The organism is Mesorhizobium sp. RCC_202, from assembly GCF_041355295.1.
Lineage (GTDB): Bacteria > Pseudomonadota > Alphaproteobacteria > Rhizobiales > Rhizobiaceae > Mesorhizobium.
Window position 1 is genome coordinate 170,256 of sequence record NZ_JBFUPO010000002.1, and the last position, 55,391, is coordinate 225,646.

Sequence of the window (55,391 nt, forward strand, 5' to 3'; positions counted from 1 at the left end):
CGGATCCCTTCCGGCGCCGGCTGATACAATCCAGATCTTGATCTCCGAATGGAAGCCCACGCACAAGCACGGGCGCATGCCAACAGCGAGATCATGAAAAGCGACACTCTTTCCTATCCTCCTCGGGGTCTCTCACGCGAAGAAGCGGCCCGATATGTTGGCGTGGGCATAACCAAATTCGACCAGATGGTTGCTGACCGCCGCATGCCGAAGCCGAAGAAAGTTGACGGCCGCGTGATTTGGGATCGCCTTAAACTCGAAGCGGCGTTCGGCGAACTACCTGGAGACGATGATGAGAATATCGTCGACTTCCTGTTGCAAGGGAATCACCGCAGGGAATAGATTCATTCTGCCATGACCGACAAATATCCCGGCCTGTCCTCCTACACCGATCGCCACGGAAAACTACGCTGGCGCTATCGGACGAAGGAGCGTTTGGTCAGTCTGCCTGCTCCCAATCAGCCGGGATTCAAGGAAGCGTACCAGGCAGCGGTCGAAGGCCGGAAAGTCCCCAAGGCTCCCGTCGTCCAAATACCTGGAGCCGCCCTGCCAGGCACATTTGGAGCGGCCTTTCAACGGTTGAAGATCTCGGTCAAGTGGTTGGCGCTTGACGAAGCCAGCAAGCGCAAGAACAAGCGGCTGATTGAAGAATTTCTAGAACTGCGGGTGGTTCCAGATCACCCACTGATGTGGCGCGACGTACCGGTCAAGAACCTTAGACGTATCCATATTGAAGAGCTTCTTGGGCGCTTCATCGCCACCCCCCATAAGGCCAAGCACCTGCTGGTGGGCATACGCAAGCTGGTCTATGTCGCGCTGCGGCAAGATTGGATTGATATCGACCCCACCGCGGCGGTCGAGTGGCGGCCCGCCTATGCCGGCTGGAAAGCATGGTCGCGCGAGGCGATGGCGCAATTTGAAAACCGTTGGCACTTGGGCACCGCAGCACGCACTTGCTATGGTTTGGCGCTTTGGCTGGGCAACCGCCGCGGCGACGTCGCGGGCCTGCGCTGGGACCAGAGGGTCACCCGCCGTGTCTTCATCGATGGCGTCGAGCGTCACTTCGACGGGTTTGATATCGTCCAGGCCAAGAACAAGGGACGAACCGGCGGCAAACGGCTTTTCGTGCCGATCACGCCGATGCTGTCCGAGATCCTGGATGCGGCTGACAGGCGCGGCGAGACCGTCTTGGTCAACGCCTATGGGGAGCCCTTCTCCGCCAAGTCCTTGACTGGAATGATGGCGCATTGGTGCAAGCTTGCCGGTCTTCCGAAGGGCCTTACCCTGCATGGTTTAAGGAAATCGCTCGGTGTTTATCTGGCGGAGGCCGAGGCCTCCACCAGGCAGATGATGGACGTCCTCGGTCACGACGATATCGATCATGCGGAGCTCTATTCGCGCGAGGCATCGCAGGTACGGCTGGCGGTCCAAGGGATGGATCGAGTCGTGCGGCTGGTCACGCGCAAGCCGATGCTTGGCGAACCTGTTGGCGAACCTCGTGGCGAACCACCCTATAACACATTGATAAATAACGATAATGGTGGGCCCGGAGGGACTCGAACCCCCAACCAAGCGGTTATGAGCCGCCGGCTCTAACCATTGAGCTACAGGCCCCACGCGGGCTGGCTTAGTGTTTTTCGCTTCGCTGCACAAGACTTTCGAAAGCGCTGGCGGCAAATGCCAAAATCAGCCCATATTCGCACCGTAGAGCGGCCTGCGCCCATAAGGCGCTGAAACAGGTCCGGCTCTCGCGCCGTGCTGCCGGCGAACGACGTTTTTCAGGTCGAGGCAGACGGCAAGGGTGCCGGATCGCAGACATCGAGGAGTTTTCATGACCAGACATCTTTTGCCCATCGTGCTCGCTGCCGCGGTCGCGTTTCCGGCGCTTGCAAGCGCTGCCGACACACAAACCCCGCCCCGCATCATCGTCTCGGGCGAAGGCGAAGCGACTGTGGCGCCGGACATGGCGATCCTGTCGCTCAGCGTCATGCGCGAGGCAAAGACCGCGCGCGCGGCGCTCGACGCCAACAATGACGCCATGGCAGCGGTGATCGCGGCGATGAAGGCGGCCGGCATTGCCGACAAGGACCTGCAGACCGCCGGCATCCAGATCAATCCGCGCTACAACTACACCAACAAGGCCGACGGCAGCCAGGAAGCCGAGCTCGTCGCCTATCAGGTGACGAATACGCTGTCGGTGCGCGTGCGCAATGTCGACAAAACCGGCGACATCCTCGACAAGGCGGTGTCGCTGGGTGTCAACCAGGGTGGCGGCATCGCCTTCACCAATGACGATCCGAAGGCGACGATCACCGAGGCGCGCAAGAAGGCGGTGGCCGACGCCATCGCCAAGGCCAAGACGCTCGCCGAGGCCGCCGGCGTCAGCCTAGGCAAGGTGCTCGAAATCACCGATCAGAACATTTCGCCGGCGCCAATGCCGATGAGCGCCAAGGCGTTCGACGGCGCCCGCGCGGCGGTGCCGGTCCAGGCGGGCGAAAATTCCTACAATGTCCAGGTCACCGTCATGTTCGAGCTGAAGTAACCCTCAGCCCAGCCGGTTTACAACAAAACCCCGGAGGATCGATTCCTCCGGGGTTTTTTCGAGCCACACGCTTCAATTGCTTGAAGGAGCTCCAGGCGATCCTTGGAGAGGATCATCCCCCTCCCACCGATCGAGCTCAGCGATAGATGATCGGGCAGCCGCGCTCGTTGGCGAACACCACCACGACGCGGTCGCCATCCTGGCGGCCAGCCACCTTCACGGTGCGGCGGCTGATATCGACGATGCGGGCGCGATGCAGGCCCATGCGCTCGGCCTTGTCGAGAGCGCGGTCCGGCGAGCAACCGCGCCAGTCGCGATCACGGTCACGGTCACGGTCGCGACGCCAGTCACGGCGATAGCCGTCGTCGTCGCCGGTGTAGACGCCGAAGCGCGGATCATGCCTGTCGCCAAAGCCGAGATAGAGGCTGTCCGCATGCGCCGGAATGGCGGTGAGCGTGCCAAGCCCGACAAGAGCCGAAAGGGCTGCCGTCTTGATCGTGTTCAACATCGTCTTCTTTCTCCTTGTTGCGGGCTCTCGCCCTTCGAACCGATGGTTTGGAAAATGCTCTTTCCTATCTGAACTATTCGCGAACCGCCCGTTCATGTCCGGTTCATCTGGCAGGGAAATGGAAACTCCCCTCGCCCATTCGCTGTAAAGCTTCGGCTGTCTAACGCGCCAAACACGCTGACGCTTCCCAGACGGCCTCGTTGTTAAAATGCCGGCGAGCCACGATTCGGTATCAAAATCCGAACCTTTTAGGGTTCGTCATCGAGTATATAGTCAAAATAGTCGTCTGGCTCGGCGAGATCGGTTTCCTTGGCCTTCACGCGGCCTTGCATCGAAATTCCGGCCTCGTGCACGGTCTGCGCGCTTCCCGAAACCAGCCTGTGCCACCAATAGAGATCGTGGCCCTCGGCAACCAGCCGGTAGGCGCAGGTCTTCGGCAGCCAGGTGATGGTGCGCACATTCTGCGGCGTCAGCCCGACGCAATCGGGTACACGCGCCAGGCGATTGGCATAGTCGGAGCAACGGCAATTGTCGGCGTCGAACAGCCGGCAGCCGACGCTTGTCCAGTAGATCTCGCCCGTATCCTCGTCCTCGAGTTTCGACAGGCAGCATTTGCCACAGCCATCGCAAAGCGACTCCCACTCGGCCGGGGTCATCGCCTCAAGCGTCTTGGTTTTCCAGAAGGGCGCGGTCATACCCCTGGATTTGGCCCCGCGGCGCGTCCTGGTCAAGCATTGCTGTCACAGTGACCCGGTATCAACATTAGAAAAACACCAAATCGCCTTCAAAAGGCCGGCCGGGCATCCTTGGCTGGCGTCAATGCCTTGCAACGGAACCAATTGCGGTTGATGAAAGTTTGGGCAGGGATGGGACCCCACAAGGAGAATTGCATATGAAACGCCAACCTCGGATTCTGGCGGGCACGGCAATCGGCCTGCTTATGGCATCCGCGCCGTTGGGCGCGTACCCGCTGCAGGGGAGTGCTGCTTTCGGGACCTCGCATGGCGCGCCGCTGATCCTGGCTCAGGCAAAGTGCGCCGAAGGCCAGTCGGCGGAGGAATGCGCCCAAGCAGGTCAACAGGGGGCAGGTCAGGGCGAAGCCGAGCAGCCGCGCAAGAAGAAGCGCGAACAGCAGCAGGAGACGCAATCCGCTCCGGCGGCGGAGCAGGCTGCCCCAGCCGAGCCCGAGCAAAAGCCGCGCAAGAAGCGGCAAGTTGAGCAGACCGAGGCGCCCGCCTCCGACCAGGGTGCGGCGCCTGCGACCGAGGAACCGCAGCCGCGCAAGAAGAAGCGCGAGCAGCAGATCGAGGCAGCACCTGCCGGTGAGGCTGCACCCGCCAATGACGACCAGCAGCAGGGCGGCCAGGGGCGTAAGAAGCACAAACAGGAACAACAGCAGCAAATAGAGGCCGCGCCGGCCGATCAAGGTGGCGGGCAGCCTGCGACCGACGAACAGCAGCCGCGCAAGAAAAAGCGCAACCAGCAGATCGAAGCAGCACCCGCCGACCAGCAGCAGCCTGCCGAGCAGCTCGCGCCCGCTGGCGGCGACCAGCAGCAAGGCAATCAGGGTCGCAAGAAGCGCAAGCACGATCAGCAGCAGCAGACGGAAGGCGCGCCCGCCGGCGAGGCCACGCCGACCGAGCAGACCGCTCCTGCCAATGACAACGGGCAAGGAACCAATCAGGGCAAGAAGAAGCATCGCCAGAACCAGCAGGGCGAGCAGCAACCTGCCGGGCAGACGCCGGCGACTGAACCGGCGCAGAAAACAGCACCGGCAGGCGAACCGGTACCTCAGGCCGAGCCGCTGCAGAATGGCGAGCAACCGGTCCAGGGCGAGCAACCCCAGGACAAGAAGAAGCGCGGCAAGAAGCCGACCACTGCCGAGCAGCCGGCAAATGGTGAGCAGCCGGCAACCGGCGTACAACCCAAAGCCGGCGAACCGACAAAGACCGGCCAACAGCCCGCTACCGGCGAGCAGCAACCCGCCACTGGCGAGCAACCAGCCAACGGCAATCAGCCCGCCAACAACAACCAGCCGGCGAAGGGCGGCGATGCCGCGCAGGGCGAGACCGCAAACCCGAACGAGGCGCCCCTCCTCGACAGCCAGAAAGATGCCGATCGCAAGCATCGTGGCGGCCGCAACAACAATGGCGGCCAGAACGGCGGCGGCCAGAACGACAATGGCCAGGCCGGCAATGGCCAGAATGGCAATCAGGCTGGACAAGGTGGACAGCAGGCGCAGAAACCGGCCCCGGTCGATCAGGGCCCGCCGCCGACCGACGACCAGTCGGCGCAGCAGGCGATCAAGCGTGAGAAGATCGTCCCCGTGGACGAGGAGAAGGGCAAGCGGGTCGACCGCACGCCCGAAGATTTTGCACGCGATCGCCGGCGGCCAAAGGGCGCTGACGTGCTGAAGCAGTTCGGCGACCGCGTCATCATCCAGTTCAACAACCAGACCTTCGTGGAGAGCAACGAGGCGCCTCGCCTCACCCGCGGCGCCAAGGATGTCTACTACGAGGACCTGTCGGGCGGCCGCTCGCGCGAAACGGTCGAACGCGGCAATGGCGTTCGCGTCGTCACCATCCGCAACCGCTATGGCGACGTCATCCAGCGCTCGCGCGTCATGCCGGATGGCCGCGAGTATATCCTCAGCTATGTCGACGAACGACAGGATCGGGATGACGGCGATTGGCGTGATCCCGGCGACGACCTGCCGCCGATGCGGCTGACGATCCCGCGGCGTGACTACATCCTTGATTCCGAGGACGTGGAGAGCGACGACGATTACTACAATTTCCTCGAGCAGCCGCCGGTGGAAAAGGTGCAGCGCCTCTATTCGATCGACGAGGTCAAGCGCTCGGCCCGCGTGCGCGACATTGCCCGCCGCATCGATCTCGACACGTTGAACTTCGACTTCGGCTCGGCGACGATTTCCGACACCGAAGTGCAGAAGCTTGACGGCGTCGCCAACGCCATGGAAAAGCTGCTCAAGAAGAACCCGGCGGAGACCTTCCTGATCGAAGGTCACACCGACGCGGTAGGCACGCCAGATGCAAATCTGGCTCTGTCGGACCGCCGCGCGGAATCGGTTGCCGAAGCACTCACCAATGCCTTCGGCATCCCGGCCGAGAACCTCACCACACAAGGCTATGGCGAGGAGTATCTGAAAGTGAACACACAGGCTCCGAACCGTGAAAACCGGCGCGTCGCCATCCGTCGCATCACCTCGCTGGTGGCGCCGGTGGCGAGCAACAGCCAGCAGTAATGAGCGTTTGATTTCAAAAACCTAATCGGATTTCCGGAATCAGCGCGAGAGATGAAGGCCCGTCCCGTTCCGGACGGGCCTTTTCTTTCCTGGCTCAAGAAGATTTGTCCTGTCGATTAGGGCCTGCTCATTGAATCGCCGCATTGCGACACCCAGATTCTGTGCAGGGCGTTCCCTGCCCTGTCCCGACTCCAGCGGGACACACTGAGCCCCGCCGGTCCCTCTCCGGCGGGGTTTTTTGTCTTGAAAACTAGGCCCATCTGGCCGATTACGGACCGCATGCTGGAGCGAAACCACCGGAAGCCTTTATGAAGCGTCTCGAACTCGCCATTGAATCCATCATCCTCGCCTCGCGCTGGCTGCTGGTCGTCTTCTATCTCGGACTCGGCGTGGCGCTGGCGATCTACGCGCTGTCCTTCGGCAAGAAGCTCTATGAGTTCGTGACCAGCGCCTTCACGCTCGGCGACACCGACACGATCCTGAAGATGCTGGGCCTGATCGACGCCGCCCTCGTCGCTTCGCTGGTGGTGATGGTGATCATTTCGGGCTACGAGAACTTCGTCAGCCGCTTTGATGACCAGGATGGCGAGGTCCACTGGCTGGGCACCATCGATGTCGGCTCGCTCAAGGTCAAGGTCGCCTCGACCATCGTCGCCATCTCCTCGATCCACCTTTTGCAGGTGTTCCTCAACTCCGTTTCCTACACGACCGAGCAATTGATGTGGCTGACGATCATCCACATCGCCTTCGTCGTCTCGGCCTTCATGCTCGCCTATATCGACCGGGTGATGGCGCTGGCCAAGGGCAAGAAGGCTGAGGAATAGGTGCCTCTCGCGAACGTCAGTAGATGTTCCTGATGTTTGTGTCGGTCCTGGCGAATACCTCGTCCGGAACGAAGAAGTCGCCGGCCAACGGCCCGGTCGCGCCCGGCGCATAGATCGAGAAATCGGTCACGCCTTCGGCCCGCAGCACCTCCTCGTCGATGTAGAAATTGCCCGTCGCCTCGCGCGAGGAACGCAGGAAGATCGCATGCGCGGCATCCGCCATGATGTCTGGCGAGCGGCTCATCGCGGCAACCGTCGCGCCGCCGAGCAGATTGCGCACCGCGGCGGTGTCGATGGTCGAGATCGGCCACAGCGAATTGACGGCGATGCCATCCTTGGCGAACTCCGCGCTCATGCCAAGCGTGCACATCGACATGCCGAACTTGGCCATGGTGTAGGCGACATGGTTCTTGAACCATTTGGCCTTCATGTCGAGCGGCGGCGCCAGATTCAGGATGTGAGGATTGCTGGCCAACTTCAGGTGCGGGATGCACATTTTGGAAACCAGGAAGGTGCCGCGCGTGTTGATCTGATGCATCAGATCGTAGCGCTTCATGTCGGTCTCCAGCGTGCCGGTAAGCTGGATGGCGCTGGCGTTGTTGACGCAGATATCGATGCCGCCGAAACGCTCGACGGTCTTGGCCACCGCATCGGCGACCTGCGTCTCTTCGCGGATGTCGCACAGCACGGGCAGCGCCTTGCCGCCGGCCTGCTCGATCTCCTGTGCCGCCGTGTAGATGGTGCCCGGCAGTTTCGGATGCGGCTCGGCGGTCTTGGCCGCGATGGTTACATTGGCGCCGTCGCGCGCTGCGCGCAGTGCGATCGCGAGCCCGATGCCGCGCGATCCGCCCGAAATGAACAGCGTCTTTCCCTTGAGCGACATCTCTCGCCTCCCTCTTCAATTGGGAGGCAACTTGCGCGGCTCGCAGGCACGGCGCAAGGGCCGAAGGCGTCAGACCGAGATGACGCAACGTCGTGCAGGCGGGCTACACGAGCACCAGGCCCTGCCGCATGGCAATCGCGATGGCGTCGGTGCGGTTGGAGGCGCCGAGCTTGATCAGGATCGCGGCGACATGGAATTTTGCCGTGTGCACCGAGATGTTGAGCCGCCGGGCGATCACCTTGTTCGGCGCCCCCTCGGCGAGCAGCGCCAGCACTTCCGCTTCGCGTGGCGACAGAGCGGGTCGGACAGGCGTGTCGTCCGGCGCGTCTTCGTCGGCGATCTCGCCATGGAAATCGCCATGCGCGACCGCCGAAGGCCCTGCCCTGCTGACGCGGTAGCCTGATGCCGCCAGGCGTACCGCCGCGGCGATCAGTTGGCCGTCGGCGGAAGCAGGCAAAACGGCAAGCACGTTTGCCGCGACGGCCTCGCCGCCGGCACGCCGTGAAAGCAGCACAATCGGCGTCGACGGGCCGGCGATCCCGCCTTCGAGTGCCGCCTCATCGATCACGGCGACATCCGCGCTCTGGCCGTCGCCGCTTCCCGCCATGATTGGCAGCAGGTCGTCGCTCGTCGCGAGCTGATCGGCCAGTTGCTCGGCGCGCCGGGCATCGCTCAGCGCGACGAGCACCGTCAGCCGGTGGGTCACCGGCTCCGGTCTCACTAGTGTCCGTGCTGCCGTATTCGCCATCGGCCCTCTCAGCTCAGCGGCTTTTCGCCGATGGTGATCGGGACGTCGCGCTCAGCGCCGCCGCTCGAAACACCGAGCGTCACGGTCGCGCCGGCGCTGTCGGGTCCAAGCTTGCGGATCAGCTCGCGCGGGCCGCGCACGGCCTCGCCGTTCCAGGCCACGATAATATCGCCGACATGCAGGCCGGCGGCTTTGGCAGGGCCGTTGTCGTCAAGGCTCATCACCATGGCGCCATGGGTGTCGCCATTGCGGATCGGGTGCAGTCCGGCGCCGAGATAGCCGCGCGCGACATGGCCCTTCTCGCGCAGTGTCGCCACCGCCCGCTCGATCGTCTCATAGGGCATGACCAGCGCCCGCCGGCGTGGTCCGAACAACAGCATGCCGATCAGCCCACCCTTGGCGTCGAGCACCGGACCGCCCTCGAAGCGCCCGCCGGTAGCGATGGCAAGGTTGATACGACGATCGATGGTGCCGCCGCGCATCGAACGCCAGGCCGGTCCCACTTCGCCGATGGTGCCGAACACGGCGAGTGCCGTACCTTCGCTGTTGCCCGCGGCGATCGCCAGATTGCCGGGCCGCACCGCGCCGGCCTGGGCCAGTTGCGACGGACCTACCGGCGCCGAAGCGGGTTTCAAAAGGGCAACGCCCGTCGAAGGATCGCGGCCGACGAGCTCGGCCTTGACCGTCTCGCCGGAAGCCAGCGTCAGCTCGATCTCTTCACCGGCCTCGACCGCCTCCTCGGCGGTGACGAAGTAGCCGTCGCGCCAGTGAAAGGCGCTGGCGGTGCGATGATGGTGCGTCGCAAAGCTCGCCACCGCCGGAGCGGCTGCCGCCGCGACATCGGCAATGGCATCGGAAAAGGCGCTGAGATTGAAGTTGCTCATATCAAATGTCTCCTGGGTTCGGTCACCCAGATATCGCTCCATGGCGTCGCTGCCGGTACTCGCCTGACGGCTAGTCGGCGGCCGGACTGGCCACTTGGTCAGGTCGCGGTCGTCGCGCCCGCTCCGCACATATAGTCATCATTCCGCGAGATCACATGGGAACGCCAATGGCCTTCGCCGCCGAAAAACTCCAATCCGACGACACTCTGCTCGACGCTTACTCCTCGAGTGTCGCCGACGCCGTCGACCGCATCGGCCCGGCCGTCTGCCGCATCGAGCGCATCGGCGCCAGCGGCCATGGCTCGGGCTTCGTCATCGCGCAGGACGGGCTGGTCGTCACCAACTTCCATGTCGTGGGTGATGCACGCGCCGTGCGCGTCACGACGCCGGACGGCGCGGCCCGCGAAGGCCGCGTGCTTGGCCGCGATCCCGACACCGACATCGCCCTGGTGCGCGCCGACGGCAATTTCGCCGATATCGCGCCGCTCGGCGATTCCAAGCGCCTGCGCCGCGGCCAGATCGCCATCGCCATCGGCAATCCGCTCGGCTTCGAATGGACCGTGACCGCCGGCGTCGTCTCGGCGCTCGGCCGCTCGATGCGCGCCTCGACCGGCCGGTTGATCGACGACGTCATCCAGACCGACGCCGCGCTCAACCCGGGCAATTCCGGCGGCCCGCTGGTGTCGTCGGCCGGCGAGGTGATAGGCGTCAACACCGCCATGATCCACGGCGCGCAAGGCATTGCTTTCGCGGTGGCCTCCAACACCGCCAACTTCGTCATCTCCGAGATCATCCGCTTCGGCCGCGTGCGGCGCGCCTTCATTGGCGTCTCTGCCGACACGACCAATCTGCCGCGCCGGGCAGCACTGCTCTCCCAGGTCACGACCAGCACGGCCGTGCGCCTGCGCAGCGTTGAGAAGAACGGACCGGCGGCCAAGGCCGGCCTGAAGGAAGGCGATATCATCGCGGCAATAGACGGCCGCCCGGTCACCGGCGTGGATGATCTCGTGCGCATGCTCGATGCGCAGCGCATCGACCGCGAGACGCTGTGCACGGTCGTGCGCCGCACCGGCGTCACCCAGGTGGTGGTGACACCGGTGGCGCGGAGCTGAGTTTCCAGCTCGACCTGACGATATGGCCGAGCAGAGACCGGACATCTGCCGCCAAGTGGATCATCCTCCAGCCGCTCCCTTGGCATATTGCGCCAGGAATTCCTCGCTTGGCGGGATCGGCTTGATGACATCGATCAGCACGCCATTCGGGTCCTTGGTCATGAAATGACGCTGGCCAAAGGGCTCGTCGCGCAGCGAGCGCAGGATCGGCAGCCCAGCCGCAACGGCGCGCTCATAGACCGCGTCGGGGTCGCGGACCTCGAAATTGATCAGGAGACCCGAAGTCCGCCCCCGTCCCTCCTCCGGGATCGTCTCGTGATCGCCCTGGACGATGCCGAGATTGACGCGCCTGTCTTCGGCCGAGCGCAGATGCACATACCAGTCGCTCTCAAACAGCGGCTCGAAACGGAAGTGGCCGACATAAAAGGCTGCCGTGCCGGCAACATCGCCGGTCATCAACACCGGGTAATAGCTCGTCGTCTTCATCTTTCTTTCTCCGGTTTCATCACATACAGTCTGTATGTAAGCGCAATAACATACAGGCTGCATGTATGCAACAGGAATCCGGACGCCGCTCCAACCGCGACCGCACCGAGGCGACACGGTCGGATCTGATCCGTGCAGCGCGAAAGCTGTTCACCGAAAAATCCTATGCCGAGACCGGTACGCCGGAGATCGTCGCCGAGGCCGGTGTGACGCGCGGCGCGCTCTATCACCACTTTGCCGACAAGCAGGCGCTGTTCGCCGCTGTCGCCGAACAGGAGGCAGCGGCGGTGGCAGCTGAGATCGACGACGCCGCGCCGCCATCGCTTGTCCCCCGCGACGCGCTGATCGCCGGCTCGGACGCTTATCTGGCGGCCATGCGCCTGCCCGGACGCACGCGGCTTTTGCTGCTAGACGGTCCGGCCGTGCTCGGCCGCGTCGCCATGGACGCAATCGACAATCGCCACGGCAACCGCTCGCTGCGCGAAGGCCTGGTCGCGGCAATGCGCGCGCAAGCGATAACGAGACTGCCTGTCGAAGCGCTGACCGCGCTGCTTGCCGCGGCCTTCGACCGGGCAGCCCTTGCCATCGAGGCGGGTGGCTCGGCCGAGGATTACCGCGCCGTTCTCATGGCGCTGACCGACGGGCTGGCCCCCGTTCCTCATCGAGCACCGGCCCCGGCTCGAACTCGTTGAAACGGCCAAGCTCGCGCTTGAACTGGTCGATCAGCCAGGCCGCCGCGGGCTTCGGACTGCTGTCGGTGCGATGCATGGCAAACAGCGGCGAGCGCACCTCCCTGAAAACCTCGAGGTCGAGTTCCACAAGCTTGCCGCTCGCTAGGTCGTCGGCGATCAGCCAGCGCGGCAGTCCGCCCCAGCCCAGGCCCTCGCGCATCAGCGCATGCTTGGTGCGCACGTCCGTCAGCCGCCAGGTGCGGTAGGCAAAGACCCCGAAGTCGTGTCCCTTGGTGCGTTCGGATTGATCGGTGACGACAAGCTGCGTGTGCACGCGCGCGTCTTCGATGGTCACCGGCCCCGGCACCAGCGCCAGCGGGTGGCTGGGTGCCGCGGCGAGCACGATCGACATGAATCCGATGCGGACCAGATGCACGTCAACCTCGCCCAGCATGCCACCGATGCCAAGGTCGGCCTGGCCGCTCAGCACATGATCGGGAATGATGCCGAGCGTGCCGATATGCAGCCGCAACATCACCGTCGGAAACTGCGCCTCGAACGCCTTCAGCACCCTGATCAGCACCGGAGAGGGCAGCGCTGCGTCAACCGATAGCGCGACCTCGGCTTCCAGCCCCTGATGATGGCCGTCGACCCGCGAGCGCATGTGCTGCAACACGCCGACCATACGCCGCGCATCTTCTAGCACCGCCTTGCCGACATCCGTGAGTTGCGGCTCGCGCACGCCTTCACGCTCGAACAGCTTGAGGCCGAGTTGTGCTTCCAGATTGGCAATGCCGTAGCTCACCACCGACTGAGCCCGGTTCAGCTTGCGACCCGCGGCCGAGAAACTTCCGGTGTCGGCCACAGCCACCAGTATCTGAAGCTGGTCGAGGGTTGGATTTGGCTGCATGGCGTATCATCCGTTTTGTTGATTGATTGTATACATATTATGCCAGTTTTCTAGATGGAACGATGCCCCCATATGTGGCGGGACAGTTCAATCCAACCCCAAGGGGACACCGTTATGTCTATTCTTCTTGTAACTTCCAGCCCGCGCGGCGCAGCCTCGCACTCGACCAAAGTCGCCACCGATCTTGCCGGGAAGCTGGTTGCCGCCGACCCGTCCAGCACGCTTGTCGTGCGCGACCTCGTCGCCAATCCGCTGCCGCATATCGATCCCGACTACGCCACCGGCATCTATACGCCAGCCGATGCCCGCACGCCGCGCCAGGCTGAGGTTGTCGGCGTTTCGGATGTTGCGCTGGACGAGGTCTTCGCCGCCGACACGATCATCCTCGCCACCGGCTTCATCAACTTCAACATCTCCTCGACGCTGAAGTCCTGGGTCGATCACATCGCCCGCTCCGGCAGGAGTTTCGCCTATGGCGAGGGCGGCCCGAAGGGCCTCGTCACCGGCAAGAAGGTCTATATCGTGCTGGCTTCCGGCGGCATCTATTCGGAGGGTGCTGCGGTGCAGATGGACCACGCCGTTCCTTATCTGCGCAGCGTGCTCGGCTTCCTCGGCATGACTGACGTCGAAGTCATCCGCGTCGAGGGCGTAGGCGTGGGCGCCGACGCGGTTGCCGCCGCGCTCACCAAGGCCACCGCCAAGGTCGATGCCATCGCCGCCACGGCCGCAGAGCAGGTCGCTGTCGCGGCGTAACTCTTGCTGGAGACTGAAAAAAGCAGGCGCCATCGGCGCCTGCTTTTTTGTTGCTCGAACTCAAGCCTTATAACCGCACTATAGTGGTGGCAGGACCACCGCCGGATGGCGATCCTCGCGCAGAGCGACCGCGGCCAAACGCTGGGCATCCATCGAACAGGCGACCGCTCTCACCTGCGCCGCGCCGACATCGATACCGATGACGTAGCAATCCAGAACGCGGCGCCGATCTGGAACGACTTTTTCTTCCCACTGGTCCTGATCACCTCCGACAATCTGACGACACTGCCGCAGGGGCTGACCGTGTTCGTCGGCGAGTTCACAACAGACTGGGGGGTGCTGTTCACCGGTCTGACACTGGCGGCGCTGCCCACTACGCTGGTTTATATCGTGCTGTCGAAACAGTTCATTTCCGGTATCACGCAAGGCGCGGTCAAATGGGCATCACCAGATAGCGAACGCATTGAGGCATACCAAGTGGCGAACCAGAACAAGATCATCATCACCTGCGCCGTCACCGGCTCGATTCATACGCCGTCGATGTCACCGCATTTGCCGGTTACGGCCGAGCAGATTGCTACAGCCGCCATCGAAGCGGCCGAGGCTGGCGCCGCCGTCGTTCATCTGCATGCCCGCAATCCGGCCGATGGACGCCCCGACCAATCGCCGGAGGCCTTCGCTCCCTTCCTGCAGGTCATCAAGCAGCGCTCCAACTGCGTCGTCAACATCACCACCGGCGGCGCCGCGACGATGAGCGTTGAAGAGCGGGTCAGGCCAGCAAAGGTCTTCGCGCCCGAGGTCGCGTCGCTCAACATGGGGTCGATGAATTTCGCCCTGTTCCCGATGCTGGAACGCTTCAAGACCTTCCAGCATGACTGGGAACAGCCCTATCTCGAATCCTCGCGCGACCGCATCTTCCGCAACACCTTCGGCGACATCGAGCACATTTTGCGCACTTGCGCCGACAACGGCACCCGCTTCGAGATCGAGTGCTACGACATCGGCCATCTCTACACGCTGGCGCATTTCGTCGACCTCGGCCTGGTGAAGGCACCGTTTTTCGTCCAGAGCGTGTTCGGCATTCTGGGCGGCATCGGCACGCACCCGGAAGATGTTGCCCATATGAAGCGCACAGCCGACCGGCTGTTCGGCAGCGACTATCACTGGTCAGTGCTCGGCGCCGGCCGCCATCAATTGCCGATCGCCACCCAGGCGATCGCGTTGGGCGGCAATGTGCGCGTCGGCCTGGAGGACTCGCTGTGGATCGGCAAGGGCAAGCTTGCCCGCTCCAGCGCCGAACAGGTAACGAAAGTACGCCAGATCATCGAAGGCCTCGGCGCCTCGATCGCCACGCCCGATGAGGCGCGGCAGATCCTGCAACTTAAAGGCGGCGACAAGGTCGGATTCTGATCGATCGGGAAGCGAGGCCGGGGTGCGGTAACCCGGCCGCCTGGGCTGTCACCCGAACATCTTCTCGCCCTGCTCGTCGACCAGCTGGATACCCTTCTTGATCGAGATGTCGACGGCGTCGTCGAGGCCGGCGAAACGGTCGGCGCGGATGAAGCGATGTTCCTTCATGACGCCATCCACTTCCTTCGAGACGATGCCGCAGGTCTGGTACTGGCCCTCAGCCTTGTAAGGCGTGGCGCTGATCAGAAAACCCTTGTGCTCGACCTGCTTTTCCGGCTTGGCGCTGCCGGTCTCCGTTGCCTCGCCACCGCCGCCAAAAAGTCGTTTCAGAAAAGACATCGCTCAAAAACTCCATTCCATGCGAACGCCTAAGTCGCGTCCTGCTTACACAGGTTTGGTCCTAGCATGCGCGAATGCGCCGCCGCGTTCCAGTCCCCTGACGAAAACGCCGACCAGAAGCTCGATCTGCTGCCAGATTTCGTCGGCCTGGCGGCTGTCCGACTTGGCGACATAGCCGCTGGTGACGATGCCGTGCACGCTTGACCACAAAGCGCGGGCGGCGAGCGCGCGACGATCGTCGTCGAGCTCGAAGTTCCCAGCCTTGAGCACGCCGGCGACGATGTCGAACAGCTCGTCGAGCCGTGCCTGGTAGGAATCGGGACCTGGCAGCGTGGCGCGGCGACGGTTGAAGGCCAGCAACGCCGGCCAACTGCCGGGATGCGCTTCGACGAACCGCACATAGGCGCCGGCCATTGCCAGGATGCGATGTTCGGCATCGCTCACCCCTTGCCTTTCGAGATCGGCCATCGCCGTAAGACCGGCGACGCCCAGCCGGTCGAGGAGCCGCATGTTGACGGCGCGGTGCACCTCGTCGAGATCGGCAAACAGATTGTAGACGGATCCGACCGAGATGCCGGCCTGCTCGGCGATGGTGCGCGCCTTCAGATTGTCCATGCCGCCCTCATTGAGGAGCGTCTCGGCAATGACGAGCACCTTCTCGCTCATTTCTTCCTTGTTCAGTGCCATGCCCATTCCTGTCCTTGGCACCGCAAGCCGACATTACCCAGCTCCGGTACTAACCATGTGCTTGCGTTACCATGTCCGACGCCTCGTGAACAGCGTTCAAAATAACTCTTGAACAATGTTCATTTCCTGTTATGTTGACGTCGTGAACATTGTTCACAAAACAGGGAGAGACACCATGCTTAGCCTGATCAAGACATTGCTGGACGGCGCCAGTGCCCGGGCCGAGGACAACCTGAAGGACCGCTTTGCCATCGACCTGCTGGCGCAGCGCATCCGCGACGCGGAGGCAAGCCTCGCCGCCGCCAAGCAGACGCTCGCCTCGCTGATCGTGCGCCAGCGTGCCGAGCAATCAAGCCTCGACCAGCTTGAACGCCGCATCGCCGATCTGGAGACCCGCACGCTGAGCGCGCTTTCGGCCAACAACCAGGCGCTTGCCGAAGGCGGCGCGACGGCAATCGCCGAGCTCGAGAACGAACGGGAGGTGCGCCGCGTCACGGTGAAGAGCCTCGGTGAAAAGACGCTGCGGATGCGCCTGTCCGTCGAGCAGGCGCACCGCCGGATCGTCGATCTCAACCAGGGCATGATCTCGGCCAGAGCCATCGATGCCGAACGCAAGGCGCAGTCACGCCTCAACCGTTCGATCGGCCGCACCGCAAGCATCAATGAGGCGGAAGAGCTGCTCGCCCGCATCAAGGCGAGCTCCGATCCGTTCGAGGAGGCCGGCATCCTCGACGAGATCGACGGCGAACTGCGTCAGGAAGCGATCCGCGACCGGCTTGCCGAAGCAGGTCACGGCCCGGCGGTGAAAGTGCGCGCCAAGGACGTGCTCGAGCGCCTCAAGACCATCAACTGACAATCAGCTTTCCCAAACCTGAATTCCATCAAATCCAACGCCATCAAACCAACGGAGAACGCCAATGAACGCCAATCAGACCTACATCATGTTCAACACCGCCTCGGTCGGCGCCGCCTATTTCATGCTCGGCCTGTCGCTGTGGCTGGCGCCGATCGACCTGGCGACCAAGGGTTATTGGGCCATGGGCATCCTGCTCTTGACCGGCAGCCTGGTGAACCTGGTCAAGTACCGCACCGACGAACGCCTGTCGGCCGAGATGACCGCCAAGATCGAAAAGGCGCGCAACGAGAAGCTGATCAGCGAGTATGTCGGCAAGGAATGATGCCATCCGCACCAGCGCCAACAAAAAAAGCCCGGCGCATGTGAACTTGCCCCCGAAGGTTGTGTCCAACTTTCGGGAGTCAGTTCATCGAGCGGGCTTTTTGCGTATCACGAAGTGCCGCCCAGCTCAGCGGTGGGACAGCGCCTCCAGCGCTTCGGCGGCGGCTTCGAGAATGGCGATCGCCTCGGCCTGTTTTTCAGCCGGGGCATCGACGATGTCGCCCAGCGCCGCACGCAAGCGGTGGCGGATGGCGCGGAATTCGTCACGCGTTTCCGAACGCTCGCCGCGGCCGCCGCGACCACCACGCCGATCCTCGCCATCGTCGTTCCAGCCGAACCAGTCGCGCGCCTTGGCCATCTTGCGGCCGAAGCGCTCGAGGTGGTCGAGCACGCCGTCGATCATCTCGCGATTGTCGGCAAGATGCGCCTGCCCTGCCTCGGTGATCGAAAACACCTTCTTGTTGCCTTCGCTCGACGAGACGGCATAGCCGGCCTCTTCCAGGAAGGTCAGCGTCGGGTAGACCACGCCCGGGCTCGGGCTGTAGATGCCGCTGGTGCGCTCCTCAAGCGCCTTGATAATGTCATAGCCGTGGCGCGGCGCCTCGGCCAGCAGCGACAGCGTGATCAGCTTGAGATCGCCGTCGGCCAGCATGCGGCCGGCGCGAAAGATGTCGCCAGGGCCACCGCGTCCACCGCCCCTGCCGCCATGGCCGAACGGACCGAAACCGCCGCCGCGGCCGCCGAATTTGCCAGCCATATGCATGAACATGCGCTCGCCGAAATGACCGCGCCCGAAATGATTGTCTTTGTGCATTGATTGCTCCTTGAGTTCTATCTTACGATATATCTTAAGTAGGCGCACTCCTCCGTGGAGTCAAGATATATCTTACGATGTATCGGAGGCATTGCCAAGGGCGGCCCATACGGCCTGCCTGGGAACGTCAAGGTCCGCCTACCAGTGCCCCTTGCGCCGGTTCCAGGCGTAGAGAAGATCGGCAAAGCGGTCATAGGCAAAGCGCGTGAAGGGCAGCGTGGCGGGATTGCCGAACAGCGCCGCGAGCCAGCCTTCCCCTGGTGTCTGGCGCCAGACTGCGATCGCCACATCGGCACCGACCAGCAGCCTGCCCTCGGCATCGGTGGCATGCAGGCGCCGGCGGATATCCTCGAGCGAGGCGCCGAAGGCCGAAAGCGCTTCAGGTTCGAAATTGACGTCGCGGAATTCGACCCAGCCCGCCTTGACCGCCTCGACCAGCCTCCGCTTCTGGTGGTTGATGCCGGCATCGCACACCGGACAGCGGGTGTTGTACCAGACGGTCAGCAAAGGCTTCGGCATGGCGCCACTATCGGGAATGCGGCGCGGCTTCGCAACTGCCGCGCCGATCCCTTCAGTTGCCTCACCCGAGCGAACTGATGATCTCGCGGTAAGCGAATTCCGGAAACGCCTTCATCGTCCGCGTCTTGACACTGCCGCCCGACGACAACAGCAGCGCGAAGCGGGCAAGCACCGCATCGTCCGGGGCTTCGACAATGGCGACCATGTCGCATTCGCCCATGGTCAGATAGAACGACTTGAACGATCCGCCCATTTCCCCCAGCAGCTTCTTGGCGGCATCGAGCCGTTTCGGCGACTCGCGCACATTCTTGGCACCCAGCTCGGTCCAGTTGATAAGCACGATGTAGGTTGTCATGGCACACCTCCCTCCGGGGCCACGGTGCGGGCGTCTGGCCGTTGACGGCCGACGCCGGGCGGGCATCCGGCTTGTCGCCCACAAATGCATCCGACGCGGGAATTATCCTCCTGTCGAGCGGCCCCGGCAAGGCGGTGCTCGCGAATGAAAAAGGGCGCCCAAGGCGCCCTTTCGATTTGCTTGTCTTTTCCGGATCAGCTGTCGAGGAAGCTGCGCAGCTTGCGGCTTCTGCTCGGATGCTTGAGCTTGCGCAGCGCCTTGGCTTCGATCTGGCGGATACGCTCACGCGTCACCGAGAACTGCTGGCCGACTTCTTCCAGCGTGTGGTCGGTGTTCATGCCGATGCCGAAGCGCATGCGCAGCACGCGTTCCTCGCGCGGCGTCAGCGAGGCCAGCACGCGCGTGGTGGTCTCGCGCAGATTGGCCTGGATCGCGGCGTCGATCGGCAGGATCGCCATCTTGTCCTCGATGAAATCACCCAGATGCGAATCCTCCTCGTCGCCAACCGGCGTTTCGAGCGAGATCGGCTCCTTGGCGATCTTCAACACCTTGCGCACCTTTTCCAGCGGCATTGCGAGCTTTTCGGCCAGTTCCTCCGGCGTCGGCTCGCGGCCGATCTCGTGCAGCATCTGGCGCGAGGTGCGCACGATCTTGTTGATCGTCTCGATCATGTGCACCGGAATGCGGATGGTGCGCGCCTGGTCGGCGATCGAACGCGTGATCGCCTGCCGGATCCACCATGTCGCGTAGGTCGAGAACTTGTAACCGCGGCGGTATTCGAATTTATCGACCGCCTTCATCAGGCCGATATTGCCTTCCTGGATCAGGTCGAGGAACTGCAAGCCACGGTTGGTGTATTTCTTGGCGATCGAGATGACCAGGCGCAGATTCGCCTCGACCATTTCCTTCTTGGCGATCGCGGCCTCGCGCTCGCCCTTCTGCACCTGGTTGACGATCTTGCGGAATTCCAGGATCGAGATCGCCGTCTCGGTGGCGAGGTTCTGGATCTCGGCGCGCAGCTCCTTGATCGTGTCCTTCTCGTTCTTGGTGAATTCCTTCCAGCCGCGCGACGTCAGGTTGGCGATCGAGCGCATCCAGTTCGGATCGAGCTCCGAGCCCTGGTATTCCTTGAGGAACTCCTCGCGGCGCACGCCATAGCTTTCGGCGAGCCGCAACAGCTTGCCTTCGTTCTGCACCAGGCGCTTGTTGATGTCGTAGAGCTGCTCGACCAGCGCCTCGATGCGCGCGGCATTGAGCGACAGCGACTTCACCGCCTTGATCAGCTGGTCCTTCAGCTCCTTCAGCCGGCGGTCCTGGCTGGGCGAAAGCGTGCCGGCCGCGGCCAGGCGGTTCTCGACCTGCTGGTCCTGCAGTTTCCTGAGCTTCTTGTAGGTGTCCGCAATGACGTCGAGCGTCTCCATCACCTGGGGGCGCAGTTCCGCTTCCATCGCCGCCAGCGACAGGCTGGCCTCGTCCTCGTCGTCTTCCTCTTCCTCGAGCCCGCGCATGTCTGCGCCGACATTGGTGATGTCGTCTTCCTCGTCGCGCTGGGCGGCGCGTCCGCGCGGCTTCTCTTCGGGCTTGGGCGCTTCCTCGATGCGCTCGACGACCGGCGCCTGCTTGGCCTCGGGGCCGGCATAGGTCGCTTCGAGGTCGATGATCTCGCGCAGCAGGATCTTGGATTCGTTGAGTTCGTCGCGCCAGATGATGATGGCCTGGAAGGTCAGCGGGCTTTCGCACAAGCCGGCAATCATCGTCTCGCGGCCGGCCTCGATGCGCTTGGCGATGGCGATTTCGCCCTCGCGCGACAGAAGCTCGACCGAGCCCATCTCGCGCAGATACATGCGCACCGGATCGTCGGTACGGTCGGTCGGCTCTTTCTTGGTGGTCGTGGCGGCGACGGCTGTGCCGGTCTGCTCGGCAAGCTCGTTGGCGTCTTCCTCGGCGTCGGCCGGCGTTTCAGCCTCAGCCTCTTCACCGACCTCGTCATCCTCGACGACGTTGATGCCCATGTCGGAGAGCATCGCATTGATGTCTTCGATGCGATCCGGGTCGGTCTCTTCCGAGGGAAGCACCGCGTTCAATTCGTCGAGCGTGACATAGCCGCGTTTCTTCGCGGCCTTGATCATCTTCTTGACAGCATCGTCGGAAAGGTCGAGCAGAGGCCCATCGGTGGTGCCTTCGCGTTCGGTCTCGACCTCTTCCTTTTCCTTTGTCGCCATTCTTTGTCGTCTCCAAGCGGCCGAATATCGAAGCCGCGTAAACTGCCGGACCGGTTATGCCGGATGCGCCCGCACCGGAACGCTTGTCACCGACCCGGCATCATCTCTTTTGTTTGATGCATCTCGTTGCCCCAAAACCGGTTTCCACTCTTGGGCGACATGCATTAAGTCCAGATTAACCCTGATATCTGGGGCAGGCTGTTTGCCTGTCCAGTCATCGCCTGTACCCCAAATCGCTCGATTTCCGCCGGCGCCGGGGCACGGTTAACGTTTCGAATCGTCCTGATTCCGCCAAACTGCCAGAAGGTCAAGCGCCTCTCGCATGATTCGCAGGAAAAAAGCGAATCAATTACCCGACTTAGAGGCGTCGATTCGACGCGCTGCACATTTCCACTTCACTTCCAATGGCAATATCGGCCTAAACGCGGCCAACCCTGCCCGAGGACACGCCGAACCCTTCGATCAGCGCTTCCGTTGCCTGCACATCTTTGAATTGCGCTTGAATCTCGACGAGATGCCGGAAGTTTTCATCCGAAGGGTCTGCATCGAGCGCCGCCTGCGCCTGTTTCAGCTCTCTATGTAAGGTGCGGGCGCTGCGCTGCAAGTGCAGCGCCTGGTTGAAGGCGTCGCGGGCGTCGTCAAGTGCTGCCGTTTCCAGCGCCGGCCATTGCCGCGCGCGCTTGATCAATTCCACCGCTCGTTCCCAGATGCCGCCGCAGCCGGCCCGCTCTATCGTCGCGATGACCGAGGCGCGCTCGTTGGCGGCGTCATGCGCCATGGCATCGAGGATGGCGGCATGCAGGCGTCCCAGATCCGAGTTGGCAAGATCGAGGAATTCGACATGGGCGAAATTCTCGTCGATCAGCGCCGGATGGTTGACCAGCGCCACGATGATCGTCGCTTCGCGCACCGACATCCCCTCGCCGCCGCGCTTGACCAGCGCGGACTGGCCGAGGCTTTCAGTGATCGTCATGCGACCGCCACCAGGCTTCGCGAATTGTCCACCGGGTGCGGGCTTGCCCTTGCCCCGCTCGCCTTGTCGGCCGCCATCCTGGCGGCCCTGCCCGGCGCCGCGCTGGGAACCGAAGAAGCTCAGCTCCCGCTCGCGCATTGCCTGCTGGTAGTGATAGCGCGTGCTTTCGTCGCGGATGCGACTGGTCAACTCGCGCAGCGTCTTTCCCAGTTCCGCCCGCCGCTCCGGCGTGTCGAAGACACCGCCCGCCGTCTCGCGCATCCACAACAGGTCGACCAGCGGCCGCGCATCGGCAAGCACGGCGCGGAACGCGTCCGGTCCTTCGGCCTTGACCAGATCGTCAGGGTCCTTGCCTTCCGGCAGCAGCGCAAAACGCGCCGAGCGCCCGGCCTGCACCGAGGGCAGTGCCAAATCCGCGGCTCGCCATGCAGCTTTCAGCCCGGCTTTGTCGCCGTCGAAGCACAGCATCGGCTCGGGCGCCATGCGCCAAAGCAATTCGAGCTGGTTTTCGGTAAGCGCGGTGCCGAGTGGCGCCACGGCATTCTCGAAGCCGGCCTGCGCCAGCGCGATCACGTCCATATAGCCTTCGACGGCAATCACGGTGCCGCCCTTGGCCAGCGCCTTGCGGGCGCGGGCGAAATTGTAGAGCACATTGCCCTTGTGAAAGAGCTCGGTGTCGGGCGAGTTCATGTATTTGGCCAGCGCATCGGGCGCCAGCGCGCGGCCGCCAAAGGCGATGATCTTGCCGCGTGAATCCGGGATCGGAAACATGATGCGGTCGCGGAACCAGTCGTAGGAGACCGGTACGTCATCGCCATGCCGCACCAGCCCGCAGGCCTCGATGTCGGCCTTCGGCACGCCCTTGGCAGCAAGATGTTCCTTGAGCGCGTTGCGGCTGTCGGGCGCGTAGCCGAGCCGGAACGACTGCTGCGTCGCCGGCGTCAATCCACGGTCGCGCAGATAGGCGCGGGCCTTGGCGCCCTCCGGCCCCTGCAGGCGATCCTGGAAGAAGGCGGTTGCCATCTCCATGACGTCGGTCAGGCTGGCGCGTTCCTTCTCGCGCCGTTCCTCCCGCTCGTCGCGCACCGGCATCGGCACGCTGGCCATGTCGGCGATTTTCTCGACCGCTTCGGGAAAGCTCAATCCCTCGAGCTCGGTCAGAAACTTGAAATGGTCGCCCGACACCGAGCAACCGAAGCAATGGTAGCGGCCCTTTTTGTCCTCGCAATGGAAGGACGGGCTCTTCTCGCCATGGAACGGGCAGCAGGCCCAATAGTCGCCGCGCGAGGCGTTGGTCTTCTTGCGGTCCCACGCGACGCGCTGACCTATGACCGAGGAAATCGGCACACGGTCGCGGATCTCGTCGAGAAAGGCGGGCGGAAAGCGCATCGGGAAAGCTCGTTTGGCCTCCATATAATCATGCCGTCCGGGCGCGACGACTCTGCAGTGCCAATAGTACCCGCTTTTCACAGACAAAAAGAAGGCGGCCGAGCGGCCGCCTTCTTTTGGATTGGATTGTCGCCGGATTACCGCGCGGCGATCGCGCCGAAGATGATGCCGGAGAGAATGCCGACCAGCACATAATCGTTGCCGACGCGGATCCACTCCTGGCCGGGGCCGGGACGGCGCAGGCCGTGCCGGTTCCAGTCGCGGACCGACTGATGGCGCTTCCAGTCGGAATAGCGCTGGCCATTGCGCCAGTTGTGGCGCCCGTGGTCGCGGCCATTGTCGCGCTTGACGATGACCTTCTTCTGGATGACGCGCTTCTTCACGTCGCGGTGGGTGCCTGACTTCCGCCAGTCGACCTGGGTGTAGTCCGACTGCGGCGCGCTCGGCTGGGCAAGCGGCGCGGCCTGGCTCGAAAAGGCCGACGCGGCCAGCATCGAGGCGGTGACAGCGGAAAGTATGAGACGTTTCATGGTCGGTATTCCTTGTTGTCGATGGCCAGAGGAATAGCCGCCAGGGGATGAACTGAAGCTGAACACCTGCATTACAATTCTGTAATGGTTTCCGCTACTTGCGCAGACTCTTTTGAATACGCCTTCAAGTCACGCCCGACCATGGCCGGCATGAGAGATCACGGCGCGGGTATCGCCCTCGTGGCGCACGCAACCAATGTGTCTTGCATTCATTTCCGACATGCGCCGTCGAGCGCAGACGATCATGACATCAGAAAAATCTATTATCCGGCTAATGTTAATTGGTATATTTCGGTGCATTGAGATGACTGAGATTCGCACCCCCCTTCTTGCCGCCAAGGCCGCCTTGCGAGGCCGATCGTGAGCGGCTCCGTCGTCCTGCTGCACCTTGCCGGCGCGGTGGCGCTGATGCTGTTTGCCACCCGCATGGTGAAAACCGGCGTCGAGCGCGCCTACGGCGACGTGCTGCGCCACAAGCTGCGCGCCACCATGCGCAACCCGATCATGGCCGTGCTCGCCGGCACTGGCCTGGCCATCGCCTTGCAGAGCTCCACCGCGGTCACCTTGCTGGTCGGATCGTTCGCCGGTTCCGGCATCGTCTCGGGCGCCGCCGGCCAATTGGCCGTGCGCGGCGCCGAGATCGGCTCGGCGCTGGTGGTCAAGCTCTTGACTTTCGACCTCACGCTGCTGGTGCCGCTATGCCTGATCACCGGCACGGTAATGTTCATGGCCACCGAGCGCCGCGACTGGCGCCAGACCGGCCGCATCCTGGTCGGTATCGGCCTTTTGATCCTGTCGCTGGAAATGATCGGTCAGGCTTCCGAGCCGCTGCGCAACAGCCAACTCATGCCCGTGATCATCAATTATTTCTCCAGCGATTCCATCACCGCTTACCTGCTGGCGGCGCTGATCACCTGGCTGTTCCAGTCGAGCATCGCCGCGGTCCTTTTAATGGCAACGCTCGCCGGCCGCGGCCTGATCAGCCCGGAACTCGGCGTGGTCCTCATCCTCGGCGTCAATCTGGGTTCCTCGATCATCGCGCCGATGCTGACCCGCTCGGCGGGACCCGCCGTGCGCGTGGTGCCGATCGGCAATCTCTTGATGCGCGGGCTGGGCTCGCTGGTCATGTTGATCCTGTTCATGATCGTGCGGCCGCATGTCGGCTTCCTCGGCGCGACGGCCGCCGATCAGATCGTCAACGCCCATATCCTGTTCAACGTCATCATCCTGCTCGCCGGCCTGCCGCTGGCCGGTTTCGTCTACCGGGCTTCGGAAAAGATCGTGGCGCTGGGCACCAAGACGGAGCCGGCGGCCGCACTCGACGTCGTGGAACTGTCGGCGCTGAACGAAAGCGCGCTCGATGTACCTAGCCAGGCGCTGGCCAACGCAACCCGAGAGGTTGTGCGGGTATGCGAGACGGTCGAGATCATGCTGAAGCGCATCATCGAGCTCTACGAGGACGCCGATAGCGCCAAGATCAAAGCGCTGGCTGCCCTCGACGACCGCGTCGACCGCAAGCATGCGGCCATCAAGCTCTATCTGGCCAAGGTCACCAAGAACCCGCTGACCGAGGACGAAGCGCTGCGCTGCCAGGAACTGATCGGTGCCTGCGTCAAGCTCGAACAGGTCGGCGACATCATCGTGCGCAACATGCTGGTGCATGTGAAGAAGAAGTTCGACCGGGGGCTGGAGTTTACCGACGAGGGCTGGAGCGAATTGTGTGCCTTCCACAGCTCCGTGCTCGCCAATGCGCGGCTTGCCTTCAATGTCCTCGTCTCGCGCGACCCGGAAACCGCTCGCCAGTTGGTGCTGGAAAAGGATCGGCTGCGCGATCGCGAGAAGGAAACCAGCGCCAGTCATTTCGTGCGCCTTCGCGATGGCACTGCCAAAAGCGTCGAAACCAGTTCGATCCACCTCGACACCATCCGCGACCTGAAGCAAATCAATTCGCTGCTGGCATCGATGGCCTATCCCGTCCTGGAAGAGCGCGGCCTGCTTGGCGGCTCGCGGCTGAAGGCAAGCTAGACGTCGACCAGGGCGCGCCATCGGGGGGTCACCCCAAATTAGCCTTTGCCCATCCTCGCTTCCGTCGGCTAAGGATCGCGCAAAGGCCTATTGGGAGGACGATCGGTCGATGGATACCCATTCGCGCAGCTTCGCCAAGGCACTTTCCTGGCGCGCCACCGGCACGATCGACACCATGATCATCTCGCTGGTGGTGACCGGCAGCATCAAGCTGGCGGCCACCATCGGCGCGACCGAGGTCGTTACCAAATCGCTGCTCTACTATCTGCATGAGCGCGCCTGGCTGAAGATCCCTTACGGGCGCAAGACGGCCACGTAAGGCACCGCTCAAGAAAAGCTAAAGCGGCGTCGACAATTTCTGCATTGCCGTTCGCGGCCAGGCGTGGTTTGACGCGGCCATTCCTCTCAGGCCTGTTTGAATCATGCTGCCGCTGATTGCCCTGTTCCTTGCCGCTTTCGCCTTCGGTACCACCGAATTCGTCATCGCCGGCGTGCTGCCCGAAGTAGCGCAAGGCCTTGGCGTGTCGGTGCCGACCGCCGGCTATCTCGTCTCCGGTTATGCCTGCGGCATCGCCATCGGCGGGCCGCTTCTGGCGCTCGCCACCAGCAAGGTCTCGCGAAAGACCTTGCTGCTCTGCCTCGCCGTTGCTTTCACCCTTGGACAGGCGGCCTGTGCGCTGGCGCCCGACTTCACCTCGATGCTTCTGCTGCGCATCGCAATCGCCGTGGCGCACGGCACTTATTTCGGCGTCGCCATGGTAGTTGCCGTCAGCCTGGTGCGCGAGGACCAGCGCGGCCGGGCTGTCGCTGTCATCCTGTCGGGCCTCACCGTCTCCAACATTATCGGCGTGCCAGCCGGCACCGCGATCGGCGCCTTTTGGGGCTGGCGCGCGACCTTCTGGGTGATGGGCGGGCTGGGCATCGTCGCCATCATCGCCATGCTTGTGCTGCTGCCGCGCACCGCCGGCGCCACCAGCCGGCCGGCCGGGCTGGCGCGCGAGGTGCGCGTGCTGGGACGCCAGCAGGTCTGGACGTCGCTCATCCTCATGCTGATGCTGATGATCGGCCAGTTCGGACTCTTTACCTACATCACGCCGACATTGCTGGAAGTCACCGGCCTCGACGAAAGCCTGATCCCCTGGGTGCTGCTGCTAAATGGCGTCGGCGCCACGATCGGCGTCTTCGTCGGCGGCAAGCTCTCCGACTGGAAGCTGATGCCGTCCTTGATCGCCATGCTCGCCCTGCAGGCGGCGATGCTGGCCGCCATCTATGCCGTCGCCCCCTACCCGGTGCCGATGGTCGGAGCAATCGTCATCTGGGGCGGTCTCAACTTCGCCATCGGCGCGCCGATCCAGACCCGCATCCTCACCTGGACGGCGGACGCCTCGAACCTCGCCTCGTCGTTGATCCCGTCTGGCTTCAATGTCGGCATTGCCTTTGCCGCCTCACTGGGGGCGGCGATGCTGAACGCCGGTCTCGGCTACCGCAGCCTGCCGCTGGCAGGCGTGATCGCCATGCTGGTGGCGGTCGCGGTGGCCGTGGCCTCGCAGTCCTGGGAATGGCGCAGCCGCTCCATGCCGCCCCTGCCGGCGGCCGCGGAGTAAGCTAAAGCTCGATCCGGAACCTCAGGCTCTCCGCGCCGCCATAGGCGGCGTCCTCAAAGAAACGTTCGACCAGCCTGCCGCCATTGGCCGTTATCACCTTCTGCGACGCCGGGTTGCCGGGCTTGGCGGTGACCTCGACATAGTCGAGGCCGACCGCCCTTGCCTCCTCCAGCATCAGCCGCAACGCCTCGGTTGCATAGCCGCGGCCCCGCTTCCACGGCACCACGGAATAGCCGATATGGCCGAGCACATGCGATGGCAGCGCCGACGTGCCTGTCTGCCAGCGAAAGCCGATCGAGCCGGCGGCCTCACCATCCCAGATCCAGCGCCTGAAGCCAGGCAGGCGCGCAACTGTGGTGCCGTCGGGCAAGGCGATGGGCGGCCCTTTCGCCTGCGGATCGTCAAGGCTGGCGAGGAAGGCGACCGGGTCTTCCTCGATCGCCGCAAGCTGCTCACGCGTCGCTTCGAGCAGCCGCACATTGTCGGGCGACCAGCCGCTTTCCAGCGCGGCTTTGTAGGACGGCAGATGCTGGAGCGCGGGCTTGACGATCTCGATCATGGTTTTCCCTTGGCGAGACCAGCGGACATAGCCTCCAAGCAGGCTGCTCTCAAGCTGCCTGAAAGCGGATTTCGCCCTCGTTCAGGAAACACGTCTTGTCGAACAGCGACAAATCGAGCGGATTCGGCAGCCGGATATCGCTGACATCCGGGAACGGCTTTTTCGAGGGATCGTATGATCTGTCGATCTGCGAGATGAACACCAGCACCAGTCCGTTTTCGCGCGCGAATGCCTTGAGCGCTTGAACCTGGACCATCAACTCGGGAGTCTCGCGCTTCTGGTCGAGCAATTGCAGATAGTCGATAACCGCCAGCGTTCCGCGCGGCGCCAACCGTAACCCATCGATGATATAGGCCGCGCTGATGGCGTCGGAAGTGTCGAACACGAACCGGCCGTCGAAATCGGCAGGCTCGATGCCGATGTCATGGAAGCGCTGCAGGATGTCGGCATGCGTGTATTCGAGCGTGAAGAACGCCGCGCGATTGCCTGCCTTCATGGCGGCCACGGCAAGTTCGAGGCTCATCAGTGTCTTGCCCTGACCCGGCCGCGCCCCGATCAGCACCATGTCGCCGGGCACCAGCCGCGCGAAAAGCCTAGTCGCCGGCGCCGTCTCGGCGGCTTTGGCCGCAAGCAGGCTCCAGCTGGAGAAACCCTCCTCGGCGGCAATGCGGTCAAGCGCCAGGTGAAGGGGAATTTCTTCCTTGCGCGACAGCAGCCTGGCTTGGCGCTTCAAACGGTAGATTGGGGCGGAAAGCCGCATCGAAAACCTCCTGGTGCGAGCAGTCTTCGCAAACCCTCCTTATGCATGGCGCTCGAACAGTCGGTTGCGTGATCACCTGCCCCGCATGCACAATGCTTTCCCGGTGGAGGGAGGAGGCGTGGGCGCGCCGGAATCAGATGATAACCCAATCGGCGCTTTGGGAGTATCCCGCAGATTGCGGGTGGCGGCTGTGAAGGCGCTTGCTGGCGCAATCCCCTCTCCAGCAGACGTTGCTAAACTAGAAGTGTTTCGCCGATGGATGCGAGGCCTCCTATGATCTATGGGTGATTCACAACGCTTCGACAGGAGGGGCAACCGGTGCGGTTGAAATCTGTTCCGCTGGGCGCGGCCATCTTTTGTCTTATCGCCGCTCTGGCGGTCCTGACGGTTTCCGTCAGTTCGTTCGCGGCGTTACGGCCATCGAGCATGCCGGACTGGCTGCAGCGCCATGTCGGCGACGGCGAAGGCCAGATTTCGCAAGTCGTGCTGGAGCGGGCGCGCGCGCTCTACCAGAAGAAGGTGAGCGAAGGTTCGGTCAAGAATCCCTGCTATTTCGCCATGGACGCAACGCGTCCCGGCGACCTCGGCGGCAGCGTGCTTGGCCAGCGTTACTACATAGTGTGCGAGGCCAAGCAGGTCTTCCGCGCGGTCTCCTCGGGCCATGGCGGCGGCCGCAACCTGAAAGGCGCTGCCGATTTCTCCAATGGCAGGCGCTGCGCCAAGAACTTCGGCAATGCGATGGATTCCGAGCTGACCGCCGGCGGCGCCTATATGACTGCCGAGTTAAAGACCTCGTTCAAGGGCTATTATCACGTCGGCGCCCAGGACGCGGTGTTCATGCGCACCTTCATCCAGTTCGACGGCGAAGGCGAAGCGGCGAACGCCAGGCAGCGCGTGATCGGCGGCCATCCAGCGGCAATTCTGAAGAGCGTGTGCATGCGCAAGAGCCCGCAAAGCTCTTACGCCGACCATGACGGCTTTGTCCCGTTCGGCAAGCTGGTGGATTATGCCGGCGGTCGCAGCAATGGCTGCACCAGTTGGTCGCCCGCCGATGCCGAGCAGATCATTCCGATGGTCAAGAACAATCCGACCACGCTCTACATCTACCCGGAATCGCGCGATATCGCCGCTGTCGCGCATGCGAAGGCCTCCGGCCAGTCGATGTCGGGCGCGGGTCTCTACTGGAACGCATCTTGTCTAAGCGAGATCGGCGCCCCGAAATTCTGGCCGAAAAAGACGCTGGAGCCGATCATCGCGCAGTACAAGAAGGACCATCCGGCACCGCCGCCGCAGCCGACGCCGATCTGCAAATAGCCGCGAGGTTGGAGCATTTCACCGTTTCATCGAAACGGTGAAATGCTCTAACTCTTTGTTTTTACGAAATTCCAGACGGAAAACCGCTCACACTTTTCCTGAAATTGCTCTGGCTACTGCAGCAGTCCCTTGATGATGGCGCTTGCCTTGGCGAAGTCCATCTGTCCGGCATATTTCTGCTTGAGCACGCCGATCACCTTGCCCATGTCTTTTTGGCTGGCGGCACCGGTCGCCGCGATGGCTTCTCGCGCAGCAGTGGTGATTGCGGCATCGTCGAGCTGCTTCGGCAGAAATTCGAGAATGACCTCCATCTCGGCGCGCTCCTTGGCCGCCAGTTCCGGCCGCTTGCCGTCCTCGAAGGCCTTCGCCGATTCCTCGCGCTGCTTCACCATCTTGGAAAGGATCTGCAGTACTTCGTCATCGCCGGCCGGCGGTTTGCCGGCGCCGCGATTGACGATGTCGCGGTCATGGATAGCGGCCTGGATCAGCCGCAGCGTCGGCAGGCGCTCTTTGTCCTGCGCCTTCATCGCGCTCTTCATGGATTCGGCGATTTTCTCGCGCATCATGCTTCTCCTTCGAAATGCGGCGGACAATAGCTTCGCCCGCCGCGTGACGCAAACTCCGACAAAGCGCTGATTTTGCTGGACGAAAGCAAATCAGCTGTGGCTTGAGGCACCGCATTGACCGCCTCGGCGCCTTCCCCTATGTACTCGGTCCTGCATAAGACAATGGAGTCATGTCGCCCAAAAGTGCATAGCGGTTTTGGGAAAAGGACATGACCAACTAGAATCAACGCGTGGGACGCTGAAAAATCCAGGTCGCGCGCCTTGCCGCGCAAACGGTCCTGCGGACCGCTTGTAGCGCCTGACAGGAGTGCCGCCATGGCCATGACCACCGCCCCCTGGGCCACCGAAAAGCCGACCGCCCTTCTGGTGCTCGCCGACGGCACGGTGATCGAAGGCCGCGGCCTCGGCGCCACGGGATCGGCGGTGGCCGAAGTGTGCTTCAACACGGCGCTTACCGGTTACGAGGAAATTCTCACCGACCCTTCCTATGCCGGCCAGATCGTCACCTTCACCTTCCCGCATATCGGCAATGTCGGCACCAATGACGAGGACATCGAGGATCTCAATCCCGCCGCCCGCGCCGGCGCCGTCGGCGCCATCTTCAAGGCCAATGTCACCGAGCCCTCGAATTACCGCGCCGCCGGTCACCTCGACCAATGGCTGAAGCGGCGCGGCATCGTCGCGCTGTCCGGCATCGACACACGCGCCTTGACCGTGCTGATCCGCGAAAAGGGCATGCCGAACGCGGTCATCGCGCACGCACCGGACGGCATCTTCGACATCGAGGACCTGAAGCGTCAGGCGGCAGCCTGGTCGGGCCTGATCGGCCTCGATCTCGCCAAGGAGGTTACCTCCGGCCAGTCGTCTGTCTGGCGCGAGACGCCTTGGGTCTGGAATGAAGGCTATGGCGAGCAGGACGCGCCGTCGATGCATGTCGTGGCCATCGACTATGGCGTGAAACGCAACATCCTGCGTCTCCTGGCCGGCCTCGGCGCCAAGGTCACCATCGTTCCGGCCAAGACCGGCGCGGAAGAGATCCTGGCCATGCAGCCGGACGGCATCTTCCTCTCCAACGGCCCCGGCGACCCGGAAGCCACCGGCGACTATGCCGTGCCGGTGATCCAGGACATTCTGAAGACCGACATTCCGGTCTTCGGCATCTGCCTCGGCCACCAGATGCTGGCGCTGGCGCTCGGCGGCAAGACCGCAAAGATGCATCAGGGCCATCACGGCGCCAATCATCCGGTGAAGGACCACACCACCGGCAAGGTCGAGATCGTGTCGATGAACCATGGCTTTGCGGTCGACGCCGACTCATTGCCCGCAGGCGTCGAGGAGACCCATGTCTCGCTCTTCGACGGCTCGAACTGCGGCATCGCGCTGACCGGGCGTCCGGTGTTCTCGGTCCAGCATCATCCGGAGGCCTCGCCCGGCCCGCAGGATTCGCATTACCTCTTCCGCCGCTTCGTCAACCTGATCCGCGAAAAGCGCGGCGAGGAAGCGCTGGCCGAGCGGGTTTGAGCCCTTTTCGAGGTCTTTGATGCGTGCAGTTGAAGAAGCTCAGGAAGACGCCGCGGATGTGGCGATCTACGAGGAACGGAAGGCCGCGCTTGGGACAGAGAAGGCTCTCCCAGCCGACGTAACCATTGATATCCTGCGCGGCTCCAGCAGGCTCAAGGCTCTGCGTAATTGGCGCAATCTCACTCAAGCCGAGATGGCCAGCGCAGTCGGTGTCAGCCAAGGTTTCCTGTCGGACCTGGAATCCAATCGCCGCAAACCCTCGGAGCAGACCAGCACAATGCTGGCGAAAGCAATGGATGTTCCATCCGAATGGATCGAGTCTTAGGCCCTCAAGCCGCGTCGGTCGCCGCTTCCTCCGTGCGCATTTGCTCGACTTCCTTCGGCGCCGGCCTGGTCACCTTGGTGACGAAGACGATCAGCGCCAGCGTGAGGAAAATCGCGCCGAGGAGATAGGGCGCGCCGCCGAACACGACCGGCGCTGTCGGGCCGGTGAACCAGGAGAATATCCCCGTATAGAGCAGCGGCGTGATGATCGAGGTGATCGAGAAGATCGAGGTCATCGCGCCTTGCAGCTCGCCTTGCGCCGAGGGCGACACCTTGGCGGTGGCGAGGCTGCGCAGCGGCGGGTCCGCCAACGCCTCGAGGCAGCCGGCGACAATCACCGCATAAACCATCCAGCCTTGCGTCGCGAACGCATAGCCGAAGGCGCTGAGCGCGGTGAAGGTAAGGCCGATCACCGCCGTCTTCCATTCGCCGAGCGCGGGGATGACCTTGGGCAGCACCGTTCCCATGATGATCGCCCCGCACAGGCCGAAGGCGCCGAGCGAGAAGCCGATCTGCTGCTCGCTCCAGCCATAGCGGTAGCTGGACACGAAGGACCAGACCGCCGGATACATCATGTGGCCGAGCGTCATCAGGAAGAAGACGAGCCCGATCCAGCCGATGCCCTGGTAGTTGCGCATCTGCATGAGTGTGCCGACGGGGTTCGCCCGCTTCCATTCGAACCGGCGGCGATGCTGCTGGTCCAGCGTCTCGGGCAGGAAGACCATCGCGATCAGGAAATTGACGAAAGCGAGCCCGGCGGCAAAGTAAAAGGGCACGCGCGGCCCGAATGTGCCCAAAAGTCCGCCCAGCACCGGGCCGATGACGAAGCCGACGCCGAAGGCGATGCCGAGCAGGCCGAAATTCTTGGCCCGGTTCTCGTCATTCGAGATGTCGGCGATGAAGGCGGACGTCGTCGAATAGCTGGCGCCCGAAATACCGGCCAGCACACGGCCGATGAACAGCATCGGATAGGACCAGGCGACCGCGCAGATCAAATTGTCGATCGAGAAGGTCAGCACCGAGGCAAGCAGGATCGGCCGGCGCCCGAAACGGTCACTCAGGCCGCCCATGATCGGCGCGAAGAAGAATTGCATGGCCGCATAAACGAAGAACAGCCAGCCGCCCTCGATCGCTGCCTGGCTGACGCCGACGCCGCTGAGTTCCCTGAGATAGGCCGGCAGCACCGGCATGATGATGCCGAAGCCCGTGATGTCCAGCAGCAGCGTGGTGAAAACGAGCGCAAGGCCCCGCCTGGCGGTTTTTGGGTCGATCATGATGATAAGCTCCTCGGGCCGCCCGCGGGCAAGGCGGGACCGACCTTATAGGCGAGGTCATCTGCAGGAACAATACGCGAACGAAGACAACAGTCTGATCCTGACACCACTTGCCAGGATCAGTCGTCGCCGATCACCATTGCGCAGGAAACCGGAAGTGCCGCCTCAGAGCGGGCCGGTCATCGTGTTGCAATCGGTCAGCTTGCCGCTCTTGAAGCCGCGCGCCAGCCAGGTTTGCCGTTGCTGCGATGTGCCATGGTTGAAGCTTTCCGGCACGACGTAGCCCTGCATCTTCTTCTGCAGCGTGTCGTCGCCGATCTGCTTGGCGGCATTGAGCGCGCTCTCGATGTCGCCCTGCTCCAGGATGCCTTTTTGCTGGGTGAAATGCGCCCATACACCAGCGAAGCAATCGGCCTGAAGCTCGATGCGCACCGACAACTGATTGGCGTCGGCCTCACTCAAGCCCTGCCGCATCTGGTTGAACTTGCCCATGATGCCGGTGAGGTTCTGTACGTGATGGCCGACCTCATGGGCAACCACATAGGCGCGCGCGAACTCGCCCGAAGCGCCGAACTGCTGGTCGAGTTGCTGGAAGAAAGTCATGTCGAGATAGACCTTGTGGTCGCCGGGGCAATAGAACGGCCCGGCTGCTGCTGACGCGAAGCCGCAGGCCGAGCGAACCTGGCCGCTGAACAGCACCAGCTTGGGGTCCTCGTAGGTCAAGCCTTGAGATTTGAAAATGCCGGTCCAGGTGTCCTCGGTATCGGCAAGCACGGTGGCGACGAACTGCTTCATCTCGTCATTGGCGGCCGCGCCGGTGCTGTCTTGCGAGCCGCTGTTGTCGGTGATCTGGCCGCCGCTGCCCGGCAACAGGCCGCCGTCGCCACCGCCCAGGATCGCAGAGGGATCAAAGCCGAAATACCATCCGGCGAGCACGACCAGGATAACCAGGATGATGCTGCCGCCGCCACCGGTACGGCCGCCGATGGGAAGTTGGAACTGGCCGCCGCCGCCCAATCCGCCGCCACCGCCGCTGTCGCTGCGGTCATCCTCGATGTTGTCGCTCTGACGACGGCCTCTCCAAAGCATGGCAACTCCTCGCATTGCGGATGGGACCAGCCGGAGACCGCCCCTCCCAAACAATTATCGCAACGGGTAGCCCGAGTCACAGAATTTTTCGCGCTTGATGACGTGCTGGCAGCTGTGACTTGGTGGTCTCCTCCTTGATGACGAGCACCACCACGACACAGCAGATAGCCTTTGCCTACAAGCGCTGATTTCTAGAACGGCTCTCAGAGTTTCTGCTTGGCGCCGGCACTCTTGCCGTCCGAACTCTTCGAACGCTCCTCGAAACGCGCCGCGCCCTTCTTGAGGGGTCGGCCGGTCTCGGCCTCGGTCTTGCGCTCGTCCTTGGTGGCCGCCTGTTGCAATCCCCTGGCTGCCTGCTTGCCCTTCGCGGTCGGTGCCTGTTCGACGCCCATTGCTTCCTCCTTGGCGCGATCATCGCGCGATGTCGGAGGCAACGTGCAGAAGGTGTGGCGGTTCCTCCCACGCGTCGATCGGGTTTCTCGGACGGATGCCGATCAGCGGGAAGTCATCGCCCGGCGGAACGCTTCCAGCGTCTCGGCGCTGACATGGTGCTCGATGCCTTCGGCGTCGATGCGCGCCGTCTCGGCGCTGACGCCAAGCGAACGCAGGAATGCTTCCACGGTCTGATGGCGAATGCGGCTTTCCTCGGCGACCTTGCGGCCAGCCTCGGTCAGGAACACGCCACGATAGGGCTTTCTCGAAACCAGCCCATCGCCGCACAGCCGAGTCAGCATCTTGGCCACGGTCGGTTGCGCCACGCCGAGCCTTGCCGCGATGTCGACCTGACGCGCTTCATTGCCGTCCTCGATGAGGTCGGCGATCAGTTCGACATAGTCCTCGACCAGCGCGCTGCGGCGCGCCTGGCGCTGGTGCCGGAATCCTTCCGAATGGACATCGGCATCGGGCAGCGGCTCACGCGGGACTGGTCTGTTCTTCAGCGCCAATACGCGCTCCTCCTGGGAGTTCAGCCGTTGCTGCTTTTATAGCACGGGCTCTGATTCTTAAGGCCGTTTATTTGCAATCGGCCGCAGGCGCAACCGGCGTTTCCGGTCGCGCCCTTTTCGGTTCCGTTCAGCTTCGGGCAAAGCACATACAATGAAATATAGCATATTGCATAATGTTGAGCCATGGCATAGCTTAACGGCAACTTCGACCAGTCGCACCGAAAGCCTGTTTTCATGACCGACGCCACAGCTCCGAGTTCGTCCTGGCGGTTTGACAAGCCTGATGAAGAGCAGCCGAGCCTGCGCGAGGTCAATGCGTCCATAGCCGTGCCGACTTCGGGTGTCTGGTTCCGCAGGCTGTTCGCCTTCATGGGCCCGGGTTACATGGTCTCGGTCGGCTACATGGATCCGGGCAACTGGGCGACCGACCTCGCCGGCGGCGCCCAGTTCGGCTACTCGCTGCTGTTCATCATCATGCTGTCCAACCTGATGGCGATCCTGCTGCAGGCGCTGGCTGCCCGCCTCGGCATCGCCACCGGCCGCGACCTCGCCCAGGCCTGCCGCGCCTATTATCCGCGCCCGGTCAATTTGGTGCTGTGGATGGCCTGCGAGCTCGCCATCATCGCCTGCGACCTCGCCGAAGTGATCGGCACCGCGATCGCGCTGCAGCTGCTGTTCGGCATTCCACTGATCGGCGGCGCCATGCTCACCGCGCTCGACGCCTTCCTGGTGCTGCTGTTGATGAACCGGGGCTTTCGCTATCTCGAAGCCTTCGTCGTCGCGCTTTTGATCATCATCTTCGGCTGCTTTGCCATCCAGATCTTCGTCGCCGCCCCACCGGCCGGGACGATCCTGCATTCGATGTTCGTGCCGTCATCGCAGATCGTCACCAACCCGGCGATGCTCTACATCGCCATCGGCATCATTGGCGCCACCGTGATGCCGCACAATCTCTATCTCCACTCATCGATTGTTCAGACCCGCGCCTATGAGCGCACCGATGCGGGAAAACGCGACGCCATCAAATGGGCGACGACGGACTCCACCATCGCCCTGATGCTGGCCTTGTTCGTCAACGCCGCGATCCTGATCGTGTCGGCGGTGGCTTTCCACGGCACCGGACATCAGGACGTCGCCGAGATCGGCCAGGCCTTCGAGCTGTTGTCGCCGCTGCTGGGCTTGAGCATTGCCTCGATCCTGTTTGCCGTGGCGCTGCTTGCCTCCGGCCTGAATTCGACGGTGACCGCCACGCTTGCCGGCCAGATCGTCATGGAAGGTTTCCTGCGCCTGCGCATCCCGCAATGGGCTCGCCGCCTTCTGACCCGCGGCCTTGCCATTGTCCCGGTGGTGGTCGTCACCGCGCTTTATGGCGAAAAGGGCACCGGCCAGCTCCTGGTCTTCAGCCAGGTGGTGCTGTCGATGCAACTGCCCTTCGCCGTCATCCCGCTGGTGCAGTTCGTCTCCGACAAGAAGAAGATGGGCAATCTCGCCATCCCGCGCGGCGTGGCCGCGCTGGCCTGGGTGGTCGCGGCCATCATCCTGGTGCTCAATTTCAAGCTCCTCTACGACACGATGTTCGGGATCGGCTGAACCGGCGCGACAAAACGGCAATCCGCGCTATCTTCTTCTCGCGATGAGCAAGGTCGAAGACGCCCGGAAGTTCTACGCGCGGTTGATGACCATCAACGCCGCTTCGCCGGACCCGCGTCTTGAAGCTGTCTTCGCCAGCGTGCCGCGAGAGGACTTTCTCGGCCCCGGGCCTTGGACCGTCGTCGCCGGCGACAGCAGGATCGAGACGCCGAGTGCCGATCCCAGCCATATCTACCAGAACGTGCTGGTGGCGCTCGATGTCGACAAGGGCATCAACAACGGCGAGCCGATGCTGCATGCCATGTGGCTCGCCAAGGTCGGGCCCAAGCCGGGCGAGGCCGTCACCCATATCGGCGCCGGCACCGGCTACTACAGCGCGCTGCTGGCGAGGCTGGTCGAGCCGGGCGGGCGTGTCACCGCGTTCGAACTGGATGCCGATCTCGCTGCGCGCGCCAGAACGAACCTTGCTCGATACGGCAATGTCGAAGTGATCCACGGCGACGCTGTCGTCAGCCCACTGCCGCCATCCGACATCCTCTATGTCAATGCCGGCGTCGTTGCGCCTCCAGCCCCATGGCTGAAGGCGCTAAAGCCCGGCGGCCGCCTGATCTTCCCTTGGCGTCCGTCCGAAACAGTCGGCATCGCGGTTCTCGTCACCCGCCAGGACGGTGGCTTCGTTTGCCGGCCTTTCATGGGCTCCTGGTTCATCCCGTGCGTCGGCGCCTCGGCCGCCGGCCCCGTGGCAAAAATCCCGACCCGAGCGCGCGCAGCCCGCACGCGCTCGATCTGGCTCAGTGAGAACAAGGCACCGGACCGCACGGCAACCGCCGTGTTCGGCGACGTCTGGTTCTCGTCACGCGCCATCCGCGGCAAGAACTGAAAATTTCAGTCCGATGTCGAAAAGCGGCCGCGTCGTTCGTCGTTACAATGAAGTCCGCGACGGCGCGGATCGACTAGGCCGATTTTAGGAAAGTGTCTGCGGTTTTCCGTCCGGAATTGCGTCAAAACAGATAGTTAAAGGAGAAGAAAGATGCGAAAGATCATCGCCGCCACCTTCGTCAGCCTCGACGGCGTCATGCAGGCGCCCGGCGGTCCGGAAGAAGATCCGGTCGGCGGCTTCAAATTCGGCGGCTGGACCTTCCACTACTTCGACGAGGTCGCGGGCACTAGCATTGAGGAATTGTTGTCCAAACCCTTCGCGCTGCTGCTCGGCCGCAGAACCTACGACATCTTCGCCGCCTATTGGCCGTATCAGAACGATCAGATCGCCGATGTTTTCAACCCCGCAATCAAATATGTGGCGACGCACCGCCCGGATTCGTTGACCTGGGAGAACACCCAGTCGCTCGGACCCGACATCGTCGCAACGCTTAAGGAGTTGAAGCAGGAAGACGGACCCGACCTGCTCATCCAGGGATCGGGCAATCTGATCCAGACTCTGCTCGCCAACGGGCTGATCGACGAGATCCGACTGATGATCTTCCCGCTGTTGCTGGGCAAGGGCAAACGGCTGTTCGGCGATGGCGCGCTTCCAGCCGCCTTCAAGCTCACCAAGTCGCAGACATCCACCACCGGCGTCATCATGGCGACCTACGAGCGCGCCGGCGAAATCCAGGTCGGCTCCTTAGCCATCCAGGAGCCATCCGAAGCCGAGCTCGAGCGGCGCCGGAACTGGAAGTGAGTGGTTATTTCTCCCCGTCACTATACGGGGAGAAGGGGCGTACCCCTTAAGCCGCCTCGCGCCGCCGTGTCAGGCCCTCGCGGATATACGCCGCGAAGGCCTGCGCGGCGGCTTCGACAGCATGTTTCGGCAAATGCAGATTGACCGAAAAATTCGGCAGCGGCGGCAGTCCGGCATCGACAGCCAGGATGTCGAGATCGGCGGGTACCGTCGACGCCAGCCACGTCGTCACCGCAAGATCGGAACGCACCGTCGCGGTCGTGGCGTCGATATTACCGTTCTCGAATACGGTGCGCCAGTCGAGCCCATGCTCGCCGAGCGCGCTGAGCACCGCCGGGCGGAAGGCGCAGGTGTCAGCGACGATCGACACCGGCAAGGGGCGTTTCAGCCGCGCCGAGCCACCCCTGGCGCCGACCCACACCAGCCGGTCGACAAGCAGGCATTCACCGGCGGTCGAACCGACGCGCTCTTCGATGACGGCAAGGTCGATCGTGCCGGCCGCCAGGGCCGCGGTAAGCTCCGGCGAAGAGGCGCAGACCAGCGAGATCTCCACCTGCGGATAGGCCTCGGCATAGGTCTTCAGAACCGGTGCAAGCAGCGTGCCGACCAGATCGTAAGGGACGCCGATCCTGACCCGGCCCGCGACCGTCCTGCCCCTGATCTCGTCCAGAATTTCGTCGTTGAGCATCAACAGGCGCTTGCCCTTGTCGAGCAACCGCTCGCCGGCCAGCGTCAGCTTCAAGCCGCGGCGGTCGCGCTCGAACAACACATGCCCGAGCATCTCCTCCAGCCGTTTGATCTGCTGGCTGACGGCGCCTTGCGTCAAATGAAGCGCATTGGCGGCCGCCGTCATGCTGGCCTTGTCGGCCGTCGTGACGAAGGTGCGGATCAGGGTGGTGTCGAGATCACGGATCATAGCCGGCATTATATTCTCTAATGCAAACCATATCAAACATTGCATTTACTGATGTTGGGCCAAGCCTACGATGCAGGGCCCCGACAAAGGACGCCCATGCTCCAGCCTATCCTGCCGCTTATCCTGTTTGCCTTCGTGGCGACCGCCACGCCCGGCATCGCCACGACACTTTCAACCGCGTCGGGCGCGCAGTTCGGCTTTCGCCGGTCCGTGCCGCTGATGGCCGGCAGCGCTGCCGGCCTTGCCACGGTCACCGGCGCCGCGGCGGCGGGTCTGGCTGGCCTGCTGCTTGCCGTGCCGTCGCTGCAGCTTGCCATGAAGATTGCCGGCTCGCTCTATCTGCTGTGGCTGGCGGTGAAAATCGGGCGCGCCGGGCCGCCCAATCTCGATGTATCGATGGCCAAGCCGAACAGCTTCTTCGGCGGCGCCGGCATCCAGTGGATGAACCCGAAGGGCTGGGCAATGGGACTGGGCGCGGCGGCCTCATTCGCCGCACTTGCCGACGGGCCAGGGCAGCTCGCACTGCTGCTCGGCTCGACCTTCGGCCTCACCGCGGCCTTCTCGCTGTCACTATGGTGCATGGCCGGCATGGTGCTGGCACGGCTGCTCAAGACCGAATGGCAGTGGCGCGCGCTCAACATCGTGCTGGCCCTGGTGCTTGCGGTCTCGATCATTCCGATGTGGCGATCAGTTTAGCGCTGGTTCCTCGCCCCACGAAGGTGGGGAGAGGTGGCTCGGCGAAGCCGAGACGGAGAGGGGATCGGCGCGACGATGGCCAAGTATTTTGAAAGGGTTCGCCCTACGAAGGCCCCCTCTCCGTCCGCTTCGCGGCCACCTCTCCCCCGCTTTGCGGGGGCGAGGAACATTGGCGCTAAGCCACGTAGCGCGCCGCCGGCTTGCCGCCGATCAGGCTGACATAGAAATTGTCCCGGGCGCCAAGATAGGCATCGAGCTTGGCCGGATCGGCAAGCCCCGGCGCTGTGATCGTCTCACCCTGGGCAAGGCCGGCAAGCGAGGCGTCGACGAGATCGTCCACGCTCATCACCCAATCCTGGTTGAGCTGATCGATATCAGCGCCCGAAAGCTCCCAGAACTCGGTGCGGATCGGACCGGGCAACACCACCTGAGCCCTTACCTTGGTGCCGGCGACTTCCTTCTGCACCGCTTCGGTGAAGTTGACGACATAGGCCTTGGTGCCGCTGTAGATGCCACCGACCGCGATACCATAGGCGGCGACCGAAGCGATGTTGACGATGGCGCCGCGGTTGCGCGCGAGCAGTCCCGGCAACACGGCGCGGGTCAGCCGGGTCAATGCAATGACATTGACCTTGATCATGCGCTCGACGGCGTCGGCATCGGCGTTGGCGATCACCATCTGCCCGCCGAGGCCGGCATTGTTGACCAGCAGCGTCACGCTCTCGTCGACCGCGATCGTCTGCTCGACACGGCGCACATCTGCGTCGTCGGACAGATCGGCGGCAATCACCTTCACCTTGCGGTCATAGGCGTAAGTGAGTTTGTCGGCCAGTTCCTGCAGCCGGTCGGCGCGGCGCGCCACCAGCACCAGGTCGTAACCCTGCCCCGCCAGCCGGTCGGCATAGACGGCGCCGATGCCTGACGATGCGCCGGTGATGACGGCCGTGCCCTTATTGTCCTTCGTGCTCATAGTCCTGTTCCTTTTGTCTTGTTTGGTCCCTACCCGGCCCGATGGAGCCGGTTGGATGCCCGAGCTTCGGTTCGAATTCCAATTAGTGGCATATGCCACCTTCGCCGAAATAGGTATATGCCACTATCTTGTCAACGGCGACGGCGAAAACTATTTCTGGGGCAGGCCGGCACAGCCTTCCGCCGGCAAGGAGTTCCTATGGACCAGGCTCAGTTTCCAGGATTTAGCCGCTGCAACAACGCCACGCTACGCCGCGCCGCGCGCAGGCTCGGCCGCTTTTACGACGACGCGTTGGCGCCTACGGGCTTGAAGGGCACGCAGTTCGGGCTGCTCTTTCAGATCCGCGTCAGCGACGAGCCGACGATGGGAACCATCGCCGAGGCACTGATCATGGATCTGTCCGCGCTCGGTCACACGCTGAAGCCGCTGATCCGCGACGGTTATGTCGAGACTTTCGCCGACAAGGACGACAGGCGCATCAAGCGTGTGCGGCTGACGCCGCGGGGCGAGATCAAGCTCGACGAGGCGATCAAGCTGTGGGACGTTGCCCAGCAGCGCTTCGAGAACATGATGGGTAAAGAACAAGCTGCGGCGCTGCGCGCAACACTGGACCAGATCGCCGCGCTTAATCTGGAAATGCCAACGGCCGCTCCTTCGATCTGAAGAAGCGGCCGCCCGTCGGTTTCGTTGTCAAGGCGTGCCGAGATTTCAGGTCAGGCCGCGCCGAAAGTGGCGGATTCCGAGAACCGGAGCGGAGCGTACTTAAAGTACGTGAGCACCGGAAGCGCAGGAAGCTGCCATTTGCAGGCCGGCCTCACCTGAAATCTCGGCACGCCTTATTCGGCTGGCATGGCGACCGGCCGCGCCAAAGCCCGGCCAGCAAGCACGACGCCCAGGCCAATCACCGGGAACACGGCAGCCACCAGGCCGAGATCGGCCGGGACGCCGAAGCGCAGCACCGCAGCACCCACCACGGCGCCCAGCGCGACGCCGAGATAAAGCGCCGAGGCGTTGAGCGACAGCACGATGGGCGCGGCGTCAGGCGCTATCTTGATGATGCGGCTGGCCTGCGCTGGCGGGAAAGCCCAGCCGACGATGCCCCACGGCACCATCATGGCCATCAGCGCAGGCCCGGCGACCGCATGCGGCAGGAAGGTCGGGATCAGCGAGAAGGTAACCAGCATGGCGGCGGAGAGTCCCAGCGACCAGCAGACGGTGCGGGTGGCGCCGAAGCGATCGGCCGCCTGGCCGCCGGCGATGTTGCCGATGACGGCGCCGACGCCGAAGGCGAGCAGCATGCCGGGCAGCGCGATCGGGCTCAAGCCGCCGCCTTCGATGGCCAAGGGCGCGATGAAGCTGAACACCGTGAACGCGCCGACAAGAGCGAGCGCGGTCGTCGCAAGGATCGGCATGACGCCGGGGCGTACGGCTGCGGCCAGCCTCGCACGCAACCGTAGCTTGGTGCCGATGATGCCGCGCGGCAGCCGCCACCACAGGATCGCGCCGGAGAGCGCGCCGAGACCGGCAATGGCGTAGAAAGTGCCGCGCCAGCCGGCAAACGCCGCAACCAGCGCGCCGAGCGGCGCGCCGACGGCGACCGCCACCGTTGTGCCGCCGACCACGACGGCGATGGCCCGTGCCCGGTGATGGTCATCGACCAGCGCCACCGCCGTGCCTTGCGCGGTGGCTGCAAACAGGCCGGACGACAGCGCCATGACGATGCGCGCGATCAGCAGCAATTCGAAGGACGAGCTCAGCGCCGCCACGATGTTGCCGATGACGAAGAACACCAGCGTCCACAGGATGACGCGGCGCCGGTCCCATTCGCCGGTCAGCGTCGCCAGGATCGGCGTGCCGATGGCATAGGCCAGCGCGAAGGCGGTGATCAGCGAACCGGCGAGCGGCACGGAGATGCCGGCGTCGGTTGCGATATCGGGAAGAAGGCTGGAGATGACGAAGCCTTCGGTCGAGATCGCGAACGACCCGAGCGCAAGCCAGAAGATCCGCTTGTCCATGAGCTATGTGTCCTTAGTTCAAAAGTTATTGAACAATTGGACATAACAAGGCATGATGTCAATTGAGCCAGGGCAAAATAGCTGAACCCTGCTGACAGCCCTGTGTCAGGACAGGCCCGGAAACCGCCAGGGCATGTGTACCGGCTAACGGAGGAGATGCGTTGAAGTTGGTTGCGTTTGTGCTTAATTCTGGGTCATGACCTTGCCTCATCCAACCACTGACCAGATCAGCCTGCCGATCGTGCTTGCCGTGCTCGGCGATCCGACCAGGCTTGCCATCGTGCGCTATCTCGCCAGCAAGGAAGGCGTGCCGATGAACTGCAGCAAATTCCTCGACCTCGCCTCCAAGACCAATCTCAGCTACCACTTGGCCAAGCTGCGCGAAGCGGGCGTCACCCGCGCCGAAGCGGTCGGCACCAGCCGGCTGATCACGCTGCGCCGCGACGACCTCGACAACCGCTTTCCCGGCCTGCTCGACAGCGTGATCGCGGCTGCCGATGGCGATCCCGCATTGCCCATTGTCGGCACCGTCCCTGAAATCGACGCTTGATGCGCATAGCCGTCCTCGCCGACATCCATGGCAATGTGCGCGCCCTGGATGCCGTTCTCGATGATCTCGAGCGGCGCGGTGGCGCCGATATCACCGTCGACCTCGGCGATTGCGTCTCCGGACCGCTGTGGCCGCGCGAGACGATGGGACGCTTGCAGGCGCTCAACCTGCCGACGGTGCGCGGCAACCACGACCGCCGCGTGGCGCAGGATCCGGCCGATGAAACCATGTGGCCGTCCGACCGCTACGCCCAGGAGCAACTGACCGCCCAACAGCGCGAGACACTTCTCAGCTTGCCGCTGACGCTGGAGATCGTGCCCGGTGTCATCGCCTTCCACGCCCGGCCCGACCATGACGAAAAATACCTTGCCGACGCCATCGTCGATGGCCGGTTGGTGCGCGCGCCGTTGGCCGCGATCAGGCGGCGGCTGAAGTCGCTCGATGCGGCCTGCCGCGTGGTGCTGTGCGGCCACAGCCACCGCAGCGAGCTGATCGCGATCCCCGGCGGCCCGATCATCTTCAATCCGGGCAGCGTCGGCTGTCCCGCTTATGACGATGACACACCGCCGGCGCATGTTTCCGAGCAGGGCTCGCCGCATGCGCGCTATGGCATCGTCGAACTCGAGGAAGACGGTCGCCCCAGCCGCTTCGAAAGCATCGCCGTGACCTATGATCACGAAGCCGCCGCCAGACAGGCCGAAGCGGTCGGAATGGGCGCAGGCGCTGCGTACCGGATTCATGAAAGATCAGGACTGAACGAAGCTCATGTCGAAGCTCGGACGAAAAATGGATACGCCGCTAGACGGGAATTTTTGCGGATGACATGGCGCCGTCTCGTCCCCTATAAAGCCGCCTCGGCGGCCGGTCGTCCCATGGACATGGCCTGCTACAACGAAAATCTGTCGCCCACGGCCAGGTGATGAGGCGCGAACTGACGCTCCCAAAGACGCTGCTGATTGCCGCTCCGCTGCTTCTCGCGGCGCTGCCGGCTGTGGCCGAGGAAGCGCCGGCGCCAGCCAATGCCTCGGAGCCGATCATTTCGATCGTCAGCGGCCTGGCGCCCGACGACCTGCTCAACATCCGCGCCACCGCCTCGGCGCTCGGCAAGACCGAGGCACGCCTGCCGAGCGGCACGAGTTTGAAGAATTACGGCTGCAACACTGTCAACGGCTATGCCTGGTGCAAGGTCGAGGACCTCAAGAACCCGAACCTCGTCGGCTGGGTGCCAGCGCGCTACCTGACTCCCACCAACCCGGCACCGGTGCCTGAAGACACCGCCGCGCCAGCGGCTGCAACGGCCACGTCTCAACCGCTTCCCGACGAGCCACAGCGTGATATAGCAGCGCGCCTGGGCAACGGCGAGGCGGCCGCGCAGCCATCCGCTGCCGAGATCGGCAGGACCGCCATGCAAGACGCTTACGGTCTCGCTTTCGCGGCCGCGGCAAACGGCGAGTCCGACTCCCCTGCCTCGGACGCAGGCATCCCCTGCGCTCGCCATGTCGGCCAGCCGATGACCCGTTGCGAGGTAAGTGTCGCGCACACAGGCGGCGACAGCACCGTGACCGTGACCTGGCCGGACGGCGGCAGCCGCGTCATCGCCTTCCATGACGGCAAGCCAAGCGGCTCTGACTCGCCGGACGAGTTCCGCTTCACCCGCGAAGGCAGCCTCAACATGATCCGCGTCGGCGTGTCGGAGCGGTTTGAGATTACAGACACGCTCGCGCTGGGGGATTAGGAGCTAGTCAGTAGTCGATAGTCAGTAGTCAGCAGGGAAGACCGGCCCTACTCCCCTACTCCCCTACTCCCCTACTCCCCTACTCCCCTACTCCCCTACTCCCCTACTCCCCTACTCCCCTACTCCCCTCATTTTCGGGGTTACATCCCGCAAAACTCTTCCCTATAAGGCCCTCCTAGCCTGATACCAGAATCGCAAGCACAACCGGCCGGGTCTTCCCGTCCCGGTTTTTCGTGTGAAGCCGCTCGCCGAACGGATTTTCGAACATGCCAAGACGCACCGACATCAAGTCGATCCTGATCATCGGGGCCGGCCCCATCGTCATCGGCCAGGCCTGCGAATTCGACTATTCCGGCACCCAGGCCTGCAAGGCGCTGAAGGAGGAAGGTTTCCGCGTCATCCTGGTCAATTCCAATCCGGCCACGATCATGACCGACCCGGAGCTGGCCGACGCCACCTATATCGAGCCGATCACGCCCGAAGTCGTCGCCAAGATCATCGCCAAGGAGCGGCCGGACGCGCTGTTGCCGACCATGGGCGGCCAGACGGCGCTGAACACCGCTTTGTCGCTGCGCCGCATGGGCGTGCTCGACCGCTACAATGTCGAGATGATCGGCGCCGACGCGCATGCCATCGACAAGGCCGAGGACCGCGCGCTTTTCCGCGAGGCGATGAGCAAGATCGGGCTCGAAACGCCGAAGTCGATGCTGGCCAACGCCACCGACGTCAAGAACGCCGACCGCAAGACACATGAGGCCGAGCGCGCCGCCGTCAAAGCCGAAGCCCCTGCCGATCTCGATGCCGCGCTCGACGCGCTGGAAACCCGCTGGAACCTCGGCGAAGGTGACCGCAAGCAGCGCTACATCTCCCATGGCATGGCGATCGCCGCCCAGGCGCTCGACCATGTCGGCCTGCCGGCCATCATCCGCCCGTCCTTCACCATGGGCGGCACCGGCGGCGGCATCGCCTACAACCGCGCCGAATTCTACGACATCGTCCAATCCGGCCTCGACGCCTCGCCCACCACCGAAGTGCTGATCGAGGAGAGCGTGCTCGGCTGGAAGGAGTATGAGATGGAGGTCGTCCGCGACAAGGCGGACAATTGCATCATCATCTGCTCGATCGAGAACCTCGATCCGATGGGCGTGCACACCGGCGACAGCATCACCGTGGCGCCGGCGCTGACCTTGACCGACAAGGAATACCAGATGATGCGCAACGCCTCGATCGCGGTGCTGCGCGAGATCGGCGTCGAGACCGGCGGCTCCAACGTGCAGTTCGCCGTCAACCCCGCCGACGGTCGCCTGGTCGTCATCGAGATGAACCCGCGCGTCTCGCGCTCGTCGGCACTGGCCTCGAAGGCGACCGGCTTCCCGATCGCCAAGGTCGCCGCCAAGCTCGCCGTCGGCTACACGCTGGACGAGCTGGAAAACGACATCACCGGTGGCGCCACACCGGCCTCCTTCGAGCCGACCATCGATTACGTCGTCACCAAGATCCCGCGCTTTGCCTTCGAGAAATTCCCCGGCGCCGAGCCGGTGCTGACCACCGCCATGAAGTCGGTCGGCGAAGTCATGGCCATCGGCCGCACTTTTCAGGAATCGCTGCAGAAGGCTTTACGCGGACTGGAAACCGGCCTGACCGGCCTCGACGAGATCGAGATTCCCGGCCTCGGCTACGGTGCCGCGACCGCCAACCACGCCGACGACCGCAACGCCATCCGCGCCGCGCTGGGCACGCCGACGCCGGACCGGCTGCGCATGGTGGCGCAGGCGATCCGCATGGGCACGTCGCTCGAGGACGTGCACGCCATGTGCAAGATCGACCCGTGGTTCCTCGAGCAGATCGCCGGCATCGTCGCCATGGAAGCGCGCATCCGCGAGCATGGCCTGCCGCAGGATGCCGAAAACCTGCGCATGCTGAAGGCGATGGGCTTTTCCGACGCCCGCCTCGGCTCGCTGACCAGGACCGATGCCGACGCCGTCCAGAAGGCGCGCCAGAAGCTCGACGTGCATCCGGTCTACAAGCGCATCGACACCTGTGCCGCCGAATTCGCCTCGCCGACCGCCTATATGTATTCGACCTATGAGGTGCCCTTCGTCGGCCAACTCGCCAACGAAGCGCGCGTTTCGTCGCGCAAGAAGGTGGTCATCCTCGGCGGCGGCCCGAACCGCATCGGCCAGGGCATCGAGTTCGACTATTGCTGCTGCCACGCCGCCTTCGCGCTGCGCGACGCCGGCTATGAAGCGATCATGATCAACTGCAATCCGGAGACGGTGTCGACCGACTACGACACCTCCGACCGGCTCTATTTCGATCCGCTGACGGCGGAGGACGTGCTGGAGATCCTGCGCGCCGAGCAGGCGTCCGGCGAGCTGGTCGGCGTCATCGTCCAGTTCGGCGGCCAGACGCCGCTGAAGCTCGCCGACGCGCTGGAGAAGGCCGGCATCCCGATCCTCGGCACCTCGCCCGACATGATCGATCTGGCGGAGGACCGTGACCGCTTCCAGAAGCTGCTGCACAAGCTCAATCTCAGCCAGCCGAAGAACGGCATTGCCTATTCGGTCGAGCAGGCGCGCCTGGTTGCCGGCGAGCTCGGCTTCCCGCTGGTGGTGCGGCCGTCCTATGTGCTCGGCGGCCGCGCCATGCAGATCATCCATGACGAGGGCATGCTGCAGAGCTACCTGCTCGACACCGTGCCCGGCCTGGTGCCGGAGGACATCAAGCAGAAATACCCCAACGACAAGACCGGCCAGATCAACACGCTGCTCGGCAAGAACCCGCTGCTGTTCGACACCTATCTGTCAGGCGCCATCGAGGTCGATGTCGATTGCCTGTGCGACGGCAAGGCGACCTTTGTCTCCGGCATTCTGGAACACATCGAAGAGGCCGGCATCCATTCAGGCGACAGTGCTTGCTCGCTCCCCGTCCACTCGCTGCCGTCGGACCTCGTCGACGAGTTGGAGCGCCAGACCGCGGCGCTGGCCCGCGCGCTCAATGTCGGCGGCCTGATGAACGTGCAATACGCGATCAAAGACGGCACGGTCTATGTGCTGGAGGTCAACCCGCGCGCATCGCGCACTGTGCCCTTCGTCGCCAAGACCATCGGCCGTCCGATCGCCAAGATCGCGGCCCGCATCATGGCCGGCGAGACGCTGGAGGACGCCTTTTCGCACTATGGCGCCATGCCTGACGCGAGAAATCCCGGCCACATCGCGGTCAAGGAAGCTGTCTTCCCCTTCGCCCGCTTCCCCGGCGTCGACATATTGCTCGGGCCGGAAATGCGCTCGACCGGCGAAGTCATGGGCCTCGACCGCGATTTTGCGCTGGCCTTCGCCAAGAGCCAGTTAGGGGCCGGCGTCGACCTGCCGCGCTCCGGCACGCTGTTCGTCTCGGTCCGCGACGAGGACAAGAAAGGCATCTTGCCGGCCGTAAAACGCCTCGCAGGCCAAGGTTTCAAGGTGCTCGCCACCTCCGGCACCGCCCGCTTCCTCGCCGAAAACGGCGTCGACGCGCAAAAGATCAACAAAGTGCTGGAAGGCCGCCCCCACATCGAAGACGCCATCCGCAACCGCCAGGTCCAGATCGTCTTCAACACGACGGATGGCCAGAAGGCGGTGTCGGACTCGAAGTCACTGCGGCGGGCGACGCTGATGCAGAAGGTGCCGTATTACACGACGCTGTCTGGGGCTGCGGCCGTGGCGGAGGCGATCGCGGCGCTGAAGGCAGGGAGCCTGGAGGTCAGGCCGCTGCAGGAGTATTTTGCCTAATATATGCCTTGCGCACAGCTATCGGTTAGTGGACTCGATCATCGCATGCCTCTCAAACGACCTTCTCATCGGGTCAAGATGATTGAATCTCTTGGACTGAAATTCGCATATTACTTCACGCATCAAGATGGTGAAAATTGTGACTTTCAAGTTTTCGATCCCTACGCCTTCGGGCGAAATGGACTTTGAGGTCGAAGAGGGCACTTCCCTTCTGTTTGTGGGTGCGAACGGAGGTGGCAAAACCAAACTGGCTGTACGGATTGAGGACGTGCTCGGCGCCAATGCCCACCGCATTTCGGCTCATCGCGCACTTAATCTTAATCCGGGCATCGCCAAAGTAAGTGAGCGCATCGCAATTCTCGCCTTGAGGACGGGCTACCCTCGCGAAGACGCAACTCTCAACCATCGTATCGGCCAGCGTTGGGGAAGTGCTCCCGCAACTCAAATGCTGAATGACTACGACTTTGTTTTGCAGGCACTCTTCGCGGAACAAGCGAATACGTCCCTTGAGACCCACAAAAACTCAAGGGATGGGAATGGAGTAGTTGCTCGTTCTACTAAGTTTGAACAGTTAATTGAAATTTGGGACCGGATTCTACCCCACCGGAAATTGAACATTACAGCCGACGATATCCGCGTGTCGGTAACGGGTGCCATCGACACCTATCCTGCCGCAGAAATGAGTGACGGGGAACGAGCTATCTTTTACCTAATCGGCCAGACACTTTTGGCCGCATCTAACAATTTAATCATTTTCGACGAGCCCGAACTTCACATTCATCGTTCCATCATGTCTCGCTTATGGGACGAACTCGAAGCTGCCCGTCCCGACTGCGCAATGGTCTTCATCACTCACGATCTAGAATTCGTCGCCTCCCGTGAAGGGCAAAAGTTAGTCCTGCGCGAGTATACGCCAGCCGCAGGCTGGACAGTCGAGAGCGTTCCCGAAGATACCGGTTTCAGCGAGGAACTGACCACCCTTATTTTAGGAAGCCGAAAGCCCATCCTATTTGTCGAAGGTGGGGTTGGGAGCCTGGATAAGGCAATATTTAGAGCTTGCTACCCCCAATGGACAGTGATTCCGAGGGGTTCCTGCGAAGAAGTCATCCATTCAGTTGTGACGATGCGTGCAAACGCAAGTTTTACCCGCGTTACATGTTCCGGGATCGTCGATGCCGACGCCTACGACGAAAGCGAGAGGCAGTTCTTAGCTAACAAAGGTATCGAGATACTGCCCGTATCAGAGATCGAGAATATCTTTCTCCTGCCAAGTGTAGCTGAAGCTATCGCTCGCTTTGAGGGTTTCTCAGGTGAGGCACTACATGAAAAATTACTTAATGCGTACAGAGAACTTTTCGACCAAGCAGCTGACCCCAAGCACCAAGAACCTGTAATAGCTCGCTACTGCAAGCGAAGAATTGACCGCATCCTCAAAAAGATAGATCTAAGCGGCGAGAGCGATGTGGCCGCCATTGCCCAGGCCTATGCCGATCAAACAAGCTCTCTCGACGTGACCTCAGTCGCCGGGATGGCACAGACCAGCATTGCAGAGGGTCTTGCTGCCCACGATCCCGCTGCGGTGTTGCGATGGTTCGACAACAAAGGAATCATGGCGATCGCCTGCAAGATCAAGGGAACAACCAAAGCCCAATTCGAACAATGGATTGTTAGAGCCCTCTATAACAACACCGCACCAGACGTTTCAGCAGCAATAAAAGAAATATTGCCTAACATTCAGGCCGCGTGAGCACTAGACGATAAATACCATCTTGAAGCCTGTCGGTGCTCAGCCACAACACGCGTGCTGCTTTGCTCTCAAGCCACCGCCACGCACTCAATCTCGATATCAAACTCCATCGGCCAAGAGGCCACCGGCACAAAACTCCGCGCCGGCGGGTTCACGCTGAAATACTTCGCATAAACCCGGTTAATCGCGTTGTAGAAGCCGGAATTGACGGCGTAGATGCGCACCATCACCACGTTCTCCAGCGAGGTGCCGGCCGCTTCCAGACAATGTTTCAGCGCCTTCAGCGACGCCTCGGTCTGCGTTTCGATGTCGCCGCGCACCATCTCGCCGGTCACCATGTCGACCGGCGGCGTCGCCGAGATGAAGACGAAGCCGTTGGCCCGCACCGCCGTCGAGCACGGCAGGCCGAGCGCGCGCACTTTCGCCGACATCACGGATACTTCGATGACTTCCTTGTCCATGGTGGTCCTCCCTTTGTTTGCGGAGGTTGGCGCCACAGCCCCTCACCCAGCCTCCGCTTCGCTCGGCTGACCTCTCCCCGGCGGGGAGAGGAGACTACGAGCGCCAGCGCTTCCCTCTTCTCCCCCTCGGGGAGAAGGTGGCCGCGAAGCGGACGGATGAGGGGGCCTTGGCGCCTACCTATCGCTGCCGCGAGCTTATCCTTCCGCCGGTGGAACGCCAGCGCCGACGCATGGTCCAGCCTCACCCCTGCCCTGGATAAGGCGTCCCATCCTTGTGCAAAAACCGTCCATCCGAATTCGGGCTCATCATGTCGATGTCGGAGCACGTAATGACGTCGTCCGGATCGCGCGAGCCGACCTCCAGGTAGCGCGCCGTAACCGTCGACCGGTTGATCATGTGATGGCCGTTGCCGCTGTTCTTGGCGAAGGCAGCACTATCGCCGGCCTTGAGCAGCGTCTCGCCGCCATCCTCGACCAGCGTCAGTTCGCCTTCCAGCACATAGACAAGCTCGTCCTCATGGCTGTGCCAGTGACGCTGGCTCGACCAGCCGCCGGGCGGCAGCGTCATCAGGTTGACGCCGAAGTCGCTGAGCCCGCCGGCATCGCCGAGGCGCTGCCGGGTGCGGGTGGCGCAGGGTTGGTCGAAGGGTGCGGGATAAGGCGAGGCCCTGCGGATGGGGACTGTGGATAGGTCGATTTTGGGCATGGGGGCCTCGCGGGTTGATGCGAGGAATTTAACGCAGACTGGCTCAAGACGAAGGGGCCAACGGGGCGGTTCGGCATTTGCCAAGGCTGGAGGGAAATGCGCAACGCCGCGTTCCTTCGCCCCCCTCTCTGTCCTGCCGGACATCTCCCCCTCAAGGGGGGAGATTGGATGTCGCCCCGGCTTTCGCCAATCTCCAACGTTGCAGGAAAGGCGAGGCGCCGGAGCTGCTGATCTCCCCCCTTGAGGGGGAGATGTCCGGCAGGAGGGGGGCCGTAGAGCGCCGTCATTAGCCGATTAGCCGCCCGCCCCTCACTGATGCGCGACCGCCAGGTCCTTCACGTGCTTCTCGTGCATCTTCAGCACCGGCAGCGTCTTCTTGGCGAATTCCTTCATCGCCGGGTCGTCGCCCGATTGCGCATAGGTGCTGAACAGGGCGACGGCGTCCCTGTGCGCATCGGTCTGCATCTTGATGTATTTGGCGTCGAAATCCTTGCCGCTGGCGCCCTTCAGCTCATCGAGCATCTGCTGCTCCTTCGGCTGCAGGCCCGGCGCTGCAGGCTTGATCGACGCCGTGGTCTGGCCCTGGCTCAGCGCCGCCTTGAAATCCTCACCGGCCTTGGTGTGATCCTTGATCATCCGGGCGGCGAAAGCCTTGACGTCGGCGGATGCTGACTTCTGCTCGGCCAGTTTGCTCGATTGGATCTCCAACGCGTTGGCGTTGGGCACCGTCATGACGAACGTCTGGGTATCGACCTTGCTGTCGGTCACCATCGGCCCGACCGCGTCTGTATTTGTGTCGTCCGATTGGGCGAGCGCAGCCGGCGCGCCGGCAAAGAGCGCGACGGCGACCAGGGGGAGCAGCGTTTTCATCTGAAATCTCCATCCGAAACAGCCCCTCTGCCATTTCCAACGCGCCATCGGCCCCTGGGTTGCCTGAGGCGGCTTGAAAGCGCGCGGGCTGAACGCCTGCCGCGCCGTCAGTGGCAGCACGCCGCCGCCTGCCCGGCATATTGCAGCTGCTCCTGCCAGTCCGGCCTTCCCTCGGGCGTGAAATCCATCAGGTTCCACAGGATTTCGCAGGTGCCGATGGCGCGGGGATCTTGCCCCGGCTCCGACGGCGCGAAGTCGAGTTCCGACGACCAGAAATGGCGGATGCCGTCGGCGTCGCGGTGGAACACCGACAGCAGCGGGATCTGCGCGCCGTCCGCCGTTTCGGAATTGTAGTCGCGCTTGAAGCTGTTGCCGGCCGACGACACCAGCCGCATGTTGCGCCAGCCGCGGTCGCGGGCAAGCGCGGTGAGATTGTCGAGACCGGTCTTGGCCACCACGGCGAAGTTGAAGCCGGCGCCTTCGAGATGACCCACCGCGCCGTCGAACTGGTCGAGCAGCGCCGTGCAGGAGGGACATGGCTGGTCCTGCCGGGCAAGCTTCGCCGTCTCGCCGCCTGCCGCCACATCGCGCGTTTCCTGCGGATGACGCGGAAACATCATGTGGTAGACGATCAGCGAGTCTTTTCCTGGCGCGAACAGGTCGGCCAATTTCACTTTCGCCGCCTTGCCCCCGGCATCCAGCGCATCGAAGACGTAGTGCTGCGGCACCAACCCGCCCGGCGGCAAGGCGCGCCTGGCCACGGCCACGGCTTCCATGGCGCGGCGCAGCTCGATTTCCTTCTGCAAAAGTTTCTCCCGCGCGGTGCGGTACTTGGCGGATTCGTTGGGAAAGGTGATCATGATCTTCTCCTTGGCCGTCGCGCCGGCGTCCCGGCGCGCGTTGCTCTACAGTCCAAGGACGTGCCGCCGGGGCTGGTTCCGACATTTTTCATTCCCGGAACCGGCATTGCTTTGCCGCATTCCTTCTCGTTGGCTAAAACCATGGGAACGGGGAGAGAAATGACCGACGGCGACGAGATCGACCTGCGCTGCCCGCAAGCGGTGGCCGACAATGCCGCCAAGGGCCTGCGGCTGCGTGCAGAATTCGGCCGCGGCGGCACCGAGATCGGCGTCGCGCGGGCGACCGAGCTGAAGCACCGCAAAAGCCTGGCGCCCTCGACCATCCGGCGCATGGTCAGCTATTTCGCCCGCCACGAGGTCGACAAAAAGGGTAAGAATTACGGCAATGAGGACAATCCCTCGGCCGGCTACATCGCCTGGCTTTTATGGGGCGGCGACGAGGGCCGCGCCTGGGCGCTCGACATGAAGAAGAAGGTCGGCAACGCGCCGGACATCTGAAACGATCCAGCGATCGTCAGCCCTTCACCCCGCCGGCGGTGAGACCCGAAACGATGCGGCGCTGAAAGACCAGCACCAGCACCACCAGCGGCACGGTGACGATCACCGAGGCGGCCATGATGTTGCCCCAGGGGATTTCGAACTGCGAGTTGCCGGAGAGCAGCGCAATCGCCACCGGCACAGTGCGCTGCGTATTGGTGGAGGTGAAGGTAAGCGCGAACAGGAACTCGTTCCAGGCGCTGATGAAGGCGAGCAGCCCGGTGGTGGCCAGCGCCGGCCACATCAACGGCAAGAAGATTCGCGTCAGGATGGTCCATGGCCCGGCGCCATCGATGATCGCCGCTT

The 55,391-nt window shown here is 63.2% G+C and carries 56 protein-coding genes, 1 tRNA gene and 2 pseudogenes (1 of these 59 only partly in view); 28 read left to right on the forward strand and 31 right to left on the reverse strand.

Annotated features, from left to right (window positions below):
* Positions 1-93: 93 nt before the first annotated feature.
* The gene (locus AB6802_RS05020; protein WP_371009314.1) at positions 94-342 is read left to right on the forward strand and encodes a hypothetical protein; all 249 of its coding nucleotides are present in this window, start codon (positions 94-96) and stop codon (positions 340-342) included.
* 564 nt (positions 343-906) lie between these two features.
* Positions 907-1,347: pseudogene (locus AB6802_RS05025) on the forward strand (tyrosine-type recombinase/integrase); the annotation flags it as partial.
* A gap of 191 nt (positions 1,348-1,538) precedes the next feature.
* On the opposite strand, the gene AB6802_RS05030 reads toward AB6802_RS05025, so the two are convergent.
* Positions 1,539-1,614: transfer RNA gene (locus AB6802_RS05030), tRNA-Ile, on the reverse strand.
* A gap of 217 nt (positions 1,615-1,831) precedes the next feature.
* On the opposite strand from AB6802_RS05030, the gene AB6802_RS05035 reads away from it, so the two are divergent.
* Positions 1,832-2,542: an SIMPL domain-containing protein gene (locus AB6802_RS05035; protein WP_371008921.1), complete on the forward strand. Its 711-nt coding sequence runs from the start codon at positions 1,832-1,834 to the stop codon at positions 2,540-2,542.
* Positions 2,543-2,678: 136 nt separating this feature from the next.
* Here AB6802_RS05035 and AB6802_RS05040 read toward each other — a convergent pair whose 3' ends face one another.
* Complete coding sequence (locus tag AB6802_RS05040; protein WP_371008922.1) at positions 2,679-3,050, reverse strand: hypothetical protein; 372 nt, start codon at positions 3,048-3,050, stop codon at positions 2,679-2,681.
* Positions 3,051-3,298: 248 nt separating this feature from the next.
* On the reverse strand, positions 3,299-3,745 hold the full coding sequence (locus tag AB6802_RS05045) for a YcgN family cysteine cluster protein (RefSeq protein ID WP_371008923.1): 447 nt from the start codon (positions 3,743-3,745) through the stop codon (positions 3,299-3,301).
* A 197-nt stretch (positions 3,746-3,942) separates the two neighbouring features.
* Here AB6802_RS05045 and AB6802_RS05050 point away from each other — a divergent pair, with 197 nt between their 5' ends.
* Together AB6802_RS05050 and AB6802_RS05055 are read left to right on the forward strand one after the other, a co-directional pair.
* A complete protein-coding gene (locus AB6802_RS05050) occupies positions 3,943-6,315 on the forward strand; it encodes an OmpA family protein (protein WP_371008924.1) in 2,373 nt (790 codons plus the stop codon).
* Between the two features lie 308 nt (positions 6,316-6,623).
* Positions 6,624-7,139 carry a TIGR00645 family protein gene (locus AB6802_RS05055; RefSeq protein ID WP_371008925.1) on the forward strand — a complete coding sequence of 172 codons (516 nt, stop codon included), beginning with the start codon at positions 6,624-6,626 and terminating at the stop codon, positions 7,137-7,139.
* Positions 7,140-7,155: 16 nt separating this feature from the next.
* Here AB6802_RS05055 and AB6802_RS05060 read toward each other — a convergent pair whose 3' ends face one another.
* From AB6802_RS05060 to AB6802_RS05070, 3 genes are all read right to left on the reverse strand, one after another.
* A complete protein-coding gene (locus AB6802_RS05060; RefSeq protein WP_371008926.1) occupies positions 7,156-8,022 on the reverse strand; it encodes an SDR family oxidoreductase in 867 nt (288 codons plus the stop codon).
* 103 nt (positions 8,023-8,125) lie between these two features.
* Entirely contained in the window at positions 8,126-8,770 is a 645-nt protein-coding gene (locus tag AB6802_RS05065) for a response regulator transcription factor (protein WP_371008927.1), read from the reverse strand.
* Between the two features lie 8 nt (positions 8,771-8,778).
* Positions 8,779-9,654, reverse strand: coding sequence for a S1C family serine protease (locus AB6802_RS05070; protein ID WP_371008928.1), 876 nt, complete (start codon positions 9,652-9,654; stop codon positions 8,779-8,781).
* 167 nt (positions 9,655-9,821) lie between these two features.
* Here AB6802_RS05070 and AB6802_RS05075 point away from each other — a divergent pair, with 167 nt between their 5' ends.
* Positions 9,822-10,766, forward strand: coding sequence for a S1C family serine protease (locus AB6802_RS05075; RefSeq protein WP_371008929.1), 945 nt, complete (start codon positions 9,822-9,824; stop codon positions 10,764-10,766).
* A gap of 60 nt (positions 10,767-10,826) precedes the next feature.
* On the opposite strand, the gene AB6802_RS05080 is transcribed toward AB6802_RS05075, so the two are convergent.
* A complete protein-coding gene (locus tag AB6802_RS05080) occupies positions 10,827-11,252 on the reverse strand; it encodes a VOC family protein (protein WP_371008930.1) in 426 nt (141 codons plus the stop codon).
* A gap of 65 nt (positions 11,253-11,317) precedes the next feature.
* Between AB6802_RS05080 and AB6802_RS05085 the strand changes: the two genes are divergently transcribed.
* Complete coding sequence (locus tag AB6802_RS05085; protein ID WP_371008931.1) at positions 11,318-11,944, forward strand: helix-turn-helix domain-containing protein; 627 nt, start codon at positions 11,318-11,320, stop codon at positions 11,942-11,944.
* On the opposite strand, the gene AB6802_RS05090 is transcribed toward AB6802_RS05085, so the two are convergent.
* Complete coding sequence (locus AB6802_RS05090; protein WP_371008932.1) at positions 11,877-12,833, reverse strand: LysR family transcriptional regulator; 957 nt, start codon at positions 12,831-12,833, stop codon at positions 11,877-11,879. The genes AB6802_RS05085 and AB6802_RS05090 overlap by 68 nt on opposite strands.
* Positions 12,834-12,947: 114 nt before the next feature.
* Between AB6802_RS05090 and AB6802_RS05095 the strand changes: the two genes are divergently transcribed.
* Together AB6802_RS05095 and AB6802_RS05100 are read left to right on the forward strand one after the other, a co-directional pair.
* Entirely contained in the window at positions 12,948-13,586 is a 639-nt protein-coding gene (locus AB6802_RS05095; RefSeq protein WP_371008933.1) for an FMN-dependent NADH-azoreductase, read from the forward strand.
* Positions 13,587-14,063: 477 nt separating this feature from the next.
* Complete coding sequence (locus tag AB6802_RS05100; protein WP_371009315.1) at positions 14,064-14,996, forward strand: 3-keto-5-aminohexanoate cleavage protein; 933 nt, start codon at positions 14,064-14,066, stop codon at positions 14,994-14,996.
* 48 nt (positions 14,997-15,044) lie between these two features.
* Here AB6802_RS05100 and AB6802_RS05105 read toward each other — a convergent pair whose 3' ends face one another.
* Both AB6802_RS05105 and AB6802_RS05110 read right to left on the reverse strand, forming a co-directional pair.
* Positions 15,045-15,335 carry an HlyU family transcriptional regulator gene (locus tag AB6802_RS05105; RefSeq protein WP_371008934.1) on the reverse strand — a complete coding sequence of 97 codons (291 nt, stop codon included), beginning with the start codon at positions 15,333-15,335 and terminating at the stop codon, positions 15,045-15,047.
* 45 nt (positions 15,336-15,380) lie between these two features.
* Entirely contained in the window at positions 15,381-16,022 is a 642-nt protein-coding gene (locus AB6802_RS05110) for a TetR/AcrR family transcriptional regulator (RefSeq protein ID WP_371008935.1), read from the reverse strand.
* Positions 16,023-16,197: 175 nt separating this feature from the next.
* On the opposite strand from AB6802_RS05110, the gene AB6802_RS05115 reads away from it, so the two are divergent.
* Positions 16,198-16,875, forward strand: coding sequence for a PspA/IM30 family protein (locus AB6802_RS05115; protein WP_371008936.1), 678 nt, complete (start codon positions 16,198-16,200; stop codon positions 16,873-16,875).
* A 64-nt stretch (positions 16,876-16,939) separates the two neighbouring features.
* Complete coding sequence (locus AB6802_RS05120; RefSeq protein WP_371008937.1) at positions 16,940-17,200, forward strand: YiaA/YiaB family inner membrane protein; 261 nt, start codon at positions 16,940-16,942, stop codon at positions 17,198-17,200.
* Between the two features lie 126 nt (positions 17,201-17,326).
* On the opposite strand, the gene AB6802_RS05125 is transcribed toward AB6802_RS05120, so the two are convergent.
* From AB6802_RS05125 to AB6802_RS05150, 6 genes are all read right to left on the reverse strand, one after another.
* The gene (locus AB6802_RS05125; protein WP_371008938.1) at positions 17,327-18,013 is read right to left on the reverse strand and encodes a PadR family transcriptional regulator; all 687 of its coding nucleotides are present in this window, start codon (positions 18,011-18,013) and stop codon (positions 17,327-17,329) included.
* Positions 18,014-18,151: 138 nt separating this feature from the next.
* On the reverse strand, positions 18,152-18,532 hold the full coding sequence (locus AB6802_RS05130) for a DUF393 domain-containing protein (protein WP_371008939.1): 381 nt from the start codon (positions 18,530-18,532) through the stop codon (positions 18,152-18,154).
* A 61-nt stretch (positions 18,533-18,593) separates the two neighbouring features.
* Positions 18,594-18,887 carry a GYD domain-containing protein gene (locus AB6802_RS05135; protein ID WP_371008940.1) on the reverse strand — a complete coding sequence of 98 codons (294 nt, stop codon included), beginning with the start codon at positions 18,885-18,887 and terminating at the stop codon, positions 18,594-18,596.
* Between the two features lie 194 nt (positions 18,888-19,081).
* On the reverse strand, positions 19,082-21,109 hold the full coding sequence (rpoD, locus tag AB6802_RS05140; protein ID WP_371008941.1) for an RNA polymerase sigma factor RpoD: 2,028 nt from the start codon (positions 21,107-21,109) through the stop codon (positions 19,082-19,084).
* A gap of 418 nt (positions 21,110-21,527) precedes the next feature.
* Positions 21,528-23,471, reverse strand: a complete 1,944-nt coding sequence (dnaG, locus tag AB6802_RS05145) for a DNA primase (RefSeq protein ID WP_371008942.1) — start codon at positions 23,469-23,471, stop codon at positions 21,528-21,530.
* Between the two features lie 137 nt (positions 23,472-23,608).
* Positions 23,609-24,001: an RcnB family protein gene (locus tag AB6802_RS05150; RefSeq protein WP_371008943.1), complete on the reverse strand. Its 393-nt coding sequence runs from the start codon at positions 23,999-24,001 to the stop codon at positions 23,609-23,611.
* 360 nt (positions 24,002-24,361) lie between these two features.
* Between AB6802_RS05150 and AB6802_RS05155 the strand changes: the two genes are divergently transcribed.
* From AB6802_RS05155 to AB6802_RS05165, 3 genes are all read left to right on the forward strand, one after another.
* Positions 24,362-26,026 (forward strand): Na/Pi cotransporter family protein, encoded by a 1,665-nt coding sequence (locus AB6802_RS05155; protein WP_371008944.1) that lies wholly within the window; start codon positions 24,362-24,364, stop codon positions 26,024-26,026.
* 109 nt (positions 26,027-26,135) lie between these two features.
* Positions 26,136-26,345 (forward strand): DUF2061 domain-containing protein, encoded by a 210-nt coding sequence (locus AB6802_RS05160; protein ID WP_371008945.1) that lies wholly within the window; start codon positions 26,136-26,138, stop codon positions 26,343-26,345.
* 100 nt (positions 26,346-26,445) lie between these two features.
* Positions 26,446-27,630, forward strand: coding sequence for an MFS transporter (locus AB6802_RS05165; protein WP_371009316.1), 1,185 nt, complete (start codon positions 26,446-26,448; stop codon positions 27,628-27,630).
* Between the two features lies 1 nt (position 27,631).
* Here the strand turns inward: AB6802_RS05165 and AB6802_RS05170 are convergent, their stop codons facing one another.
* Positions 27,632-28,189: a GNAT family N-acetyltransferase gene (locus tag AB6802_RS05170; protein WP_371008946.1), complete on the reverse strand. Its 558-nt coding sequence runs from the start codon at positions 28,187-28,189 to the stop codon at positions 27,632-27,634.
* Positions 28,190-28,238: 49 nt separating this feature from the next.
* Positions 28,239-28,949: a DNA helicase gene (locus AB6802_RS05175; protein WP_371008947.1), complete on the reverse strand. Its 711-nt coding sequence runs from the start codon at positions 28,947-28,949 to the stop codon at positions 28,239-28,241.
* Positions 28,950-29,267: 318 nt separating this feature from the next.
* On the opposite strand from AB6802_RS05175, the gene AB6802_RS05180 reads away from it, so the two are divergent.
* Entirely contained in the window at positions 29,268-30,263 is a 996-nt protein-coding gene (locus tag AB6802_RS05180; protein ID WP_371008948.1) for a hypothetical protein, read from the forward strand.
* A 113-nt stretch (positions 30,264-30,376) separates the two neighbouring features.
* Here AB6802_RS05180 and AB6802_RS05185 read toward each other — a convergent pair whose 3' ends face one another.
* Positions 30,377-30,829 (reverse strand): GatB/YqeY domain-containing protein, encoded by a 453-nt coding sequence (locus AB6802_RS05185; RefSeq protein ID WP_371008949.1) that lies wholly within the window; start codon positions 30,827-30,829, stop codon positions 30,377-30,379.
* Between the two features lie 315 nt (positions 30,830-31,144).
* Here AB6802_RS05185 and carA point away from each other — a divergent pair, with 315 nt between their 5' ends.
* Together carA and AB6802_RS05195 are read left to right on the forward strand one after the other, a co-directional pair.
* Positions 31,145-32,350, forward strand: coding sequence for a glutamine-hydrolyzing carbamoyl-phosphate synthase small subunit (carA, locus tag AB6802_RS05190; RefSeq protein ID WP_371008950.1), 1,206 nt, complete (start codon positions 31,145-31,147; stop codon positions 32,348-32,350).
* 19 nt (positions 32,351-32,369) lie between these two features.
* Positions 32,370-32,675, forward strand: coding sequence for a helix-turn-helix domain-containing protein (locus tag AB6802_RS05195; protein WP_371008951.1), 306 nt, complete (start codon positions 32,370-32,372; stop codon positions 32,673-32,675).
* 4 nt (positions 32,676-32,679) lie between these two features.
* Here the strand turns inward: AB6802_RS05195 and AB6802_RS05200 are convergent, their stop codons facing one another.
* From AB6802_RS05200 to mntR, 4 genes are all read right to left on the reverse strand, one after another.
* Complete coding sequence (locus tag AB6802_RS05200; RefSeq protein ID WP_371008952.1) at positions 32,680-33,948, reverse strand: TCR/Tet family MFS transporter; 1,269 nt, start codon at positions 33,946-33,948, stop codon at positions 32,680-32,682.
* 165 nt (positions 33,949-34,113) lie between these two features.
* Positions 34,114-35,037: a neutral zinc metallopeptidase gene (locus AB6802_RS05205; RefSeq protein WP_371008953.1), complete on the reverse strand. Its 924-nt coding sequence runs from the start codon at positions 35,035-35,037 to the stop codon at positions 34,114-34,116.
* A 203-nt stretch (positions 35,038-35,240) separates the two neighbouring features.
* Complete coding sequence (locus tag AB6802_RS05210) at positions 35,241-35,429, reverse strand: hypothetical protein (protein ID WP_371008954.1); 189 nt, start codon at positions 35,427-35,429, stop codon at positions 35,241-35,243.
* 102 nt (positions 35,430-35,531) lie between these two features.
* Positions 35,532-35,981, reverse strand: a complete 450-nt coding sequence (mntR, locus tag AB6802_RS05215; RefSeq protein WP_371008955.1) for a manganese-binding transcriptional regulator MntR — start codon at positions 35,979-35,981, stop codon at positions 35,532-35,534.
* Positions 35,982-36,215: 234 nt separating this feature from the next.
* Between mntR and AB6802_RS05220 the strand changes: the two genes are divergently transcribed.
* The 3 genes from AB6802_RS05220 to AB6802_RS05230 all read left to right on the forward strand — a co-directional run bounded on the left by AB6802_RS05220 (position 36,216) and on the right by AB6802_RS05230 (position 39,252).
* Complete coding sequence (locus AB6802_RS05220; protein ID WP_371008956.1) at positions 36,216-37,571, forward strand: Nramp family divalent metal transporter; 1,356 nt, start codon at positions 36,216-36,218, stop codon at positions 37,569-37,571.
* 43 nt (positions 37,572-37,614) lie between these two features.
* On the forward strand, positions 37,615-38,451 hold the full coding sequence (locus tag AB6802_RS05225; RefSeq protein ID WP_371008957.1) for a protein-L-isoaspartate O-methyltransferase: 837 nt from the start codon (positions 37,615-37,617) through the stop codon (positions 38,449-38,451).
* A gap of 150 nt (positions 38,452-38,601) precedes the next feature.
* Entirely contained in the window at positions 38,602-39,252 is a 651-nt protein-coding gene (locus AB6802_RS05230) for a dihydrofolate reductase family protein (RefSeq protein ID WP_371008958.1), read from the forward strand.
* A gap of 46 nt (positions 39,253-39,298) precedes the next feature.
* Here AB6802_RS05230 and AB6802_RS05235 read toward each other — a convergent pair whose 3' ends face one another.
* Entirely contained in the window at positions 39,299-40,168 is an 870-nt protein-coding gene (locus AB6802_RS05235) for a LysR family transcriptional regulator (protein WP_371009317.1), read from the reverse strand.
* 96 nt (positions 40,169-40,264) lie between these two features.
* Here AB6802_RS05235 and AB6802_RS05240 point away from each other — a divergent pair, with 96 nt between their 5' ends.
* Positions 40,265-40,864, forward strand: coding sequence for a LysE family translocator (locus AB6802_RS05240; protein ID WP_371008959.1), 600 nt, complete (start codon positions 40,265-40,267; stop codon positions 40,862-40,864).
* Between the two features lie 175 nt (positions 40,865-41,039).
* Here the strand turns inward: AB6802_RS05240 and AB6802_RS05245 are convergent, their stop codons facing one another.
* The gene (locus AB6802_RS05245; protein ID WP_371008960.1) at positions 41,040-41,834 is read right to left on the reverse strand and encodes an SDR family NAD(P)-dependent oxidoreductase; all 795 of its coding nucleotides are present in this window, start codon (positions 41,832-41,834) and stop codon (positions 41,040-41,042) included.
* 198 nt (positions 41,835-42,032) lie between these two features.
* Here AB6802_RS05245 and AB6802_RS05250 point away from each other — a divergent pair, with 198 nt between their 5' ends.
* Positions 42,033-42,497 carry a MarR family winged helix-turn-helix transcriptional regulator gene (locus AB6802_RS05250; RefSeq protein ID WP_371008961.1) on the forward strand — a complete coding sequence of 155 codons (465 nt, stop codon included), beginning with the start codon at positions 42,033-42,035 and terminating at the stop codon, positions 42,495-42,497.
* A gap of 173 nt (positions 42,498-42,670) precedes the next feature.
* Here AB6802_RS05250 and AB6802_RS05255 read toward each other — a convergent pair whose 3' ends face one another.
* Positions 42,671-43,849: an MFS transporter gene (locus AB6802_RS05255; protein ID WP_371008962.1), complete on the reverse strand. Its 1,179-nt coding sequence runs from the start codon at positions 43,847-43,849 to the stop codon at positions 42,671-42,673.
* Positions 43,850-44,045: 196 nt separating this feature from the next.
* Here AB6802_RS05255 and AB6802_RS05260 point away from each other — a divergent pair, with 196 nt between their 5' ends.
* The 5 genes and pseudogenes from AB6802_RS05260 to AB6802_RS05280 all read left to right on the forward strand — a co-directional run bounded on the left by AB6802_RS05260 (position 44,046) and on the right by AB6802_RS05280 (position 51,651).
* Positions 44,046-44,399, forward strand: coding sequence for an ArsR/SmtB family transcription factor (locus AB6802_RS05260; RefSeq protein ID WP_371008963.1), 354 nt, complete (start codon positions 44,046-44,048; stop codon positions 44,397-44,399).
* A pseudogene (locus AB6802_RS05265) lies at positions 44,399-45,155 on the forward strand (metallophosphoesterase). The gene AB6802_RS05260 and the pseudogene AB6802_RS05265 overlap by 1 nt, the downstream one beginning before the upstream one ends.
* Before the next feature lie 163 nt (positions 45,156-45,318).
* On the forward strand, positions 45,319-46,134 hold the full coding sequence (locus tag AB6802_RS05270; protein ID WP_371008964.1) for an SH3 domain-containing protein: 816 nt from the start codon (positions 45,319-45,321) through the stop codon (positions 46,132-46,134).
* A 266-nt stretch (positions 46,135-46,400) separates the two neighbouring features.
* Positions 46,401-49,904 carry a carbamoyl-phosphate synthase large subunit gene (carB, locus tag AB6802_RS05275; RefSeq protein ID WP_371008965.1) on the forward strand — a complete coding sequence of 1,168 codons (3,504 nt, stop codon included), beginning with the start codon at positions 46,401-46,403 and terminating at the stop codon, positions 49,902-49,904.
* A 127-nt stretch (positions 49,905-50,031) separates the two neighbouring features.
* Positions 50,032-51,651 carry an AAA family ATPase gene (locus AB6802_RS05280; RefSeq protein ID WP_371008966.1) on the forward strand — a complete coding sequence of 540 codons (1,620 nt, stop codon included), beginning with the start codon at positions 50,032-50,034 and terminating at the stop codon, positions 51,649-51,651.
* A 68-nt stretch (positions 51,652-51,719) separates the two neighbouring features.
* On the opposite strand, the gene AB6802_RS05285 is transcribed toward AB6802_RS05280, so the two are convergent.
* The 4 genes from AB6802_RS05285 to AB6802_RS05300 form a co-directional block, all read right to left on the reverse strand.
* Complete coding sequence (locus AB6802_RS05285; RefSeq protein WP_371008967.1) at positions 51,720-52,112, reverse strand: RidA family protein; 393 nt, start codon at positions 52,110-52,112, stop codon at positions 51,720-51,722.
* Between the two features lie 241 nt (positions 52,113-52,353).
* Positions 52,354-52,818, reverse strand: coding sequence for a cupin domain-containing protein (locus tag AB6802_RS05290; RefSeq protein ID WP_371008968.1), 465 nt, complete (start codon positions 52,816-52,818; stop codon positions 52,354-52,356).
* A 309-nt stretch (positions 52,819-53,127) separates the two neighbouring features.
* Positions 53,128-53,688 carry a DUF4142 domain-containing protein gene (locus tag AB6802_RS05295; protein WP_371008969.1) on the reverse strand — a complete coding sequence of 187 codons (561 nt, stop codon included), beginning with the start codon at positions 53,686-53,688 and terminating at the stop codon, positions 53,128-53,130.
* A gap of 107 nt (positions 53,689-53,795) precedes the next feature.
* Entirely contained in the window at positions 53,796-54,548 is a 753-nt protein-coding gene (locus tag AB6802_RS05300; RefSeq protein WP_371008970.1) for a DUF899 family protein, read from the reverse strand.
* A gap of 159 nt (positions 54,549-54,707) precedes the next feature.
* On the opposite strand from AB6802_RS05300, the gene AB6802_RS05305 reads away from it, so the two are divergent.
* Positions 54,708-55,046 (forward strand): hypothetical protein, encoded by a 339-nt coding sequence (locus tag AB6802_RS05305; protein ID WP_371008971.1) that lies wholly within the window; start codon positions 54,708-54,710, stop codon positions 55,044-55,046.
* Positions 55,047-55,062: 16 nt separating this feature from the next.
* Here the strand turns inward: AB6802_RS05305 and AB6802_RS05310 are convergent, their stop codons facing one another.
* Positions 55,063-55,391 carry the final stretch of a carbohydrate ABC transporter permease gene (locus AB6802_RS05310; protein ID WP_371008972.1) on the reverse strand. 496 nt of this gene lie beyond the right edge of the window, so only the last 329 of its 825 coding nucleotides appear in the window; the start codon falls outside the window, past its right edge — the gene reads right to left on this strand; the stop codon is at positions 55,063-55,065.

Bases quoted from the DNA above. Each gene is read 5' to 3' on its own strand.
- AB6802_RS05020 (WP_371009314.1), top strand. From the start codon at position 94: ATGAAAAGCGACACTCTTTCCTATCCTCCTCGGGGTCTCTCACGCGAA.
- AB6802_RS05035 (WP_371008921.1), top strand. From the start codon at position 1,832: ATGACCAGACATCTTTTGCCCATCGTGCTCGCTGCCGCGGTCGCGTTT.
- AB6802_RS05040 (WP_371008922.1), bottom strand. From the start codon at position 3,050: ATGTTGAACACGATCAAGACGGCAGCCCTTTCGGCTCTTGTCGGGCTT.
- AB6802_RS05045 (WP_371008923.1), bottom strand. From the start codon at position 3,745: ATGACCGCGCCCTTCTGGAAAACCAAGACGCTTGAGGCGATGACCCCG.
- AB6802_RS05050 (WP_371008924.1), top strand. From the start codon at position 3,943: ATGAAACGCCAACCTCGGATTCTGGCGGGCACGGCAATCGGCCTGCTT.
- AB6802_RS05055 (WP_371008925.1), top strand. From the start codon at position 6,624: ATGAAGCGTCTCGAACTCGCCATTGAATCCATCATCCTCGCCTCGCGC.
- AB6802_RS05060 (WP_371008926.1), bottom strand. From the start codon at position 8,022: ATGTCGCTCAAGGGAAAGACGCTGTTCATTTCGGGCGGATCGCGCGGC.
- AB6802_RS05065 (WP_371008927.1), bottom strand. From the start codon at position 8,770: ATGGCGAATACGGCAGCACGGACACTAGTGAGACCGGAGCCGGTGACC.
- AB6802_RS05070 (WP_371008928.1), bottom strand. From the start codon at position 9,654: ATGAGCAACTTCAATCTCAGCGCCTTTTCCGATGCCATTGCCGATGTC.
- AB6802_RS05075 (WP_371008929.1), top strand. From the start codon at position 9,822: ATGGCCTTCGCCGCCGAAAAACTCCAATCCGACGACACTCTGCTCGAC.
- AB6802_RS05080 (WP_371008930.1), bottom strand. From the start codon at position 11,252: ATGAAGACGACGAGCTATTACCCGGTGTTGATGACCGGCGATGTTGCC.
- AB6802_RS05085 (WP_371008931.1), top strand. From the start codon at position 11,318: ATGCAACAGGAATCCGGACGCCGCTCCAACCGCGACCGCACCGAGGCG.
- AB6802_RS05090 (WP_371008932.1), bottom strand. From the start codon at position 12,833: ATGCAGCCAAATCCAACCCTCGACCAGCTTCAGATACTGGTGGCTGTG.
- AB6802_RS05095 (WP_371008933.1), top strand. From the start codon at position 12,948: ATGTCTATTCTTCTTGTAACTTCCAGCCCGCGCGGCGCAGCCTCGCAC.
- AB6802_RS05105 (WP_371008934.1), bottom strand. From the start codon at position 15,335: ATGTCTTTTCTGAAACGACTTTTTGGCGGCGGTGGCGAGGCAACGGAG.
- AB6802_RS05110 (WP_371008935.1), bottom strand. From the start codon at position 16,022: ATGGCACTGAACAAGGAAGAAATGAGCGAGAAGGTGCTCGTCATTGCC.
- AB6802_RS05115 (WP_371008936.1), top strand. From the start codon at position 16,198: ATGCTTAGCCTGATCAAGACATTGCTGGACGGCGCCAGTGCCCGGGCC.
- AB6802_RS05120 (WP_371008937.1), top strand. From the start codon at position 16,940: ATGAACGCCAATCAGACCTACATCATGTTCAACACCGCCTCGGTCGGC.
- AB6802_RS05125 (WP_371008938.1), bottom strand. From the start codon at position 18,013: ATGCACAAAGACAATCATTTCGGGCGCGGTCATTTCGGCGAGCGCATG.
- AB6802_RS05130 (WP_371008939.1), bottom strand. From the start codon at position 18,532: ATGCCGAAGCCTTTGCTGACCGTCTGGTACAACACCCGCTGTCCGGTG.
- AB6802_RS05135 (WP_371008940.1), bottom strand. From the start codon at position 18,887: ATGACAACCTACATCGTGCTTATCAACTGGACCGAGCTGGGTGCCAAG.
- rpoD (WP_371008941.1), bottom strand. From the start codon at position 21,109: ATGGCGACAAAGGAAAAGGAAGAGGTCGAGACCGAACGCGAAGGCACC.
- dnaG (WP_371008942.1), bottom strand. From the start codon at position 23,471: ATGCGCTTTCCGCCCGCCTTTCTCGACGAGATCCGCGACCGTGTGCCG.
- AB6802_RS05150 (WP_371008943.1), bottom strand. From the start codon at position 24,001: ATGAAACGTCTCATACTTTCCGCTGTCACCGCCTCGATGCTGGCCGCG.
- AB6802_RS05160 (WP_371008945.1), top strand. From the start codon at position 26,136: ATGGATACCCATTCGCGCAGCTTCGCCAAGGCACTTTCCTGGCGCGCC.
- AB6802_RS05170 (WP_371008946.1), bottom strand. From the start codon at position 28,189: ATGATCGAGATCGTCAAGCCCGCGCTCCAGCATCTGCCGTCCTACAAA.
- AB6802_RS05175 (WP_371008947.1), bottom strand. From the start codon at position 28,949: ATGCGGCTTTCCGCCCCAATCTACCGTTTGAAGCGCCAAGCCAGGCTG.
- AB6802_RS05185 (WP_371008949.1), bottom strand. From the start codon at position 30,829: ATGATGCGCGAGAAAATCGCCGAATCCATGAAGAGCGCGATGAAGGCG.
- carA (WP_371008950.1), top strand. From the start codon at position 31,145: ATGGCCATGACCACCGCCCCCTGGGCCACCGAAAAGCCGACCGCCCTT.
- AB6802_RS05195 (WP_371008951.1), top strand. From the start codon at position 32,370: ATGCGTGCAGTTGAAGAAGCTCAGGAAGACGCCGCGGATGTGGCGATC.
- AB6802_RS05200 (WP_371008952.1), bottom strand. From the start codon at position 33,948: ATGATCGACCCAAAAACCGCCAGGCGGGGCCTTGCGCTCGTTTTCACC.
- AB6802_RS05205 (WP_371008953.1), bottom strand. From the start codon at position 35,037: ATGCTTTGGAGAGGCCGTCGTCAGAGCGACAACATCGAGGATGACCGC.
- AB6802_RS05210 (WP_371008954.1), bottom strand. From the start codon at position 35,429: ATGGGCGTCGAACAGGCACCGACCGCGAAGGGCAAGCAGGCAGCCAGG.
- AB6802_RS05220 (WP_371008956.1), top strand. From the start codon at position 36,216: ATGACCGACGCCACAGCTCCGAGTTCGTCCTGGCGGTTTGACAAGCCT.
- AB6802_RS05225 (WP_371008957.1), top strand. From the start codon at position 37,615: ATGAGCAAGGTCGAAGACGCCCGGAAGTTCTACGCGCGGTTGATGACC.
- AB6802_RS05230 (WP_371008958.1), top strand. From the start codon at position 38,602: ATGCGAAAGATCATCGCCGCCACCTTCGTCAGCCTCGACGGCGTCATG.
- AB6802_RS05235 (WP_371009317.1), bottom strand. From the start codon at position 40,168: ATGATCCGTGATCTCGACACCACCCTGATCCGCACCTTCGTCACGACG.
- AB6802_RS05240 (WP_371008959.1), top strand. From the start codon at position 40,265: ATGCTCCAGCCTATCCTGCCGCTTATCCTGTTTGCCTTCGTGGCGACC.
- AB6802_RS05245 (WP_371008960.1), bottom strand. From the start codon at position 41,834: ATGAGCACGAAGGACAATAAGGGCACGGCCGTCATCACCGGCGCATCG.
- AB6802_RS05250 (WP_371008961.1), top strand. From the start codon at position 42,033: ATGGACCAGGCTCAGTTTCCAGGATTTAGCCGCTGCAACAACGCCACG.
- AB6802_RS05255 (WP_371008962.1), bottom strand. From the start codon at position 43,849: ATGGACAAGCGGATCTTCTGGCTTGCGCTCGGGTCGTTCGCGATCTCG.
- AB6802_RS05260 (WP_371008963.1), top strand. From the start codon at position 44,046: ATGACCTTGCCTCATCCAACCACTGACCAGATCAGCCTGCCGATCGTG.
- AB6802_RS05270 (WP_371008964.1), top strand. From the start codon at position 45,319: ATGAGGCGCGAACTGACGCTCCCAAAGACGCTGCTGATTGCCGCTCCG.
- carB (WP_371008965.1), top strand. From the start codon at position 46,401: ATGCCAAGACGCACCGACATCAAGTCGATCCTGATCATCGGGGCCGGC.
- AB6802_RS05280 (WP_371008966.1), top strand. From the start codon at position 50,032: ATGGTGAAAATTGTGACTTTCAAGTTTTCGATCCCTACGCCTTCGGGC.
- AB6802_RS05285 (WP_371008967.1), bottom strand. From the start codon at position 52,112: ATGGACAAGGAAGTCATCGAAGTATCCGTGATGTCGGCGAAAGTGCGC.
- AB6802_RS05290 (WP_371008968.1), bottom strand. From the start codon at position 52,818: ATGCCCAAAATCGACCTATCCACAGTCCCCATCCGCAGGGCCTCGCCT.
- AB6802_RS05295 (WP_371008969.1), bottom strand. From the start codon at position 53,688: ATGAAAACGCTGCTCCCCCTGGTCGCCGTCGCGCTCTTTGCCGGCGCG.
- AB6802_RS05300 (WP_371008970.1), bottom strand. From the start codon at position 54,548: ATGATCACCTTTCCCAACGAATCCGCCAAGTACCGCACCGCGCGGGAG.
- AB6802_RS05305 (WP_371008971.1), top strand. From the start codon at position 54,708: ATGACCGACGGCGACGAGATCGACCTGCGCTGCCCGCAAGCGGTGGCC.